We start from the raw sequence: 41,013 nt of genomic DNA on the forward strand, positions 1-41,013 counted from the left end.
AGAATTATCCGAAATCCTGTCATTGTGAAAATACAAAACCATGATTCTGCGGATAATCATGCTTATTTGATGAGAAAAGTAAATTTCAACTAAAATCAAGTTTAATTTCAAACTTGATTTTAAACTTTAATAGGAGCAAACTGGCAGGCAATTTGTTAAAGAAGGTTAAATTGATTTTTCTTACTTAAATAAACTTAGAAAGAAATGTTTATCATCAAAAAGAAGTATCTGCCTCTATTGATATTATTCGCATTAATTTTTGTACCAAAAGAGGGAAAAGGACAAAGTTTTTATGAGTATAAAATTCCCGTAGAACACGCTGTTATCATCGGTGCAGGACCTTCTTTTATCTATGCTGACAATGGAGGTATCTACAGCAAATTGAAATTCAAATTAAACCCATCTATTACTGGCGCATACAGCAGAAAGGTGAATAGATACTTTGATGTGAGAGCAAATGTTGGTCATCAAAAAGTCGAAGGACTTAAAACAACAAATGCTAGAATTTTAGATATTTGGGAATCGAGAATGTCTGCAAATAATTTTTCAGGTAGAGTAAACTACCTAGATATCATGCCCGTTTTCAATGTGTTTCCTTCAGACCATGCTTACCTGAGAACTGGATTTAATATTTATGGCGGGCTTGGACTTGGTGTAATGATGTCAAAAGTTGATTTGGAATTTGAAAATGAACCAATTATTGAAGACCATAAAATAACAACAATGTATATTCCTGGCAGAGCTGGGATATCTTACAAGCTGAATGACAAAACAGACATCATGTTGGAGGGTTCACTCCTATTTAGTTTTACTGATAATATTGATGGAAATGAAAATTTCAACAGACTTGGGGACCATCTTTGGCAAGCTCAAATAATGATAAAAAGATATCTAAAACCCTCATCTAGAATAAGATAATTTATTTTTTGGTTCTGAAATAATATTAAAGTGTAGGAGTTAAGAGTAAGAACACTTTGTAAAGTGCTCTTCCGATCTTTGATTTTCATCATCGGTCGCCCCATGAAGGGATATAAAACAGTGGCTTATCAAGAAACCGTCATCAAATATTTTCTTGGGATGTTGACCATTAAGTTTTGGTTAATACCTGGAATTCGAATGATGAAATAATCTTTATTGGCCTTATTGACACATTCGCCTGACATTCCTTCCAAAGCTCCTCCAATAATAGAGACTTTTTCACCGGGCTCAATTTCTGAATTATCAGTTTCTACAGCTACACCAGTCTCAAGAATTCTCTTGATTGCATTTATTTCTACTTCTCTGACGACGGCATGCTCTCCTGAGAAATTGACGAACTTGACAGCACCAGGCACCTGAAGGACCTCCCAAAGCTCCGTTTTCCTTGTCTTTACAAACAAATACCCATTGAAAAGCGCTTTTTTAACTTTCTTTTTTCTATCACTCCACTGCCTGAGTTCCTCAATCATCGGTAAGAATACCTCCAAACCTTTTTCTTCCAATCTTTGCGCTACTTTTTTCTCTGCTCTTGAGGTTGTATAAAGTACAAACCAATTTAATTCTGCCATAAATCTTATTTACTTCAAAAATACAAAATTAAAAACCCTTGAGATAAAATCCCAAGGGTTTAAAAATTTAAAACCACCAACCTTTAATAATCATGCTATTTCAATCTACGGAGTAGCATGTTGAATTTGTCTGCCAATAAATACATGACAGGCACGATTACTAACGTCAAAAACGTAGCAAAGGTTAACCCAAATATTACAGTCCAAGCCATTGGTCCCCAGAATGTGGCATTGTCACCTCCGATATAAAATTGCGGGTCAAATTCTGACAACATTGTTGCAAAGTTGATGTTCATTCCAATTGCCAATGGAACCAAGCCCAATACAGTGGTGATCGCAGTGAGCAATACAGGTCTCAACCTTGTCTTACCTCCTTGAATGATACTGTTCAGCAACTCTTCAATTGGTAGATATTCATCCTCTGCCATGTTCAACTCTTCCCTTCTCCTTTGCCTTACCAAATTGGTGTAGTCTATCAATACGATGGCATTATTCACAACTACACCGGCCAATGAAATGATCCCAATACCAGTCATGATCACAACAAAATCCATATTGAAAATCACCAAGCCTAAGAATACCCCAATGGTACTCAGTACTACCGAAGCCATAATGATAAATGGAGTTGTTACTGAATTGAACTGTGCAACGATGATCAAGAAAATTACAGAGACTGCTATAAACAAGGCTCTCATCAAGAATGCAGTTGATTTTTCTTGCTCCTCTTGCTCACCTGTAAACTTCACAGTGATTCCTTCTGGCGTGTTGTAATTTGCAGCTAACTCTTTCAATCTGTCATTGATTTCAGTTGGATTATATCCATCCGTGACGTTTGAGAAAATAGAGATCACTTTGTTCAAATCCTTTCTTTTCACAGATCCATAAGTTGACCCATATTCCAAAGTTGCTACTGCTGAGATAGGAACTTCTTTCTGGTTACCAAACTTGTCTCTGAAATTGATCTTTTTATTGATCAATGAAGAAAGATCATACCTGTATTCATCCTTCAACCTCAATTGAATTGGGAAATCATCTTCCCCATCTTTGAATTTAGACACTTCTAGTCCAAAGAGTGCAGTTCTGAGTTCATTGGCTATTGAGGACGTCGAAAGTCCAAATCTCCTGGCCTTTTCCCTATCAATGTTCAAAACTACCTCAGGGCTTCCTAGCTCTAAGTCAGATTTCAATTCCTCTATACCTGGAATATTAGCAGAAATCAAATATTCTCTAAATTCCCCCACATAAGCGATCAATTCTTCGAAATTTTCACCACTTACCTCTATGTTTACAGCTTTACCCACTGGTGGGCCATTTCTCTGCTTGTCCACTGTAAATAATACACCTGGATATTTCTCTACCAAATCCCGGATTTCTTCCATCACCTGATTGGTATTGATTCCTTGTCTGTACTGCATTTCCACAAAACTGATTGTGATTTTTGCCTTATGTGGTGTATTTGCTATGCTAGGCCCTTCAGATTCATCACCAGTACCTTCACCTACTTGCGTGATGACAGACTCGATGATATGATCATAGGGTTCCAATACTGCCATCAATTCATCTTCCATAGACAACACAAAACTGTTTGTGGCCTCGGTGTCTGTTCCTATAGGATTTTCTACAAACACATTCACCAAAGCGGGTTCATTGTCTGGGAAAAACAAAACTTTTGGTGATCTGATAAACAACAATGCTATCGAAAATACCAACAATAAAGAAATTCCTCCAAAGAAGAAGTAAGGTTTCCAACCATTGAGGGCATAAGCTAAGATTGATTCATAGATATTTTCAAGCTTAACCAAGAATACATTCTGGAACCATTTGATCGCATTTCTCAACACGAAAACGTTGAAAACAGTCAAAATAGCAGCTAACATGGAAATATTTCCCATTGCTATCCAGCCAAACATATAAGATAGAATGGCTATGACCATCAAAGCTAAAGCAATCAACAATGGTCTCTTCTTGGATTTCACAGTATCCAAATCTTGGATTTTCATAAACATGGAAGTCAATACTGGATTGACTACCAATGCTACAAAAAGTGAAGAAGATAATACTATGATCAAAGTGATAGGCAAATATTTCATGAATTCACCAATGATATCATCCCAAAATGCCAAAGGAAGAAATGCAGCCAATGTAGTGGCCGTAGAAGTAATGATTGGCCATGCAACCTCTCCCACTCCTTCTTTTGCAGCAATTATTGGTGACTTCCCTTCTTGCATCAATCGGTAAATATTCTCTACTACCACGATTCCGTTATCCACCAACATCCCTAATGCCAGGATCAAGGCAAACAATACCATCAGGTTCAAAGTGATCCCAAATGCATTCAATATCAAGAAAGAAATAAACATCGAAAGTGGAATTGCAATCCCAACAAACAACGCATTTCTAAACCCAAGGAAAAACATCAAAACCAAGATTACCAAGATTACACCAAAGATGATACTGTTTTCCAAGTCATTTACTTGAGCTCTTGTATCTTTGGACTGATCATTGGTAATGTCTATCTGAAGGTCATTGGGGAATCTATTGGCTTTTGCTTTTTCGAGCAAGTCCTTGATCTTATCGGATGCATCTAGTAAGTTTTCTCCACTTCGCTTTACTACGTTGATAGTGACCACAGGTAGTTTTTTGCTTCTAGCGTAACTTGTTCTTTCTTCAAAAGTATCTTGAACCTCTGCTACATCTCTTAGATAGACAATTCTATTGTTTTCTGTCTTTATGATAATGTCTAAGATTTCTTCTGCTTTCTCGAATTCCCCTGTAATCCTCAGGGCTCTTCTGAAATCACCTGCAAGGACATTACCTCCGGAAATAGTGATGTTTTCTTGACTTACTGCGTCTGAAATATCAGAAAATGAAACTCCAAGAGCTTCCATCTTGAAAATATCTGCATCTATCCTGATTTCCCTCTCTATCGTACCTCGTAACTCAGCCTTTGAGATCTCCGGAAGTTTCTCTATTTCATCTTCCAAATACTCCCCAAACTTCTTCAACTCTTCTTGAGTATAATTTCCGGAAATATTCACGTTCATGATCGGAAAATCTGAAGTATTGACTTCTATCACATCAGGATCTCTATCCAAATCATTCGGCAATTCGCTTTTTGATTTGTCCACTGCATCTTTTACATCTTGAATCGCCTTGGATATTTCCACTCCAGGGTTAAACTCAACCACGATCGAGGAGAAATCCTGTACAGAAGTCGATTTGATCACTTTGATGTTATTGATCCCTTTGAGCTCTTTTTCGATTGGTCTTGTGATCAGGTTTTCCATATCCACAGGAGAATTTCCAGGATAGGCTGTACCGACATATACCGTCGGAATTACAATTTCGGGAAAGCTTTCCTTTGGCATCGTTTTGTATGCCATCAATCCCAAAACACTGATGATAAAAACCAATATGACTATGGAAGTCTGATTATCTACAGAAAGGGAACTAATCCCAAACTGCCTCGTGACTTCTTTTTTCTTTTCTTCTTGATTCGACATAAGAAATTATTGCGAAATATTTACACTGAAATTATCTCCAACTTCACGGAAACCTTTATCCACCAAAGTTTCAGATCCATCAAGACCTTCCAAAACCTCTGTAATCTCCTTATACACCATGCCTCTCTTGATGTATCTCTTCTTGCTCATGTCATTCTCGACTATGTACACATAGTCACCTTTACTGTCTTGCAATACCAAATAATTCGGGACTGTTACAGCATCTTTGTTTTCATAATCATTGATTTTCATCACTGAGATCATGTTTGGCTTGACATAAGACAAGTTTGGCAATACAACTTCTACTTTGAAAGTTCTATTATTGGGATTGATAATTGTACCGATTGCAGTTACTTTGGTTTTCAAAGTCTCATTGATCGAAGGAAATGAGATCTCCACCGAATCACCTCTGTTGACTATACCAACATATCTTTCTGATACATCAGATTCGATAAACAAATCACTCTCTCCAACAAACTGAAACATCGGAGTTCCTGGTTGCACCAACTCGCCCATTCTGACATTCACAGTTTCTACAGTTCCGTTGAATGGCGCTTTTACCTTTGTTCTATCCATTTGGGTTTTGAGACCAGCCATGTTTTTTTCCAGAGATTCTTTTCTGTTTTTGGCTTCCAAATATTGGATTTCGGTTCCAATTTGTTGATTCCAAAGCCTTTCTTGCTTTTCAAACACGATGTTGGCCAGCTCCATTTGGGTTTCCAATTCATCGATATTTCTCTGTACCGATTCTGCATCGATTACCGCCAGAACTTCACCTTTACGGACACGCATACCTTCTACAGCAGAGATCTCTTGGATTCTCCCTGACACTTCACCGGAAATATTGACATTTTTCTTCGAAAGCACAGATCCTGTTACTTCCACGTAATGCTGAAAGTGCTCCTTGTTAGGCTTAATTGTAGAAATCAGTACAGATTTCCTATTCATCTTGCCAAATTCAGGATCTAGTGCTGCTATTTCCTTTTCCAAAGATTCTATACTTGCCCTCAGTTCAGATGCTTCTGACTTTTTGGCTTCCAATTCAGCTTTTTTTGTGGAAAGCTCATCTTCTTTTGCACATGAAAACATCACTGCAATGAAAGGAAGGATTAAAAGTTTTGAATATGATTTCATATTTATTTTATATAAAATTTTTGTTGCTATTTATAATATTCCCAATGCTTTTTCTAAATCAACTTTAGCGATCAAAGCATCATACAATGCTGAGAAGTAATTTGTCTCTGCTTCTTTCAATGCAGAATCTGCTTCCACCACTTCTAAGTTAGATCCCACACCTTCTTGATATTTGATCTTTGTCATTTCAAATACTTCAAGTGCCAATTCTCTATTTTCTTCTTGAACATTTAGTGTTCTTATAGCATTTCGAAGTGTAATATTGGATTGATACCTTTCTAGTTCTATATTCTCTTCCAGAAAATGCTTTTGGTTTTCGAGCTGTCTGATCTGTACCCTATTCTGTTGAACTTTATAACTTTTTCTCAAACCATCAAAAATAGGAATATTCAATCTCAAGCCTGCAAATGAGGAAGAAAACCAACGATCAGGATCTCCTAATGTACTAAACCTTTGAGCACCTGTTACTCGCTGAAATGTACCAAAAGCAGCTATATCAGGCATATATTGAATTTGGTTATTCTTGAGGTCCAACTTTGCCAAATCAAGATTTTTATTAATCTGATCTACTTCTACCCTTCTATAACCTGGATTGCTCAAAAGTGACTCGAGTTCAGACAGCGAATGAATGTCAGCAATGCTTTGACCAAGGTCAATTTCCAGATTTACTGGCATACCTATCTGTACTTTCAAAACCTGCTTGCTTATTTCTTCAGCAGCTTCTACTTTATCAAATTCGGATTGAAGATTATTGAGCTGAACTTTCACTCTACTTACATCCAATTTTTCGACGAATCCTTCTGAATACAATGCTTCGGTTTCTTTCAATAACTCTTTGATTCTAATCAAATTTGCAGATACCAGTTCTTTTCTTTCTTTGTTGATCAAAACAGTGAAATAGGCCTTTTTTGTAGCTTCGATGATATCAGCTTCTGTTTTTTCTTTGTCAAATTCAGTCAATGCTTTCAATGTTTTGGCAGCCTTCAAACCAATAAAGTAAGAGCCATTGAAAATCATCTGCTCGACAGAAAGAGTAAGTGAAGACTGATAATTTACTGCAAATGGAAGAACAGTAATATCATCTGGTGCGTCAGTACCTGGACCACCACCACCACCTGGAATTTGTTCTCCAGTCTCTCCTGGCAAAATAAGGACTGGTGCTTGAATATTTTTTGTAAACTCCAAAGTACTATTGATCTGAGGAAGACCAGTTGCTCTGTTTTCACCAATCACCCCTTTGGAAATAAGCACTTCCAATTGCGCATTTTTTGCTTCTACATTATTTTCTAATGCATATTTGATACTTTCTTCAAGTGTGAGTTGTACCACTTCCTGGGCTTTTACCAGTCCATTGAAGAAAAATGTAACCAGGCTAAGCATTAGCCCAGCCCGAATCATTTTTGTTATTACTTTCATTCTTCTTTACTTTTCTTTTTTAGGTAAGTATCTTTTCCTTTTTCTGTAAAAATCCCATGTAAAAAATGCTCAAACACTTCTACATGAACCTCCCCCAAATTAAACTTGGCAGGAGGAAATTTCAATGGATCAAATAGACTCATCATTTGCTCAATCCGCATAGTTGCTATTATCTGGGGATTGATTTCTGGCCTAAAATAACCTTCTTCGATTCCTTTGATTAATACATCGATGATCTCTTGATGAATATGCTTTTGTTTAAACTCTTCAAAAATCTGCCAACATTGAGGATAGTATCTTTGCAGTTCATTCATCACAAATGGGTTCATTTGTGAAAATCTTTTCCTGACGTAGCTTGACAACCCTAGCAAATGATCTATTACTCCATCATTTAGGCTGGGTAAAGCCTTCATTTTGCATTCATCTTGCTCCAATGCGCTTTGGAATGTTTCATAGACCAGCTGATTTTTATCTACAAATTCCTGATAAACGGTCTTTTTTGATACACCTGAAAGTCTGGCTATGTCATCCATGGTCACTGATCTTATGCCAAACTGCATAAATTGATCAATTGCCGTTACGATAATTTTTTCCTTTGTGTCCAAATTCTAATAAATTTCAGACAAAACTCAGGAAACTTTCGGAAAGTTCAAAGTTTCTTAAGTTTTATTTTAGAATATTATTTCTTCTAACTGGTATAACATTGTACCATGCAAAATAATTACTACTATTATATTTATTTGCCCAAATTTTAATCTAACATTACTCCAAAGGCAAAACTTTCAATCATATTAAAATTTAATCACAATTGTCTGAATAAATTGAGAGTGGCCAAAAAAAAGAAATAAATAAAGTAGTTATCAAAGCCAATAAATCTAAATTCTTGTGACCCAGCTAAGCCAATTAATAATTAAAAATATGACGATCTTCAAGAATCCCACTAAACATATAAATACAATACGTTATAAAGTTAATTTTGGGAAATGAAATACTTGAAAACTAACTTTGGAACTCTTGCATATAGAAGATATGGTCTAGGAAAAGATACTCACCTCCTATTCCATGGATTTGGACAAAATATGAAAGCTTATGACTCTTTTTTAAACTTAAGGAAAGAAGATGACACTTTTATCATCTTTGATATTTTCTATCATGGCCAAAGCAGTTGGCGATCTGTAAACCAAAAGCTGACAAAAAACATTTGGAAAGAAATCATCATTCAGTTGATGAATGAAGAACGATTTCATTCGTTTCATTTGATCGGTTATAGCATGGGTGGAAAATTCTCATTGGTAACTTATGAATTGTTCCCAACCCAAGTAAAATCCCTCCTGCTCATGGCTCCAGATGGGATCAAAACTGGCTTTTGGTACAATATGGCTACTTTCCCAGGAGTTCTCAATAGGATATTTAAGCATGTAGTGTTACATCCAAATAGATTCTTCAAAACAATGTCATTTCTCAATTCTCTTGGTGTTTTGGAGAGCAGTATTGTGAAATTTGTCAAATCACAGATGAAAACAAGAACCAAAAGAGCACAAGTGTATTTTACTTGGAATGTTTTCAAACCTCTTCAACCAAATCTGGGTGGAATCATCAAATCAATTCGATCCAACCGAACTCCAATTAACTTAATCACAGGTAAATTTGACAAGATGGTTACCTCTAAAAATCTAGAAAAATTCAGTTCAAAAATCCCCAGTATCATCCAAATTGAATTAGAATGCGGACATAATGATTTGATAGAAGAAACTGTCAAGCACTTAAGTTGAGATTGAAGATTTTAGAAGGTTGATTTTTGAAGAAACGAGAGGTTAGAGGTGAGAGGCGAGAGTCACAAAACGCAAGACTCAAGATAGCCCTGAAAAGCCTGTCCCGCATCCTTATCGGGAGGCAATTGAATGGCTATCGGAAATAAAGAGAAATCAAAAAAAAAGTATCAACCAAACTCAAGTTGTGAAAGAGACTTAAGTCAAACCTTAAATCGCCGATCATAACCTGAAAACATATTTGACATTCTCCCAAAACTACTTCCCGTCTTTCTTCAAACTGATTTTGTAATCATCCGGTGTACCTTTCATATTGATATTTACAAAACGGACTCTTCTATCTTGATCTCTATATACTATTGCATCTTCTTGTTCAGGATCGACTTCGCCCTTGTTTTTCCCTCCAAACAATGCTCTAAATCCCACTTGAGTGACCAAAGCAAGGGGAACTCGGATGAAGTAGTCCATATTTAGATCTAGGCTTTGGCTGCCGGAAAGCTCGATAAAACCTAAACTCGAATTGATATTCATTTTAGGAATGTTGAGAACGCCTCCTTTCAACTCAAAGGTATTACTCAAGGTATCAAATCGAACATTTTTCAGGTTTCGATCTGAAAAATAGCTTGCCATCGCATCCAATGGTGCGAAATTCACCAAACTTCCTTGGTAAACTGTCAAGTCCATTTTTGCTTCTGACTTATCAATGATCGGTGTCAAATCTGGATAAACCAAGAATTTACTCGTTATCTTTCCACTGACCTTTCCGTGAAGGTTTTCATTGATCAGATAGTCTTGACCAAAGTTCTCGAATTTGATTAAGAGCTTGTCCAAATCCAATTTGCTGGCTGCCATTTCACTGCTAAAATAAATCTCTTGGGGATTTGAACCATTGAAATATCCATTGATTCCAAGCGATCCATCGGCAATCCCAAAACCCAAAGTATCCAGATACAAAAAATGTTGCTCGTTGGTTCTGGCTTTGGCTACGATATCCTCCAGCCAAAATGTATGGTAATTTAGTTTGTTGATATTTGCTTTAAACTCCATTTTGGAAAATGGCAATTCAAAAACATTAAATGCTTCCTGATGATTGGTATCCACTTCTATTCCCTCAAAACCCAACAAAGCATCCAAATCCAAAGCCTGCGATCTCAAATGGAAATAATTTGATTTCTCAGCTTGATCTGCGATGGAATCCTTTTCACCTAGAAAATAACCTAATTGAATTGTGAAATCGGAAATACCCATTTTTCCCTTGAAGTTTTCCATCGTAAGATATTCATCTTCATAATGCACCCTTCCGGCAAAATCTTCCAGCTTTAATGGGTGGATTTTCATCTTGCCATCCAAATCTTCAAGATAAAAATCAGCTGACTGGAAATTCCCTTGATAATGTAGGTCCACTTTACCTTTTAGGTTCAAATTGGAAATTACTTCATTGCTATAGTCTTCAGGCAGATAATTGACACCATTGTAACTCAAAAGATCATTAAGCTTGAGCTGGTCAGAAACGAGATTGAAATCAAAGCTACTGTCTCCTATCTTTTCATCCTCAAACCATTTTTTGTAATTTTGAAATTTTCCAGTGAGTAAAAAATCACTTTCATCTATTTCTCCTTTGAAATCTATAACTTCCAAAAATTCATCATGGATAAATATATCTGCATGAAAATCATGGAATTCATGTGGGTAGTTTTTAAGCTTTGCATGAAAATCTTCAATGAAAAACTCACCTTTCGGTAAATAATCAAATCCATAAAACTCCTTACCAGTAGTCTTGAAAGCTAATTTGATTTGAAAATCCGAAATCTCTTCTACTATTCCAGCATTGATTGAATCAGAAGGTATTAACTCACTTAAATTCAAAAACTTGGATTTAGCATTTATATTTGCTTTGATCGGTAAATTATTGCCATGAAGTAAAACAGGAAAATCACTCAATTCACCGGAAAAGGCCAAATCTGACTGTCCGATTTGAAAGCTTAAGGAATCCAAAACGACCTTGCCCCTACGCATATATGCATAACCATTTGCATTTTTGATAGGAAGGTCATAGTTAGGAATCTCAATGCTCAGGTTTTTCAGAGTCAGTTCACTTTGAAGACTTCCTTCTACACTAGAAATCGAAGTCGTGGTCAAATCCAAATCAACCAACTCATCGAAATCCATATTTAACAACACCTGTCCTTCAATTCCTTGTAATCCTTCAAATTCAAAGAAATCTCCTAAAAACCCTAGGTCTAAATCTGCATTGACATTGATCTTCACATAAGGATCTTCAAAGTTTCTAATGGTAAGTCTACCTTGAAAAATCCCTTCGTCAGGTTTTGCATAGAAGTTCTGTAACTGAATTTCCGAAGTGCGAAGATTTCTTTCTTTACCATTTGTATAGAAACCCGAAAATCTCAATTCATCAACTTTCTTTTGGATACCGGAATTGAGGAAATAAGCATTGTCAGCACCAAATTCTACTGAAATCGCAGGACTTTGTCCGTTTCCGGCGATTCCTCTTACTGATCCAGAAAAATAAACTTCCCCTTCATTTTTGTATCGCTTGAGTGCTAGGGCTGCATCTTTAGGAAGGAATGCTGCAAAAATATTAAAATCAGGCTTTTCACCATTCAAGTTCAACTCCAAATCCAAACCTTCTTCTACTACTTTTACTTGTCCAGCCAAACCCAGCACAGCCTCTTCTAAACGTACTTTTGATGGGGAAATCATCAGTTTTTGCAATTCTTCAAAATAATCCAACTCCAAATCTAAATGCATCTTCTTGTCAGCAAAAAATGTATTTTCTCCATCTTGGTCCAAATCAAAAATCAAGTCAGAAACTATATCAACAAAAACATGCCCTTCTTTGATACTGAAATCCGACATCAGTTGATCGATGTGAAAGACTAAATCCTGATTGCTGTTCAAATCTGAATAAGTAATGTCAAACTTCTCCAGCACAACCCCGGAAAGATCAAAAGCAAATGCAGTTTCCTCCTCTTCCAAATTTTCTTCTTCATCTTTAATCCCTTTTGCCAATAGCAAATTGATGTCACCATTTTCAAATTTGACGATATCTAGATGACCATCAGAGATTTTTAGTTTTTTTACTTGATATTTTCCTCTGATGATATCCCAAACATTGAAACCAATATAAAAATCTTCGGCTTCATAGATCGGTTTATTGTCTTTGGCTTTTGAATCAAAAAATTTAATCCCTTTCAAATCAATCGAGATGTATGGAAAATTTGCAAATGGAGAAATATAAGAATCCTCTATTGTAATCTCCCCAATAAACTCCTTATTGATTGAAGTCAAAACATTCTGAGTCAGCTGCTTTTGCTTACTATAAACTACCCAAATTGAGGTGGAAAACATCAAAATGGGAACCAAAAAAAACAAGGATATATATAGTACTTTTTTATTCTTCATTTGAATTTATTTGCTCGCTTTCAAATGCAAAACTAAGTAAATGAACAAACAATCAATGTTTATTCATTTACTTAGTTTGACTCCTTGAAATTTTTAATTGATTATGCGAGAGGTTTATTGTCGCTGGTCTGAACTTCCTATCAGATAATGATCCAATACGTCAATTTGACACCTATGTCATCATAAACAACCCAATCTTCAGCTAACTTGTTCCTGAAAAAGTTCTGATCATCTAATTACTCTTAGCTCATTCTATTAATAAACAGGGAATTCTTGTTCCAAGCCTTTGAAATTATCTATCATCTCCCATCTTGACTTAGCGGCATTAGGGGAGATTCTTGAGCCGGTATTTCCTGTTCTTATGTATTCCATAGCGACTTTAAACCTGGTTTCTTCACTATCTCCCCAGTTTTTGGAAGGAGCATCTGGAGCAGAAATGTTGACAGGAAATCCATCAAAGTAATCCGCTCGACCTTCGGCATTGTCTATGGCAAAAGTAATTGGGACAATTTCCACATCATTTGCAGCTAAAGTTCTATTCAGAGAACTCAAAGGAAAAGAACCTACAGGTTTACCGAAAGTATTGTCTCCGACAAGAAACACATCCATGTAAGGATCCAAACTATTGATCAACAATTCAGAGGCGGATGCAGACCCTCTTGCTGTTATGAAAATAATTCGGCTGAGGTTTAAATTTCCTTTCTTGGAAAAATTGACCGTTCTGTTATTGTTAGACCTCAAGGCATTGTGTCTATTTGTGTACATGACGCTGCTTGCCGCATTGGTAGGTACCAAATAATTCAAAATTTGTTCTGTCACTGCCACTGAACCTCCACCATTATATCTCAAGTCAATGATTATTTCATCAATTCCCTCTCCTATAAAGTACTCAAAAGTATCTTCTACTTCTTGGCTTCTTACAGGATTTGTAAGGCCTGGTGTCTGACGGAAACTTTGGTAAACCCAATAGCCAATTTTTTTTCCTTCCTGCTCAATGACATCTTTATACAATACCGAATTCGTTTGGAAAGCTGATTTTGGAATGGTTGTAGTTTTTTCACTTCCATCAGGCAACTTCATTTTGAAAGTATTTGTAAAACCTATTTCATTTGGCCCCAATTGAAAATTGTAGCCATTAGCAGTTCTGTATTCTGCAATAGGCTTCCCGTTTATTTCCAATACCTGCCAACCTCTTTCCCATCCATCCACTCCAGCTGGTGACAAATCATACACGAATGATACAAACATATTTTCTTCAGCATCAAGCGAAAATCCGAAACCATGAACACCCGAAGCTTGTCCTGTAAATGAAGCCTCAAAAGCTGCCCTTGTAGTGATGTATGAAAATCTATCTAATGGTTTGAAAATGATTCCATCGAGTAATTCTTCATTGGAATTGAATTGGCTGACATCAATATTGGTAGCCAACTCTGAATTCCAAAAATACCAATCTCTCATAGATTGAACGATCGCTTCTTTGACTACATTTTCAACTTTTACGGGATCTGGGTTTTCCTCTTCTGGGTTGCAAGCTAGGACAGTTACAAAAAGACAAAAGAGAATAATAACACGAGGGAAGTACTTGATATTCATTTGCATATTTGGGATAATGGATACGTGCTATAAACGATAAAACTGAATCAGTTGGTTCAAATCATAAAATCATAAACTTTCACCTTATTCCACTTGGTAGAATTTCTTTCTATAAATTTCAGATGCATCGGATCTACCTGATATTCACCCTGATCTTCGAGAGAATCGAAAAATAAAGTACAAGCGACCTGATAGCTGTGATCAACGACATCTCTTGCTTCAGTAGGTGCAGGCTGGCCTATAAAAAACTCTCCTACAGTAGGGCATTTTCCTAGAACAGATGCTTCTTTTAGGAAATTTTCAACATTTTCATTTTCATTCAACCAAAAAAATACTTGATGGATCATTTTTCCTTTTTTCTTCTGACTTGCCATCAATGCACCTGGTAAAGAGACTGTAGCACCAATCAAGGCTGCTTTTTTGATGAATTTTCTTCTTGATTTCATATTAGATTGTTTGAAAGTTATAAATATAAAAATTTAACTTGCTCCTTGAAATTTTATAGAAAATTAAAATAACACATTATGAATTTTAGAACCTTAGGAAAGACTGGTTTTTCCATTTCAGAAGTAAGTTTGGGAACGTGGCAAGTTGGTGGTGGCTGGGGAGGAACTTTCAATCACGAGGTTGCAAATAAAATTATCCACAAGGCTATTGACCAAGGGATTAATTTCATAGATACAGCTGATGTTTATGATGCTGGATTGAGCGAAGCAGCTGTGGGCAAAGCTATCAAGGAGCGCTCGGAAAGAATATATGTTGCAACCAAGTGCGGAAGACAAATCAATCCCCATATCAATGAAGGATATACTCCCGAAGCTTTGAGAAAATACGTTGAAGCTTCATTGAAAAACATGGGATTAGAAACTTTAGACTTGATTCAGCTACATTGTCCGCCTACTCCAGTTTATCAAAGAGATGAAATTTTCGGACTTTTTGAAAGATTGAAGGAAGAAGGGAAAATTCAAAACCTTGGAGTAAGTGTAGAGAAAGTTTCTGAGGGTTTGGATGCATTGAAGTACAAAAATGTTTGCAGTATTCAAGTGATATTTAACATGTTCAGAATGAAGCCTGCGGAGATTCTATTTGAGGAAGCAAAATTGAATAATGTAGGAATCATCGTTCGTGTTCCATTGGCTAGTGGACTCCTTACAGGAAAACTGAATTCAAATTCCACATTTGATCCTGAAGATCATAGGACTTTCAACCGTGATGGAGCTGCATTCGACAAAGGGGAAACTTTCTCAGGAGTGCCATATGAAATAGGTCTTCAAGCAGTAGATGCACTCAAAGATATCTTCAAAGGAGATGTTTCATTGGCTTCTTGGGCATTGAAATGGATCTTGATGTTTCCCGAAGTGAGCACAGTCATCCCTGGAGCATCCCGTGAAGAACAGATAGTCTCAAATGTAAATGCAGCAAGCCTTCCACAAATCTCCTCCGAAAATCTCAAAGCAGTCCAAAAAGTATATGATGACTTGATCAAAAAAGAAGTACACCATTTGTGGTAGTTGTTTTGGGGGTTTTAGAATTTAGATTTTAGAATTTAGATTTTAGATTTTAGATTTTAGATTTTGGATTTGAGATATGAGTGTCATGTCCTAACCCCAATGGGCCTGCCTGGCGTCAGACAGGGTTAAACTTTAAATAGCCTCGGGTCGCAACCCGGGGATTAATGATGATACTTCTTTAATCAATAGAAAAAAGTGTCAAGTATTTTCAGGACGTGACACAAGTTGTGAGAGTATTAAAAAACCCCGAAAGGGGTTAAACTTTAAATAGCCCCGGGTCGCATCTCGGGGATTAATGATGATACAGGAAACAACAACCCCGAAGCGGGTTGAACTCCTCTAATTGAAACAAAAAAGTGTCATTTAAATTCATAACAAGGCAATCCCTCCAATACTAAAGTCAATAAACAAATAACCTAGTAACTTAATCAACTAGTCACAATGCAAAATAAATCATCAAAAAAGGTACTGATCATTACTTATTATTGGCCTCCATCTGCAGGATCGGGAGTTCAGCGATGGTTGAAATTTGCCAAATACTTACCTGAATTTGGATGGGAACCTGTGATTTTCACACCTGAAAACCCAGATTTTGACTTGAAAGATGAAGGTTTGCTCAAAGAAATCAATCCGCAACTGGAAGTAATTAAATTCCCCATCTGGGAACCATATGGATTATTCAGAAAACTGAAAAAAGAAAAATTGGCTGACACTTCCAAAGTGTTGGAAAAGAAAGAAAAATCCTTGCTAGATAAAGCTGGAATCTGGGCAAGGGCTAATTTTCTGATCCCTGATCCGAGAATTTTCTGGGTGAAACCAGCAGTTGGATTTCTGGAAGACATTATCAAAAACAATCAGATTGATGCCATTATCACCACTGGGCCACCGCATAGCTTACATTTGATCGGTCGTAATCTCAAAAGAATAACCAAACTCCCTTGGATCGCTGACTTTAGAGATCCTTGGTCGCAGTGGGAGTTTCTTGATACCCTGCCCATGACCGCACCTGTTAGAAAAAAACACGAAGCCTTAGAGAAATCAGTTTTGGAGGAAGCTGATGCTGTCACAACCATTAGCCCAACTTTTCGGGAAGATTTGGAAAAAATAGCTGGAAAAAAGATTAAGCTGCTAACCAATGGTTTTGATCCAGATGATCTTCCGAACAATTGGTCTCTGGAAAGTCCAAAAACCGATAAAATAGAAATTGTCTATACGGGTGTGATTGATGCTATCAGAAACCCAATTCCGTTTTTGGAAGCTTTAAAGAACGTTTTTCAACAAAACCAAAAAGAAGTTATTTTGAGATTTGTTGGCAAGGTTTCTTCTACCGTTCTAGAATTTGTCAAAAAAGATATTTGGCTAAGCGAACATGTGGCTTTTGAAGGATATGTTAGTCATGAAAAAGTCTTTGATTACTACAGAAATTCGAACTTACTGTTATTGATCTTAACTGACACAAAGAATGCGAAAGGAAATATACCTGGCAAACTCTTCGAATATATGGCAACTGGAAGGCCAGTATTGGCTCTTGGAGATGTCAATGGTGATTCTGCAAAAATATTGAACGATGCTAAAGCTGGGCAAGTATTTGCACACACTGATCAGATTGGAATTCAAGAGTTTCTAAATAAATTTGACCCTGATTCAAGTGAAGAGAAAGGAAATTCCGTAGATCAATATTCTAGAAAAAATTTGACAAAAACGTTGGTAAAAACCCTAAATGAAATCTAAAATCCCCTTTCTTGACCTCAAGCAGTTTCCTGACCATCTTAAAGAGGAGCTCAAAGAGAAATTTTCTGAGCTGTTGGATAATGGAATTTTCTCGGGTTCAGATGAAGTCATTCGGTTTGAACACAAGTTAAGTCAATTCTTAGATGCCCCCTTTGTTGTTTCATGCTCGAATGGAACTGACGCTTTGGAATTGGCTTTGAGAGCTTTGGGAATTAGCCAAAATGATGAGGTGATCATTCCAGCGATGTCATGGGTATCTACTGCTGAAGCCGTAATTATGGTTGGCGCAAAACCCATATTTATCGATACAGACATATCAGGTTTGATGGATTTGGAGATTTTGGATCATTCTTTTACCTCCAAAACTAAAGCAATCATTCCAGTACATTTGTATGGGAAAATGCTGAAAATGGAAAAGTTGGTTCAATGGGCAAAATCAAAAGGAATATTTGTCATTGAAGATGCTGCACAGGCTTTGGGGGCATTTCAAATGGGAATCAGTGCCGGCCTTCATGGAGATATTGGATGTTTTAGTTTCTATCCAAGCAAGAATTTGGGGGCTCTAGGTGAAGCAGGTGCATTGATTACCCAAGATAAAACACTGGCAGAAAAGCTTAAAACTTTGCGAAACCACGGACAAGAAATTCGTGATCATCACGTCAGTGTTGGCAGAAATGCCAGAATAGATACCATTCAGGCTGGTTTTTTGAATGTTATTCTCAATCATTTTGAAAATTGGCAAGCAAAAAGAAAGAGTCTAGCCAAGATTTATATGCAAAACCTAAAGGATTTGAATTGGATTCAACTACCGCTAGGAACAGATCTTTCCGATCACAATAACCATCTTTTTGTGATAAGAACTCAACACAGAGATCAATTGAAAGCGTATTTGAAAGAAAATGAAATCGAAACTGCTATCCATTACCCACTGCCTATTCCAGAAATTGCTCCATACCAGACAACCGAAAGTTTTCCTCAAAGTAGCAAACTCGCCAAAGAAGTGCTCTCCCTCCCAATCAATCCATTTATATCTGAACTAGAAGTCAATCAAATCTGCCAAATCATCAAGAGTTTTGATTTAGAATAGCATTAAAAATTTTTCCAAATCGAATCAATATCTCCTCTCTTGATTCATTAGTAAATGATTCAACTTCCAAGATTTCTTTTTTAGATTTTAATAGAATCCTATTCTAGGTCAATTCCCACAATCCTTACAGTTTTTGACTAACAAACATTATTCTACCTGATTCTCTTTTGACAATATTTTGTTCAATTGCAAGATCTACAACGTACCTAAGGATGGCATCAATCTGTTTTCCAACTTTTGCGAAGCCAAATCTCCTTGACAAGTAGCGCAAGAGTTCCTCTTCGTCGATACTCAGATTATGAGACACTACTTCTTCCAATGCTACCAAAATTTCCTCTGGAGCAATATCTTCCATATTTCGTTTTTCGGAATCGAAATCCCGATAAAAATCCATTTTTGGAATACTTCCCATTCTCCAGTAGAAAGGCTGGTGGTGCGTGATTCTTTTCGTATTTACCTCTTGAATGATACCTTCCAGATGATTATCTAGCTTAGCTCCTGCCCTGCTGATATTCCATGCCAGCAACAATTTCCTAAATAAAAACGCCCTACTTATTGGCCCTTCTACTTCGATGGTTTCCAGCATTTGTTTTTTGAGTTTTTCCCTGTATTTGACATCATAGATAGTCTCACTATTGGCAAAAGCCATTGGTACTATCTTATGCGATATATACGGAACTTGGAGAGAAACTTCTTGATAAAGTTTTTCTTCATAAATGTCTTCGGCAGGAATAACCTCAATTAAATTCTCGTCTTCGCTTAAGGACTCTTGAAAAGGAATTTCTTCATTTGCATCCAGCAGAAGCTCGATTCTTTTGAGAATTTGATTTACGATTTTTGGGGAGTTTTCATACCAATCCATCGTCCAAACCCTGAGAATATTCCAACCGAGAGATTTTAAGACCGAAGGCATTACCATTTCTCTGTCATTGGTCGTTTGTGCATTGAAATAATAGTGGCCATCCAAAACTAAGCCCAGAATGTATTCTTGAGGTTTTTCGGGATGAATGACTGCAATATCCACTTTGAAATTTGAGGTACCTATGTTGCATTTCACATTCAGCCCATTTTCCCGCAACTTTCGCCCAATTGCTTCTGATAAATGTTTCTTATCTTGATTATTTAGAATTTGTTCAGGTTGAATCATCAAATGTCCTTTTTCGGCAAAATTCAAAAATGCCTTCAAACCAGCCACTCCTTCAGAAGACGTACGACTCAAGTCAATCTGATCAGACCTTAAAGTGCCAAATACCTTCATTTCATACCTTGCCCGAGTGACCGCCACATTTAGCCTTCTCCAACCCCCATTTCTATTCAAAGGCCCAAAATTCATACTGAGTTTTCCATTTTCATCTGGACCATAACCTATGGAAAAGAGAATGATATCCCTTTCATCCCCCTGTACATTCTCAAGGTTTTTTACAAACAATGGTTCTGCACTTTCATTTGCATATTCCTCCAGCTTGATATCTGACATAAAGAGCAATTGCAATTTGTCTTCAACCAAACTTTGCTGCGTCTGACTGAAAGTCACCACGCCAATGCTCAATTCCCTCTTCTTTGGATCGTTGAAATGCGCTTGAATGTAGGCTACAATTGCATCTGCTTCATATCTGTTTGTCCTTGATTTTCCCTTATCATAAAATCCCGGAACATGCTGATACTGTACTTTCCTATTGAGGTCATCTGCTGAGGGAAAGGTCAAAAGCTTGTTGTCATAATAATTCACATTACTAAAGGCTATCAAACTTTCGTGTTTGCTCCTATAATGTCTCAAGAGATACTTCGAAGGTATGGATAAGGAAAGGCAATCATCCAAGATACTTTCCAAATCTTCTATGTCCATATTTTCTTCATCTACTTTGATAGTACTGAAAAATGATGTCGGCGGCATCTGTTTAGGGTCACCTACGATGATGGCTTGCTTTGCACGGGCGAGTGCACTGATTGCTTCACACGTTGGCAATTGGGAGGCTTCATCAAAAATCACCAAATCAAAATGATTCAAATCAACATCAAAGTATTGAGCAACAGATATCGGGCTCATCAGCATGCAAGGTGCTAGTCTTGGGAGCAATGTAGGAATCTGATCAAAAAGTCGTCGAATACTCACCCCTCTCCCTCTGTTTTTGATAGCGCGTTGAAGAATTCCAATTTCCGAAGTTTGCATAGCCTCGATTGAAGTGTTGGGAACATTGGAGGCCAATTTTATCCTCAATTCCTGAATTGTCAAATTTCGAAAATCTAATGCTATCCTTTTGTATTGTTCAATCTTGCTCTCAAACAAATCCACATTAAATAGACTCAAAGATTCATGCTGAGCAATGACATGTTCGGCGATTGACCTGTGGGTGGTGTAATGAAAATAGGAATCGATATTATTCGACTCACAGGAATTATTGTAAAATGCATCAATCAGCCATTGTAGCTGAAGCTCTTTACCTTGATTTGTAATATGGACAAAATTCATCCATGTTTTCAGTTCTGGCAAGTGGACTTGAATTTGGGTCAATTGATCTTGCGCTTGTTTTAGCCAATTTTCCTCATCATCGAATGCAATCCCAACCAATTTTTCAAAACCAACTTCTTCTTTGGATGAATTATCAGAAAGTCTTAGAAATTCCTGAAACAATTTAGCTTTTGGAGAAAAAATTTCTCCAGAATACTGAAAATCTTGAGCTGAAAATGCTTGTAACCACTGGGTCAGCGAATGGCTTCCCCAATGCTTCATCAATTGTGTTAGCTTCTTAAATTCATTTGTCTTTTTTTCTAAATCAGCTAAATCAGTTTGTTCTTCCTTATAGAGATTGCCCAATACTTTGGTAACATCCACAAACCTATTCTGCTGCAATGTTCTATGAACTTCCTTCAGCTGTCTGCTCTGCGCAAATAGTTTTTCTACCTCAGATTCTTGGCGTATGACATTATTCTTATGAATTGTGAGTTGTTTTTTCAGCTTGTTTTTCTGCCACCATTGGGACAAGAACCAACTTTGTTTTGCATGCTTCCATTGCAATTCCATCGTTGACAAATCCAAATCCAAAATACTCCTATTATAATCAGTCAAGATACTTTGAAGCGTGTTTTGATAATTTCCGAAATGTTTGAGCCATTCTTCGAAACATTCAAAATTACCTCTATTTGAGAGGTAAATACACAATTCCATTGGCATATCAGGAAACTCACCAACGATTGAAACTACTTGGACAAATTGGTTGTAATCCTTTTTTGATGAAGTGGAAAATGGAAACTGCAACGCAGTGACCAGTTCATATTGCTTCTTTTGCAAGGATTGAAAGGAATCAAGCAGTGAGTTTATCTGATTTGATATGGTTTCATTGATAGATGGAGAATATTGGGAGATTCTCAAAGGTTCCAAAGGATTCTCTCGTGGATGAACCACTACTTTTGCCAAAGATTGGAACTGTGGCAACCAGTCAGTCCACTCCTGCCATAACCTTGTCGTCAACTTTTCAAGAATCAACTCTGGAATCAAATTCCTTGTAAAAGCATGTTTTTCGAATTCTTGCAACGCTGAGATACTTTCATACAAGCTCCAACCAACTGGCTGAATTTGATGAAGGACATTTACGTATTCACTGATGGCTTGCTTTGCACTATCCAACCTTTCTGATTCTTGGACAAAATCCGCAGTCCGGGCAAGTCTTGCAGATTCCATGGATTTCCCTAGCTGCTCCAGGACATCAGATTTTCTGGATTTGTTGGAATGCAATTCCAAAGAAAATGCTCCCAAGCCAATCTGTTCGAGTCTTTTGTGGACGACATCTAGTGCTGCTTTTTTGGCAGCAACAAAAAGAACCCGCTTTCCTTTGAAAAGGGCATCAGCAATGATATTTGTGATTGTTTGTGACTTTCCTGTTCCGGGAGGACCATGAAGAATAAAACTCTCCCCTTGACTAGCAGTCAGTACTGCTTCCATTTGAGAAACATCCGCAGGAATCGGTAATGCAATGGATTGTGATCGTATGGTATCTAGGCTTTTGGCTTCGTTTTCCATATTTCCTTCATTGAATACCAACTTTCCTTCCACCAAGCTCCTCACCATATCACTTTTCAGGATGTCTTCGGAATGTGCTACAATATCCTTCCACAAGATCAACTTACTGAATGAAAAGTTACCCAGCACGAGCTGCTCTTCTACATCCCAACCTTTCAGCTGCATAACCGCCCTTCTCAAAATACCCATCACTTTGGCTACATCCACGCCATTGTCATCATATGGTAATTGCTCAAGCGCTCCTAGATTGAGTTCATATTCCTGTCTAAGAAATTCCACCAAAGTAATATTGATCATAGTTTCTTCCTCACGGCTTTTGAGGACAAACTTGCTATTGATAGATCTTCGGCTTATTTCTACAGGAATCAAAAGTACAGGCGAAAATCTAGCCTGATCTGGTGTTTTTCTATCGTACCATTTCAGCAAGCCGACTGCAAGGTATAGCGTACTAGACCCATTTTCTTCTATAGCCTGCTTGGCATTTTTGTGAATATATGTAAGGATATTGTCTAAATCCTGCTGATGATAATGGGTCAATAACTTGTTGAATTTCAACTCTTCACTAGCCTGCTGATAAAGTGGAGATGAGCTATGTAGTGGTGATGCAAAGTGGTTGTATCTCCGTAGAATTTCCGCTTGTTGATTTGGCAGAATGGAAAATGATTTTCCTTCTGACAAGGTGTCTTCAAAGTGACTAATGTCAATATCTACGAGCTGCAGCATATTGCGGGTCATCCGCAGATTGAGCAAATTGTTTCGCAGGGATAAATCAAGTAAATTTCTTTCCCAGATTTTCTGCTTAGTTTTTTCGTGCGAACTATCCAACAATTCATCTTGATAGATAGTCCCTATTTCAAATCTGTCCTCTAGGTTTGTGGTATTTTTCTGTTTGAATACTGCCGTGTCATCAATTTTCAGTTCGTCTCCTTCATAAGATAATGGCAAAGGTCTTATGAAAGCAGTGCGGGCTCTTTTGATATCAATCGACAAAATAAAGTCTTCATTCTGAACCAACTGCGACTCTCCCATAGCCAACGCATCGCCAAATCCAGTGTTACTTCCAAAGCAAATACTCGTAGCTTCGAAGGCTACCATTTCTCGAATTCCTTTAGAAAGACGTTTGGTAATGGCTGTTTTATCATCATTGACGATTTCCGAGAACTTATCATCATGCAACCAGCATCCCACAAAAGCATGACCTTCCAAAATGATCAAAACAGGATTTAAGCTGACTGCTTCCAAACATGCTGCAAAAAGCAAACTTAAATCAATACAGTTTCCAAACTTTTCATTTTGGATCGTATTCAGCAATCTCAACCTTTGTCCCCGCTCCTCATATCCTGGAGGAAGTGCACTGTAAATGATGTTTTCACTTTGTACTGCCGCGTATATTGCTGAAATAAGCTGCAATACCCGCTCCACATCATTTCCTTGGTATCCTTCAAAAGCCGTTTTCAATCCTCTCTCTTCCAAAATTTCGACAGCCTTTCTTTTGATCTTATATACATAGGGATGATTAGGAGTGACAAAAGCTGCAATCAACTCTGGCAGCACCTGAAACCCTCCAAAATATTCCAAAGGGTGAATGTCCACCGAAAAAGTATCCATTAGAACAAATTCCCCTTCTTCAAAAACCTCAATTTTAAAAATAGCTTTTTCTGTTTCTGAGAGATCTGAAAGAAAATGTCTATTGACTATTAAAGAATCCAAAGGAATATTTAAATCACTTTTGGCAGGGATATATGGAATAGAGAAGATAAAAGGTTCTATACAATCAATATCAGCCTGGATTCTAATTTCTACTGATAGAGAATCATTTTCAGCAGAATTCTCTATCAGCAGTGATCGAATGAGCTTTTTATTATTCAAATACATTGAAATGTTCAGATAAGGAAGCACTTCTTTGTGTATGACAAGTTTTTTAAATTCTTTCATAAATGTGAAAAATTTTTTACTCCTAAGTGATGGGTTAAAATCAATCTTCTAAACTAATCTTATCCACCTAATAAAAAAACTGTCAACAGAATAATTTAATGCATCAGTATATTCTTTTGAAAAGTAATCAATTAGAGATTTTTACTGCAACACAGCCAAAGCCAAGTGCATTCTGAGTTCCGAAGCCTCCATAGTACCCAAGTTCCTGAAGTAAGGGCGAGGCTTTAAGCTTAAATTCATATTGGTAAGCAGTAAGCGCAATAGGTTCGTTTTCGAAATCTTTGAAGATTACTCCTTTTTCTTCGATTTTGGAGATAGGCTCAAATTTAATTTCAGGACAAAAATCTTCAATTTTTTGAATCTTTTTCAGTTCAGGAAAAAAGCTGGAAAACCTTTTCAGCAACTGTTTTTTGAAAAGTATAGCATATTTTTCTTCACTTGGCAGAATATATTCCATTTCTCCAGAGCTGGTTTTATTTGCAAGAAAAACAGGCGTGACTGTTTTATAAACCATTTCATCTTTGAAAACCATTTGAGGAACTTCGTTTATTTCGCATAGGCTATAATCAACCACCTCTCCAGAATAGACAAATGAAATCCTTTGTCCTTTTAGCAAATCGGTTAGATAACTAATCGTAGATTGATCAATCAAAATCCTCAAATCAAGCCACGCAATGTCACCAAAATGTGTCAACTCCATTTTTTCTTGATCCTCTTCAAAATAGTCAAAATTCAGATTAGAAAAAGTAAACGGGAAAAATCGCTGTGTATCGGATTTCACTCCATATATACTTTTCATCGAATTCTTATCCGCCTGTTCGAGGATATTTTCCAAAGCGGCAGAGAGTTGATATTGATAAGCTTGAGATATTTTATTCCCTTTGCTTTCTTTTTTTAGTTTGATCAAAAATTGCATTATTCACCTATATTTTTCGAAAGTGCAACTTAGCGACAAAACACATCACAAAAAATACCAACTAGTTGGTATTTTTTGTGATTTTTCAATTTTTTTTGATCTTTTTTGATGTTAAAAAATGGGGTTTTGTGCTCCTATCCCAAAAAAACAGTAAAACAACGAGCAAATGGCAGAAAACAGTAAATTCTACTGATCGTTGCAGTCCAGAGCAAAACAATCGCAGCTTTAAGGATTCAAAACCAATTTGTTATATACAACAATGTTTTATTATTTGCTACATCCCTTGGTTAGTGTCATCACCGAGCACATTTGTGAATTGCTCTCAAATTAGTACCTTCCTTAGGGAATCACAGCCTCTATTCATGACTTGATTGATTTTGTGTTGTTGTGAATTGCTTTCAAATTAGTACCTTCCTTAGGGAATCACAGCCCATAATCATGTGCGTTCAATCCATGTTTTGTTGTGAATTGCTCTCAAATTAGTACCTTCCTTAGGGAATCACAGCAGGAAAAGGAAATAGGGAACAAGAGATATCGTTGTGAATTGCTCTCAAATTAGTACCTTCCTTAGGGAATCACAGCGCTGAGTTTGTAGCTAACAATGACGCTGTCGTTGTGAATTGCTTTCAAATTAGTATCTTCCTTAGGGAATCACAGCTTTGGATGATATTATTTCAAATGATATGACGTTGTGAATTGCTTTCAAATTAGTATCTTCCTTAGGGAATCACAGCAGAGGATTTCGAAATTATGAAACTGAGGTAGTTGTGAATTGCTTTCAAATTAGTATCTTCCTTAGGGAATCACAGCACAGCCCTTGCGCTTAGTAAGTCTCATGCGGTTGTGAATTGCTTTCAAATTAGTATCTTCCTTAGGGAATCACAGCTGGTTAAAAGAAAAGGAGGTTTCCAATGACGTTGTGAATTGCTTTCAAATTAGTATCTTCCTTAGGGAATCACAGCTACCTGAACTGTATATTAATATTGATTGAAGTTGTGAATTGCTTTCAAATTAGTATCTTCCTTAGGGAATCACAGCTTTTAAGTTTATCAATCACCAAACCTTTTTGTTGTGAATTGCTTTCAAATTAGTATCTTCCTTAGGGAATCACAGCGATTGAAATAGACGATCTGACGGATAAATAGTTGTGAATTGCTTTCAAATTAGTATCTTCCTTAGGGAATCACAGCAATCCTCTATTTGGCTATCTCTTAAACCCTGTTGTGAATTGCTTTCAAATTAGTATCTTCCTTAGGGAATCACAGCATCCGAAACATGATTCAGGTTCTTTCTATTGTTGTGAATTGCTTTCAAATTAGTATCTTCCTTAGGGAATCACAGCTGATTTCTGAGGCAACAGATAAAATAGCAGTTGTGAATTGCTTTCAAATTAGTATCTTCCTTAGGGAATCACAGCAGAATTTGGTTCATTGATTGATTTCAAAGTGTTGTGAATTGCTTTCAAATTAGTATCTTCCTTAGGGAATCACAGCTTAAGTCTATGAATGCAGCTGAGCTCAAAGGTTGTGAATTGCTTTCAAATTAGTATCTTCCTTAGGGAATCACAGCGTTTCCCAAATATCCGGGATCCTGTTTTATGTTGTGAATTGCTTTCAAATTAGTATCTTCCTTAGGGAATCACAGCACCTGAAGATGACGAACCTTTACCGTTTTAGTTGTGAATTGCTTTCAAATTAGTATCTTCCTTAGGGAATCACAGCTGAAGTTCTAAAATTTTGTCCGCCCAAATTGTTGTGAATTGCTTTCAAATTAGTATCTTCCTTAGGGAATCACAGCAATGCGTTGAATAATCATTTAAAGAATTTGGTTGTGAATTGCTTTCAAATTAGTATCTTCCTTAGGGAATCACAGCGGAATCGTTAAAGGCATCGCACAGGTGATGGTTGTGAATTGCTTTCAAATTAGTATCTTCCTTAGGGAATCACAGCGTAGAGCTAAATGACGATGGTACCGCTACTGTTGTGAATTGCTTTCAAATTAGTATCTTCCTTAGGGAATCACAGCCTTCGGGCATTTTGGCAGCTGACACTAGAGTTGTGAATTGCTTTCAAATTAGTATCTTCCTTAGGGAATCACAGCCATCAATGTCGATTATACTCTCCAAGTGGAGTTGTGAATTGCTTTCAAATTAGTATCTTCCTTAGGGAATCACAGCTTGTGAGCAACTGATAAGTATCTGATACCTGTTGTGAATTGCTTTCAAATTAGTATCTTCCTTAGGGAATCACAGCTGCCATATTTATTTCTTCTCTTTGATATGCGTTGTGAATTGCTTTCAAATTAGTATCTTCCTTAGGGAATCACAGCGATGTTTCGGGGGATAAATTGGAATGGGTTGTTGTGAATTGCTTTCAAATTAGTATCTTCCTTAGGGAATCACAGCCTACCTATTTGACACAATCAACAAGGTATTGTTGTGAATTGCTTTCAAATTAGTATCTTCCTTAGGGAATCACAGCTTCAAGTTACTTGCACCATCTGAAGGGTCTGTTGTGAATTGCTTTCAAATTAGTATCTTCCTTAGGGAATCACAGCGAAGCTCAGTTATCAGGTGACCACCGAGCGTTGTGAATTGCTTTCAAATTAGTATCTTCCTTAGGGAATCACAGCAAGTCAACAAAGTAATTAACTTAAAAATAGTTGTGAATTGCTTTCAAATTAGTATCTTCCTTAGGGAATCACAGCATAATTGTTTGTAAACAACACTTTTCCATCGTTGTGAATTGCTTTCAAATTAGTATCTTCCTTAGGGAATCACAGCAACTAGTCATCCCAACATCTTCTATTTTCAGTTGTGAATTGCTTTCAAATTAGTATCTTCCTTAGGGAATCACAGCGTCGTGGCACTTCTGTATGCAATTGCATGTGTTGTGAATTGCTTTCAAATTAGTATCTTCCTTAGGGAATCACAGCTGTACAATCTAAAACATGGTAGTTTGAATAGTTGTGAATTGCTTTCAAATTAGTATCTTCCTTAGGGAATCACAGCCCCATTCGCCATTTGATAATTCACATTCAAGTTGTGAATTGCTTTCAAATTAGTATCTTCCTTAGGGAATCACAGCATGCAATTGCAGGTTCAAGCGTAGGAACTCGTTGTGAATTGCTTTCAAATTAGTATCTTCCTTAGGGAATCACAGCTTCTTCTGGAATGTTATCTGTGTTGATTTTGTTGTGAATTGCTTTCAAATTAGTATCTTCCTTAGGGAATCACAGCATTTATTGATATTTATCTTGTTTACTTCCTGTTGTGAATTGCTTTCAAATTAGTATCTTCCTTAGGGAATCACAGCATAGTCGGCTTGTTCGTCTATTGTTGAAGCGTTGTGAATTGCTTTCAAATTAGTATCTTCCTTAGGGAATCACAGCAAAAGATTAAAATTGAGAAGTGATGAAAGCGTTGTGAATTGCTTTCAAATTAGTATCTTCCTTAGGGAATCACAGCTTTGAAAAACAGTAAAAGACACAAAAACGTGTTGTGAATTGCTTTCAAATTAGTATCTTCCTTAGGGAATCACAGCTCGCTGGTTTTGCTTCACTATCTTCACTTGGTTGTGAATTGCTTTCAAATTAGTATCTTCCTTAGGGAATCACAGCACATAGAGCTGTTTTGTTTAATCGTACACGGTTGTGAATTGCTTTCAAATTAGTATCTTCCTTAGGGAATCACAGCTAATGATCTAAAGCCTCTATTTATTAATTGTTGTGAATTGCTTTCAAATTAGTATCTTCCTTAGGGAATCACAGCGGTGACAATTCGATTAGGTTCTCAAAATGGGTTGTGAATTGCTTTCAAATTAGTATCTTCCTTAGGGAATCACAGCATAGGTATTGACAAACAGCAATGTTTCAAGTTGTGAATTGCTTTCAAATTAGTATCTTCCTTAGGGAATCACAGCAAAGCAAACAATTTTAGATATGGTCTTGGGGTTGTGAATTGCTTTCAAATTAGTATCTTCCTTAGGGAATCACAGCCTTGGGCTTTATTTCACCCAAGACCATATCGTTGTGAATTGCTTTCAAATTAGTATCTTCCTTAGGGAATCACAGCTTATCGTTCTGAACCATAGCCGTATTTTTTGTTGTGAATTGCTTTCAAATTAGTATCTTCCTTAGGGAATCACAGCATTCTCCATTTTTCGCCAGATCCAACTTTGGTTGTGAATTGCTTTCAAATTAGTATCTTCCTTAGGGAATCACAGCTTGAAAAAACAAAACCTAATAGATGATAGTGTTGTGAATTGCTTTCAAATTAGTATCTTCCTTAGGGAATCACAGCACAACTTGGAATCACCAAAGAACATTTGGGTTGTGAATTGCTTTCAAATTAGTATCTTCCTTAGGGAATCACAGCGTGGAAAGGGGGGAGGGCCTGTTTGTCATGGTTGTGAATTGCTTTCAAATTAGTATCTTCCTTAGGGAATCACAGCAGGCTAAAGCAATTGAGTCCAAGCCAGAAAGTTGTGAATTGCTTTCAAATTAGTATCTTCCTTAGGGAATCACAGCCTTCTACGTAGTCAGGATTTGCGATTTCGGTTGTGAATTGCTTTCAAATTAGTATCTTCCTTAGGGAATCACAGCTTGTGTAACCTAAAGACTTTAACATCTTGAGTTGTGAATTGCTTTCAAATTAGTATCTTCCTTAGGGAATCACAGCGAAATGCCCCTCCGTAAGAAGTGGCTTCCCGTTGTGAATTGCTTTCAAATTAGTATCTTCCTTAGGGAATCACAGCTACTCCTCTATCAATGCCAAAACCTACGCCGTTGTGAATTGCTTTCAAATTAGTATCTTCCTTAGGGAATCACAGCTACTTCGACTCAAACACTTTGTTTAGGTTGTTGTGAATTGCTTTCAAATTAGTATCTTCCTTAGGGAATCACAGCTTAAGCACGGCGTGGCAGTTGGATATCACAGTTGTGAATTGCTTTCAAATTAGTATCTTCCTTAGGGAATCACAGCAATGACGCCCTTTTGAACAACAATCCTGCTGTTGTGAATTGCTTTCAAATTAGTATCTTCCTTAGGGAATCACAGCCCTTTTCGGAAATTACATGTTTGAAGGCGAGTTGTGAATTGCTTTCAAATTAGTATCTTCCTTAGGGAATCACAGCATACCCCACGTTAAGTGGCTGGTATGCTGTTTTTTAAGGACTTTTTTAGAAATTAAAAAAATGATTGATTTAATGAAATTTATATTCAGATCTGGCAGGTTTTAAAAACCTGCCAGATCTTCCCTACTTTCCCCACTCAAAATAATTCCAATTGCTGAGTTGGTGGTTCTGTTTCCTGCTTACTTGTTCCGAAAAATATTTCCATCATCCCAAACTGTTTATCAGTAATTGCCATGATACCAACTTTCCCTTTTGGAGGAAGATTTTTCTTAGTCCGCTTTATATGGACATCGGCATTTTCACGACTGGCGCAAAATCGCATGTAAATCGAAAACTGAAACATTGCAAAACCATCGTCCAGCAGTTTTTTCCGGAAAGAAGTGGCTACTTTTCTATCCTTGCGGGTTTCTGTTGGTAGGTCAAAAAAAACTAATACCCACAAACTCCTGTATTGATTAAGTCGCGAGAAATATTTTTCATCCATATTCGGGGTATATGATTTTTCTGCTGATCCCAGCAAAGCATTCAAACAATGAAGCTGTAGTCCTAGAAGCTGCAACCATCAAAGGACTCTTTTGACCATCTATTTTCACATCCAATGCAGGAATATTAAGCAACTCTTTCTTAAGATCTGTATTGAGTTCGGAATAATCATCTTGGTTTTCCACAATATGCGACACCACCAAATCCACATAAGGCCTATAAGGCTCCATAATATCATCCGCAAGGCAATACGCATTGTATTTATTTCTGTGCCAAATACCTACTCCAGGTAACATTCCTGAAGATACCAAAGCTCGTGCAATAACTGCCCTCAAAATTGCGTATCCATAATTGAGCAAGTTGTTAGGAGGTATTCCCACTTGTCCCCTATTGAAATCAGGTACATCAAACAATTCCTGCCAATAGATTGCTGCAGCTTGGGCTTCATGGTTGCCCGCATCACCTGAAGTCACATTTTTATATAAATATTCCATGCGTTTGGATTCCTTTCCCTTCTCCTTCAACAAAGCATATTGGTTTCGGATCTTGGAAGTGACGGTTTGTTGCCAAAGGTTTTTCTTAAGTGGTTGGGATGCTTCCAACTGATACCTCACCCGCTCCGTCTGTTCTGTATGTCCCTGCATGGGGAGCAACAAGCCTTCGGGAAGATGTTGAGCATTGCAGGATACTATAGCCACTTTCCTGTCGGTAAGCTTCGCTAGCAAGCCATTGGTAATGGTAATCTGCTGGTTTTCCAGCACAATCATACCCAAATCCTCTATTGGGACTGTCTTATCAGCCTTGTCAGCCTCAGGGAAAGAAATATGCAGCTGCTCATTTTTAGTACTGAGATAAGCAGGGTTACCGAAGAAAAGGGTTCTTTTGATCATGATTGGTAGGTTTTGGTAGAAGTAAACTTTTCCAAAGTTTTGGAACTTTGGAAAAGTTTAGCCTTTACCCTATTTAAGTTCTTTATTCATCAGCCATTCTTTTTTCATTTCCATCATATTTTTCACATGCTCCCAGCCATCAAAGAAATTATTATAATAAGTTCTCTCTAGATTTGAAGGTTTTTCGGGATTCTGATAAGCATGCCAACTTGACCATTTCCAGTTTGCGTGATCTTTGACAAAACCATGCTTAACTGGATTAAGGTGGATATACAAGAAAGTCTCCTGCCATTGTCTTTCGTCGAGAATGGGAGTTCTTTTAAAATGTTCGACAAAAAGGCTTCCTCTTCTTTCGAATCTTTTGTTAAAAGCTTTAGAGTAAGAATTAAAAAAATCGCTAAAAGCTTTGGTGACAGGATTTTTCGAGGCATGACCGAGCTTGGTAGGAGAAAGACCTGCCAGGTTTTCAAAACCTGGCAGGTCTAAACCTGACTTTACACAGACAAGCAAATGAAAATGATTTGGCATCAGACAAAAGGCATAGGTATCTACTTTCTCCCCCAAGTACTTAGCATACTGCTGTAAGAAAAAACGATAATTTTCCTCTTCACGGAAGATATTCTCCGTTCCGTTAGCATGGTTGTAGATATGGTAAGATTGTTCTGGTTCCATTAAGTATTAGTTTTTGGATATTAACTTCTCTACATTCCAAAATAATAGTTTTCCCCTTCATGGAAGTGATTCTCTATTTTGTTGGCATTCTCGTAAATCTGGTAATATGGACCTAGTTTAATTTTAATTTGTAGCTACTTTATTTTACCAATCCTATTCACTTTAATTTTTATGCAAGTCTCTTTAATCATTGTTCCATCAATTCCTCTTTCTGATTTATTTAAAGTGGAAAACTCACATTTATTGACAATGCTAATGGAAACATCTTGCCTTATAAAAAAACACTGAGTTCCAGAAGAACTTACCATTTTATAAATTCTATCAACTTGGCCTTTTGAAAGATTATTAAAATCAATAGTATTTATGTTTTCTTCAAGTTCAGGTACATACACCAATTCATTTGGAGATAAATGGAGCAAGAGTGTATCGCCTTTTTCATTTAAGAGTGGTACTGGACGTTGGCCTTGTTTAAGTCTTTCCATTACTATATTAAATGGAATTGTTTCATAACTTCTCTTTCCTTCCTCGTTCACATAAATAGCAAAGAACAAATTGGTTCCTTTAGCTGCTTCTACAAACTTGGCTTTTTTGTTCCCTTTATGTCCTATTTGGAACTTATTTCCTTTTGGTTCATAAGTTCTCACTTTATAAATAGGTTGATGGAATTTACCTTTATTTAAGATTACAATGTTTCTGTTCATTTCATCAATACCCTCAGGGGTAAATGCTAGCGTTTCAGGATCAATAATTTGACCTTTATCATTTTTGATACCTCTATAATTTTCAAGATGATTTAGAAGGATAGTCTGAATTCCAGTATCTGTGATAGATTGAATTTTTTTCTCTGAAAAAGATGTATCTAAGGAAACTCTAGATGCAGCCAGATCCTTTTCAAAAAAATAAATATCTACTTTGGATACATCTTTTCCTTCAAATTGATATTCTCTGTCTTTGAAAAATTTAATAAGAAGTTTATTATCATAATTCAGGTTTTTGAGTTCAATTATTTTTTTCTTAAGCTTCTTATTCAGAAGGGCATTGTGATTATCCAAAGCCAACCTTAAAGCAACGGTTTTAACTTTTCTAAGCTCAATCAAGCCTGATACAGTATCCTTATGTATTGGCTTTCTGATAGCCCAAGCATCACCTTTAACTTGTGTGGTCTGAGCCTTTATTGGATTGCCACTCTTATCTTTTCTTAACTTACCTTCTTCATCAAAATAACTTTTGTATTTATTTGAGGTTCTGTTGATAACCCTAAGGTTTTGTTTGAAGCTTACAACAACTTTTTCCAAATGTTCTTTTGTTTCAATTGTGAAAGATTCCCAAGGTTTGTGAAAAACCCATTCAAAATTTTCAGTTGAATCAGAGTTAGTCTTTTTGTAGCATAACTTATGCTTTAAATCAAATCTCCGTTTCATTTTTTCATCCTTTCCTTTATATCTTTTACCCAATGCATGCTCATTGTTCAAATAATTAGAATGATCTATTGTCGCACAAGCAATAACAAGGGCATCCAAAGCATGGTGTCTATGATCAATCCTCTTTTTTTGAAATCCCCTTGCATACTCAATTGGAATAGTCGGTAAGAATTTCTGATGATTTTTATTCCATGCAGTGAAGGCTGTACTTGCCGAAATTTGATTCATCCTTTCAAACCTCGGAAGGATTAAGTCATTCCAAATATCATTCAAACCCCAATCATGTTTGAGCTCATTGGTGATTTTTCCATTTCCCGGAATAATATGCTTCGAATTAAACCCAGAGTCATTTTGATTAGACCTTACAATATTTGATAAAATAGAGGTGATATATTTACTTATGTATCTCGTATCATTCAATTGCCTTTCAACCATTTTTTCCGGCAATTCATCCATCAATAACTTCCTTTTCTTAGCAGGGTTTTTTGAATAATTTTCTTGGACAAAAGATTTAAATGCGTTTTCAGAAAAAATCTCAACTTCTTCTCCCATACCTAAAGAAACCCTTTGACCATGGAAATTTTTAATAAATTCAAACCCCATCATTTTATCCTTCAGCTTGTTAACAGCTGCTTCACAAATGACTTTATTACTCAAACTATCATCAAAAAACCTCGATTGAGGAATTACATGTTCTATTTCATATGCTGAAGTAAAAAGCCTGTTTAAGGGAATAACTTTACCAGTATATGGTGACATGTATTTCTGTTCCAACCACAATTTGTATCTCTGTAAATCCGCTTTTGATGGCTGCGCCGTTTTACTGATTTTTAAAATTTCATCTGGAATTTCAATATTGGATTTTAAAACACCTTCCTCATAGATTTTGAGGATTTCTTGCTGCATAGGTGAAAATGGCCTTACATTATCAACATCTGGGTCATGTAATAGCTCAGCCAGAAATGCTTTAACCCTAAGATTAGTATTTTCATTCTCTGATATTACTTTTGATAGCCTCTCTCTTTCACTAGCTGGGTTTTTCATATCCCTACCTAGCTCTATATGTATTTCGTCAAAGAAATCCATGTTACCTTTTCCATATTTAACCCATATATCTTTTACCACTCTAAGGGTTTCAACAATCACCTGCTCAACAATTGGATTTCTTAATGAATGTTGTTTGAATTCTTTAATGAAACATTCTAATTCTTCACTTGAATTCCATTTAGTGATTTCTGAAGCTTCAGAATGCCTACCATAAACTAAGTAATTCACAAACCAAACAGGTAGTCCTTGAAAATCTTCAATAGAAGTAAACTCTTTCGAAAGTTCTCTGACTTTATCTTTAATTTCTAGATCAAACTCACCGTTCAATATTTTTTCAATCCGTTCTATTGTTAAAGCTTCAATATTTTTTGAATTCCAATTAGACCCAAACCTCATTAATGGGAGTAATCTTTTTATTGCTTTAAGTGAATATGCTCCATAATCACTTTTGTAGGGAGGTGTCTTCTTAAAGTTCTCTACAAAAGACTCAACATCAAGCCCATTTTTCTTTGAAAATGATTTCAGAGCCTTTTCAAATTCTATCTTATCGGTTACAGAATATATTATATGCCATAGTGATTCTTCAAATTCAACTGTAAAAATCTCTGAGTTATAGTTTTTAACTTTTTCAAGCCTTTTTAGGATTTCATATCTTGTTGGATTGCAAGGATAAACTTTTGACTCTCCTTTCTCCACATCATAAACGTAATTCCATTTATAATTGGAACTTTCTTTATTCAAGTCCTTTCCTTTCAATCCTTCTTTTGAAAGAAAGAAAGTCATTAACCTTTTACAGTCAATTTCTTTTTGGATTATTAAAAAGTTTAAAAGATCCTCAGTTTGATCAAGGTTGCCAAGAAAATTTTCGGTTACATATTTTTCATCTTTTATTCTAATAATCCTTAGATTATTAATCCATTGTAACAATCTAAACTCTTGATATAATGGGTGAGATTTTGAAGCTACCTTCAAAGGAGTCACTTTTTCTAAGCCATCTTCTTTATAAACTCTAGCCTCTAAAGGGCAATTTGATATGGAGGACTTTTGACTTCTTAATGGTCTTTGATAAAATATAATGTCCTCAACCAAAAGGTGAATGATATCCTGATTTAGAAGAAGATTTTGCTGTGAGATATTATTCCTATATAGCTCCCGGATACAGTCCGATAAAATTCCTGGATCTGAAAGTTCGGGATGAAATCGCTTCTGTGATTTTAGAATGACGTTTATTTCCTCTTTATAAAATTTTCTTTCGATAGTTCTGATTAAGTCGCCCTTTATTTTCTGTTTAGGGTTTGTAAGCAGGTTATCATAGATAAATTCTCCAACCGTCTTTTCAGAATCCTTTATTTCTTTTTCAGTCTTTTTCTTTCTAAGTCCCCAATCATCTTCGCTTGGAGCCCGAAAACTTCTTTTTTCATTTCCTTCTTTATCTAATTTCACATTACCATCTTCATCTAGATCTGTTGTCACAATGAAATCTTTCGATTTATCTAACCAATCATCCATTGGGACTTTACTTGACCTACGATAAACCCAACCATTTTCCAAGGTTAATGAATACCATGTTTCCCCTTTCCTATTAGGACTATCATCGTCTTTGATTTCTATTACCCTTAAAGAATAGAATTCTTCCAATTTATTAGGCTTCTCCTCTTCATCTTCACCCCTTAACTGATAATAGCCTCTTTTTTGATTAAAATTTAGTATTAACCAAGCCAACTCTTCTTTTTCTATCTTTTTAGAAAGGGCTTTTTTTCTCAAATAATAAATAGTCCAGTCATACGGGATTTTTTTTCCATCCTCAACAAACTCTGGCTGACTAGATTTAAAATCTGAAAGCATTTCCTCAAACGAATTTTTGAATATGAACTTGTTATCATCATATGCTAATTTTGGCTCTGACTCTCCAATAAACTTCCCTAACTTTTCGTGAAAATCTATTTGTTTAGAAAAATGAATAGGTAAAAAGTTTAATATATTTAATACTCTTAATAGCCTTTCTCTTCTTAGTAAATGTCTTTCTCTGAGCCTTCTAACTCCTCTAAATTTTGTTCTTTCCGCTGTCTGAGATATTGAATTTCCTTTTTCGAATTCTCCCAAAACATCTTGACTCATAGGGATAATTCTAGACCCCATTCCTAAAATCTTACCTTGCTTTTGTTCAAAATCCTGCTCCACCAAAGCCCAACCAATAGAGTTAGTTCCCAAATCCAATCCTAAAATCTTTTTCATATATTTTTATTTTTGAGTTTATCTACTATCTTTGAAATACTAATTTGAAGCAATTCACAATAAGGATTATTCCGTTGTGAAAACATTTAAGAGGGCCTCGATAGATTTTTCTATCGAGGTCGTCTTTTTTATTATAACATAGCAATTTCTTACACGAACTGTTAATAAGATCGGCTAGCTTATATACTTCACAGAAAATAATTTTATCAAAAGTCATTGTTTCTAATTTTATTGAAAAAATTTTCAAGCAATCTTTTCAAATACGAAAATTCATTACCTCAACACTTCAAGATCTCAATTTCTTCTCCTTATTTACCCTTCAATTAATCACATCCCTAAACTAATACTATCTTTTTTCAAAAAAAATACCAACTACAGGGTATTTTTGCTAATTGACATTATTTGGCACGAAAAAATACTGTTAATTTTTAGAATAGTTTAAATTGTATAATTTTCTAAATTTCATAAATCCCAGAAATCCGATAACCTTCCTGATTTCATTTACCCGCTATTTACAAAAAACTGATTATCAATAAAACCAAAAAGGTTTGCAGATTTAAGACATTAATCGTCACAAAAAATGAGGGGTCTTCCTTTTTAATGTTATTTGATTCTAGTTTCCTATATTAGCCAAATGAACCGAAAAACACCTTTTTTCCTATTGATGTTCTTATTTGCGGTGCAAGGTTTTGCTCAAAATACAGAGCCAATAGGAGTCATAGAAACAACTGAAGGCACAATCTACATTCAGTTGTTTGGAGAGACGCCAAAGCACAAAGCGAGTTTTATAGAGCTTGCAACAGAGGGATATTGGGATTCCCTGAGCTTCAATCGAGTGATTCCAAACTTTGTAGCGCAAGCAGGATGCCCAGATACTGAGGAGGGCTTCAATGACCCTGATTATTTGCTTGAACCTGAATTTGTAAAAGGAATCACTCATGTGTATGGGGCAGTCGGAGCTGGCAGAGATGATAACCCAGGAAAATTGTCTGCAAGATGTCAATTCTACATCGTACAAAACAAAAATGGCTTGCATCGTTTGGATGACAATTACACCGTATTTGGACAGGTAATCAAAGGAATGGATGTGGTAGATAAAATTGTCCTGGTAAAAAGAGACTCAAATGATGAACCGCTAACTCCTATTACCTTGTCAGTAAAAATCATCCAAATGACGAAGGCAGAAATCAAAAACATGGCAGAAAATCTCCGATAGTTTTGACAAAATCAAATACTACTGATTAATTTACGTTTAAATTTTATAATTTCAAGGCATGGTTTGGGCATATCCAGAAGGAAATACGATTATATGGTTGGCAATCATTTTTGGTTTGCTATACACAGTTTACTTATATAGGTTTTACCTTATCAACAAAAAACTTGAGGTCAAAAAACACCGGATTTTCATAAAGATGATCCTTCGTCTTGCGTACTTCATTTTGTTTATTGTGGCATTTGCAGGTCCTTCGATAGGAACTTCATTGAAGGAAATCAAAGAGGAAGGCAAAGATATCTTTATCGCTGTGGATTTGTCGCAGTCAATGAATGCAACAGACATTGGACCTTCTAGGCTACAAAGGGTGAAATTTGAGTTAAAAAACCTCACAAAAAGACTTGCAGGGGACAGGATTGGTTTGATTATATTCAGTTCGGAAGCATTTGTGCAATGTCCACTTACTTTTGATCAGAACGTACTTCAGCTTCACATTGATGGTTTGAATACAGGACTGGTACCAAACCAAGGAACAGATATCAATGCTCCTTTACAAATGGCTTTATCCAAATTTCAAAGTGATGAAAGACCAGAAACAAATAGCCGCTCGGTAATTTTGATTTCAGACGGTGAAGATTTTGGAGATAATTTTCGCACAATAATTGATGACCTCAATAATTCGGGAATAAAAATCTTTAGTTTAGGAATTGGAACTTCACAGGGAAGTAGCATTCCTCGAGGTAATTCAGTAATCATGGATCCTGCCACCAATCAACCAGCTATTTCTAGGCTAGAGACTAGCAATCTAAAGTACCTAGCAGCACAGACTGAAGGTGGCTATTTCGAAATCAGCGACGAAGTTCAAGAAACATCAGATTTGATTGCAGCCATAGAAAGACAAGAAGGATCCGTCACTGGTAGCAGAATGGTAGAAGCATCTGCTAATAAGTATTTCTATTTTCTGCTTGCAGCTTTGTGTCTTGCATTAATTGATATGGTTTTGCCATTGCGAACTATCAATCTTTAATTTAATTATCATAAAAATATATGCTGATAATCAGTAGAATAACATTCTTAATTTTATTATTCATCCCAGGTTCTTGGATGGAAATCTCTAAAAAAAATGCTGCCATCAAAGCAGCTGAAAAAAGCTATAGTGAAGCTAAATACGAAAAATCAATAGAGGATCATCTGAAATTAAGTACCGAATTTGGAATCAATAATGCAGCGTCTACTTTTAACTTGGCATTGAGTTACCAATACGCTGAGAAAAATGAAGAAGCTCAACGTACCTTCATGTCTTTACTCAGCTCAGAGAATCAAATGATCGCTTCATTTGCCTCAAACCACAATGGGATGATATTAGCAAACGACAAGAAATATAAAGAAGCACTAGAGGCTTTCAAATACTCCCTGATCAAAGATCCCAACAATGAATCGGCTCGATACAACTATGAACTTTTAGCCAGATGGCTTGAAGAAAATGAAGATCAGCAGGATCAAGATGATGAAGGTGAGGACGAAGAGAATGAAGATGATCAGGAGAAAGATGAACAAGAGCAAGAAGAGCAAGATCAGGAGAAAAAAGACGAAAACAAAAAGAACGGTGAGGGTGAAGAAGAAGCTGATAATGAAGAAGATGTAGATTCTGAGCAAAAAGATGATAAAGAAGGTGAAAAGTCACAGAACGACAAAGATTCACAAGAACCAAGTGAACTCGATAGCGACTTGAGTGAAAGAGAAAAAGCACAAGAGCAGCTTAAAGAGCGATTGAAGGAAATGAACCTTACGCCAGAACAAGCCGCACAAATTCTAGATGCCATGAATGCAGCAGAACTCCGCTATATCCAACAAAACCGTAAAAAACCAACCAAAAAAGCCGAAAGAGGGTTGCCTGAATGGTAGGTTTTGATTTAAGATGTGAGATGTGAGGCGTTAGATTTCAGACAGATGTAAGACACAAGAAGCAAGACTCAAGATAGCCCTGAAAGGGCTTATGATCCAAGCATCGGGTCATGATATGCTTTCTTGCCACTAACCATAATAAATATATCTAAAAGGAGATATACCCAATCTGTTGACTGTTGACGGCCGACTATTGACGATTATCAGCATGATTATCCCTTATTAATTTTCTTACTGGCAAAGTTGTGGATATTCTAATTAACTAAATGCAGGACTTGACATTCAAAACCAAAATCTTACAATTTTGAGTCCACTCCGAAAAGTATTTAAGCTAAAATTACTTGAAAAAGAATGGTTAAAATCCTTGATTTTCTTTCTGTTACATGCTGGTTTATTATATTATAAATAGCTATATTACAGATAGTTAAAGT

General features: G+C 36.4%; 22 protein-coding genes and 1 CRISPR repeat array. Of the genes, 8 read left to right on the plus strand and 14 right to left on the minus strand.

What is annotated here, in order from left to right; all coding sequences use genetic code 11:
• Positions 1-204: 204 nt before the first annotated feature.
• Entirely contained in the window at positions 205-918 is a 714-nt protein-coding gene (locus MM236_RS08990) for a hypothetical protein (protein WP_241274633.1), read from the plus strand.
• A gap of 128 nt (positions 919-1,046) precedes the next feature.
• Here MM236_RS08990 and MM236_RS08995 read toward each other — a convergent pair whose 3' ends face one another.
• From MM236_RS08995 to MM236_RS09015, 5 genes are all read right to left on the minus strand, one after another.
• Complete coding sequence (locus MM236_RS08995) at positions 1,047-1,547, minus strand: UpxY family transcription antiterminator (RefSeq protein ID WP_241274634.1); 501 nt, start codon at positions 1,545-1,547, stop codon at positions 1,047-1,049.
• Between the two features lie 95 nt (positions 1,548-1,642).
• Complete coding sequence (locus tag MM236_RS09000) at positions 1,643-5,050, minus strand: efflux RND transporter permease subunit (RefSeq protein WP_241274635.1); 3,408 nt, start codon at positions 5,048-5,050, stop codon at positions 1,643-1,645.
• Positions 5,051-5,056: 6 nt separating this feature from the next.
• A complete protein-coding gene (locus MM236_RS09005) occupies positions 5,057-6,184 on the minus strand; it encodes an efflux RND transporter periplasmic adaptor subunit (RefSeq protein ID WP_241274636.1) in 1,128 nt (375 codons plus the stop codon).
• 30 nt (positions 6,185-6,214) lie between these two features.
• Positions 6,215-7,600: a TolC family protein gene (locus MM236_RS09010; RefSeq protein WP_241274637.1), complete on the minus strand. Its 1,386-nt coding sequence runs from the start codon at positions 7,598-7,600 to the stop codon at positions 6,215-6,217.
• Positions 7,597-8,205, minus strand: a complete 609-nt coding sequence (locus MM236_RS09015) for a TetR/AcrR family transcriptional regulator (RefSeq protein ID WP_241274638.1) — start codon at positions 8,203-8,205, stop codon at positions 7,597-7,599. The genes MM236_RS09010 and MM236_RS09015 overlap by 4 nt, the downstream gene beginning before the upstream one ends.
• Positions 8,206-8,583: 378 nt before the next feature.
• Here MM236_RS09015 and MM236_RS09020 point away from each other — a divergent pair, with 378 nt between their 5' ends.
• Positions 8,584-9,372, plus strand: a complete 789-nt coding sequence (locus tag MM236_RS09020; RefSeq protein ID WP_241274639.1) for an alpha/beta hydrolase — start codon at positions 8,584-8,586, stop codon at positions 9,370-9,372.
• A 255-nt stretch (positions 9,373-9,627) separates the two neighbouring features.
• On the opposite strand, the gene MM236_RS09025 is transcribed toward MM236_RS09020, so the two are convergent.
• The 3 genes from MM236_RS09025 to MM236_RS09035 all read right to left on the minus strand — a co-directional run bounded on the left by MM236_RS09025 (position 9,628) and on the right by MM236_RS09035 (position 14,831).
• Positions 9,628-12,792, minus strand: coding sequence for an AsmA-like C-terminal region-containing protein (locus MM236_RS09025; protein ID WP_241274640.1), 3,165 nt, complete (start codon positions 12,790-12,792; stop codon positions 9,628-9,630).
• A 255-nt stretch (positions 12,793-13,047) separates the two neighbouring features.
• On the minus strand, positions 13,048-14,391 hold the full coding sequence (locus MM236_RS09030; RefSeq protein ID WP_369415199.1) for a S41 family peptidase: 1,344 nt from the start codon (positions 14,389-14,391) through the stop codon (positions 13,048-13,050).
• A gap of 50 nt (positions 14,392-14,441) precedes the next feature.
• Entirely contained in the window at positions 14,442-14,831 is a 390-nt protein-coding gene (locus tag MM236_RS09035; RefSeq protein ID WP_241274641.1) for a Dabb family protein, read from the minus strand.
• Positions 14,832-14,909: 78 nt separating this feature from the next.
• Here MM236_RS09035 and MM236_RS09040 point away from each other — a divergent pair, with 78 nt between their 5' ends.
• The 3 genes from MM236_RS09040 to MM236_RS09050 all read left to right on the plus strand — a co-directional run bounded on the left by MM236_RS09040 (position 14,910) and on the right by MM236_RS09050 (position 18,714).
• The gene (locus tag MM236_RS09040) at positions 14,910-15,896 is read left to right on the plus strand and encodes an aldo/keto reductase (RefSeq protein ID WP_241274642.1); all 987 of its coding nucleotides are present in this window, start codon (positions 14,910-14,912) and stop codon (positions 15,894-15,896) included.
• A 441-nt stretch (positions 15,897-16,337) separates the two neighbouring features.
• Positions 16,338-17,627 (plus strand): glycosyltransferase family 4 protein, encoded by a 1,290-nt coding sequence (locus MM236_RS09045; RefSeq protein WP_241274643.1) that lies wholly within the window; start codon positions 16,338-16,340, stop codon positions 17,625-17,627.
• Positions 17,617-18,714, plus strand: coding sequence for a DegT/DnrJ/EryC1/StrS family aminotransferase (locus MM236_RS09050; RefSeq protein ID WP_241274644.1), 1,098 nt, complete (start codon positions 17,617-17,619; stop codon positions 18,712-18,714). The genes MM236_RS09045 and MM236_RS09050 overlap by 11 nt, the downstream gene beginning before the upstream one ends.
• 124 nt (positions 18,715-18,838) lie before the next feature.
• On the opposite strand, the gene proA is transcribed toward MM236_RS09050, so the two are convergent.
• The 6 genes from proA to cas9 all read right to left on the minus strand — a co-directional run bounded on the left by proA (position 18,839) and on the right by cas9 (position 37,464).
• Positions 18,839-24,667: an anti-phage protein ProA gene (gene proA, locus MM236_RS09055; RefSeq protein WP_241274645.1), complete on the minus strand. Its 5,829-nt coding sequence runs from the start codon at positions 24,665-24,667 to the stop codon at positions 18,839-18,841.
• A 127-nt stretch (positions 24,668-24,794) separates the two neighbouring features.
• Positions 24,795-25,574, minus strand: coding sequence for a CRISPR-associated endoribonuclease Cas6 (cas6, locus tag MM236_RS09060; protein WP_241274646.1), 780 nt, complete (start codon positions 25,572-25,574; stop codon positions 24,795-24,797).
• A gap of 317 nt (positions 25,575-25,891) precedes the next feature.
• Positions 25,892-30,716: a CRISPR direct-repeat array (repeat unit 46 nt; unit sequence GTTGTGAATTGCTTTCAAATTAGTATCTTCCTTAGGGAATCACAGC).
• A gap of 136 nt (positions 30,717-30,852) precedes the next feature.
• Positions 30,853-31,200, minus strand: coding sequence for a CRISPR-associated endonuclease Cas2 (cas2, locus tag MM236_RS09065; protein ID WP_241274647.1), 348 nt, complete (start codon positions 31,198-31,200; stop codon positions 30,853-30,855).
• Positions 31,193-32,089 (minus strand): type II CRISPR-associated endonuclease Cas1, encoded by an 897-nt coding sequence (gene cas1 / locus MM236_RS09070; RefSeq protein ID WP_241274648.1) that lies wholly within the window; start codon positions 32,087-32,089, stop codon positions 31,193-31,195. Before cas1 ends, cas2 begins: the two co-directional genes overlap by 8 nt.
• 69 nt (positions 32,090-32,158) lie before the next feature.
• Complete coding sequence (locus tag MM236_RS09075) at positions 32,159-32,761, minus strand: transposase (RefSeq protein ID WP_241274649.1); 603 nt, start codon at positions 32,759-32,761, stop codon at positions 32,159-32,161.
• Between the two features lie 134 nt (positions 32,762-32,895).
• On the minus strand, positions 32,896-37,464 hold the full coding sequence (cas9, locus tag MM236_RS09080; RefSeq protein WP_241274650.1) for a type II CRISPR RNA-guided endonuclease Cas9: 4,569 nt from the start codon (positions 37,462-37,464) through the stop codon (positions 32,896-32,898).
• A gap of 634 nt (positions 37,465-38,098) precedes the next feature.
• Here cas9 and MM236_RS09085 point away from each other — a divergent pair.
• Genes MM236_RS09085 through MM236_RS09095 form a run of 3 tightly spaced genes read left to right on the plus strand, consistent with a single transcriptional unit; the run spans position 38,099 to position 40,582 of the window.
• Positions 38,099-38,680 (plus strand): peptidylprolyl isomerase, encoded by a 582-nt coding sequence (locus tag MM236_RS09085; RefSeq protein WP_241274651.1) that lies wholly within the window; start codon positions 38,099-38,101, stop codon positions 38,678-38,680.
• A gap of 58 nt (positions 38,681-38,738) precedes the next feature.
• Positions 38,739-39,704 (plus strand): vWA domain-containing protein, encoded by a 966-nt coding sequence (locus MM236_RS09090; RefSeq protein WP_241274652.1) that lies wholly within the window; start codon positions 38,739-38,741, stop codon positions 39,702-39,704.
• Between the two features lie 20 nt (positions 39,705-39,724).
• On the plus strand, positions 39,725-40,582 hold the full coding sequence (locus MM236_RS09095) for a hypothetical protein (RefSeq protein WP_241274653.1): 858 nt from the start codon (positions 39,725-39,727) through the stop codon (positions 40,580-40,582).
• Positions 40,583-41,013 lie beyond the last annotated feature (431 nt).

Origin of the sequence: Belliella calami (assembly GCF_022549695.1) — a bacterium.
Taxonomy (GTDB): domain Bacteria; phylum Bacteroidota; class Bacteroidia; order Cytophagales; family Cyclobacteriaceae; genus Belliella; species Belliella calami.

Excerpts from the sequence above, each read along its gene's own strand:
- MM236_RS09085 (WP_241274651.1), top strand. The coding sequence starts at position 38,099 with ATGAACCGAAAAACACCTTTTTTCCTATTGATGTTCTTATTTGCGGTG.
- cas9 (WP_241274650.1), bottom strand. The coding sequence starts at position 37,464 with ATGAAAAAGATTTTAGGATTGGATTTGGGAACTAACTCTATTGGTTGG.
- MM236_RS09045 (WP_241274643.1), top strand. The coding sequence starts at position 16,338 with ATGCAAAATAAATCATCAAAAAAGGTACTGATCATTACTTATTATTGG.
- MM236_RS09010 (WP_241274637.1), bottom strand. The coding sequence starts at position 7,600 with ATGAAAGTAATAACAAAAATGATTCGGGCTGGGCTAATGCTTAGCCTG.
- MM236_RS08995 (WP_241274634.1), bottom strand. The coding sequence starts at position 1,547 with ATGGCAGAATTAAATTGGTTTGTACTTTATACAACCTCAAGAGCAGAG.
- MM236_RS09030 (WP_369415199.1), bottom strand. The coding sequence starts at position 14,391 with ATGCAAATGAATATCAAGTACTTCCCTCGTGTTATTATTCTCTTTTGT.
- MM236_RS08990 (WP_241274633.1), top strand. The coding sequence starts at position 205 with ATGTTTATCATCAAAAAGAAGTATCTGCCTCTATTGATATTATTCGCA.
- MM236_RS09050 (WP_241274644.1), top strand. The coding sequence starts at position 17,617 with ATGAAATCTAAAATCCCCTTTCTTGACCTCAAGCAGTTTCCTGACCAT.
- MM236_RS09090 (WP_241274652.1), top strand. The coding sequence starts at position 38,739 with ATGGTTTGGGCATATCCAGAAGGAAATACGATTATATGGTTGGCAATC.
- MM236_RS09035 (WP_241274641.1), bottom strand. The coding sequence starts at position 14,831 with ATGAAATCAAGAAGAAAATTCATCAAAAAAGCAGCCTTGATTGGTGCT.
- MM236_RS09025 (WP_241274640.1), bottom strand. The coding sequence starts at position 12,792 with ATGAAGAATAAAAAAGTACTATATATATCCTTGTTTTTTTTGGTTCCC.
- MM236_RS09095 (WP_241274653.1), top strand. The coding sequence starts at position 39,725 with ATGCTGATAATCAGTAGAATAACATTCTTAATTTTATTATTCATCCCA.
- MM236_RS09040 (WP_241274642.1), top strand. The coding sequence starts at position 14,910 with ATGAATTTTAGAACCTTAGGAAAGACTGGTTTTTCCATTTCAGAAGTA.
- proA (WP_241274645.1), bottom strand. The coding sequence starts at position 24,667 with ATGAAAGAATTTAAAAAACTTGTCATACACAAAGAAGTGCTTCCTTAT.
- cas1 (WP_241274648.1), bottom strand. The coding sequence starts at position 32,089 with ATGATCAAAAGAACCCTTTTCTTCGGTAACCCTGCTTATCTCAGTACT.
- MM236_RS09020 (WP_241274639.1), top strand. The coding sequence starts at position 8,584 with ATGAAATACTTGAAAACTAACTTTGGAACTCTTGCATATAGAAGATAT.
- cas2 (WP_241274647.1), bottom strand. The coding sequence starts at position 31,200 with ATGGATGAAAAATATTTCTCGCGACTTAATCAATACAGGAGTTTGTGG.
- MM236_RS09000 (WP_241274635.1), bottom strand. The coding sequence starts at position 5,050 with ATGTCGAATCAAGAAGAAAAGAAAAAAGAAGTCACGAGGCAGTTTGGG.
- MM236_RS09005 (WP_241274636.1), bottom strand. The coding sequence starts at position 6,184 with ATGAAATCATATTCAAAACTTTTAATCCTTCCTTTCATTGCAGTGATG.
- MM236_RS09075 (WP_241274649.1), bottom strand. The coding sequence starts at position 32,761 with ATGGAACCAGAACAATCTTACCATATCTACAACCATGCTAACGGAACG.